Origin of the sequence: Kocuria sp. CPCC 205235, from assembly GCF_040980905.1 — a bacterium.
Classification (GTDB): domain Bacteria; phylum Actinomycetota; class Actinomycetes; order Actinomycetales; family Micrococcaceae; genus Kocuria; species Kocuria carniphila.
In genome coordinates this window covers 1-40,649 of the sequence record NZ_JAVKPR010000022.1, presented here as the reverse complement: position 1 = coordinate 40,649, position 40,649 = coordinate 1, and the positions used below count along the sequence as shown (strand labels likewise).

Below are 40,649 nucleotides of genomic sequence, written 5' to 3'. Positions count from 1 at the left end.
ACCACCGGTAGCGAGGCCGGCCACCACGTCACGCCAAAAAACGGCTCAGTGCCGATCCGGGATATCGGCCGCCGGCCCTAACCTGAGTCGGTGGATCGAGGCTAAACAACCCCTGGTTGATACGTTGTCGCAGCTGCAAACCCAGCTCGATGAGTTCGAGATCATCTATAACACCCAACGCCCTCATCAGGGCCTCCCAGAGCGGGTGACCCCGTTCCAGGCCTGGAGTGCCCAGCCCAAAGCACCGCCACCGCAGTTACCGGCCGAGAACACCGTGAGCATCGATCCCAGCCCACGGCCAGCCCAGTGGCAGCACCGCACCTGGACCCCGGGCGTAGACGATCACGGGCTACGACTGGTGTCCTCGATAGGGGTCATCCAAATCCACACGGTGAATTTTCATCTGGGCCTGGGACTTGCCGGAGTCACGGTCGCAGCAGTCTGGGACAACAACACGGTCATGATCGCTACCACCGACGGGGAACTACTGATCACCTACCCCGCCCCAGGAAGCGACCACGCGCCCAAGGACACGAGGTACTTCAGCAAGAAACATGCCCTGGAAATCACCCCAGCACTACAGAAACTGTTACGGAAGTCCTGACACACCAAACGTCACCGATGTCCTGACACAAAACTGTCACCAAAGACCTGAGACATCACACCCGTAAAACGTCCCGAAAAACGTAATAGGGAACCTTAAACCTCACGGTGGCCCCGAGCAGACCCCCGCGCCCACCCCGGCGCCCGCTCCGGCCGCGGCCCCACACCCACTGCGAGCGCCGGGAACACACTGAGCACGGGCACCCGTCGGACGAGCTTCACGAGCCACATCGGCGGCCGCAGTTCCCGACCGTTGATTGCGGGCATGATCAGCCGCGCGTGCAGGACACGCTGCAGACCCTGCACAAAGACAGTGGGCATCATGCGCCGCCGTTGGATTCGGGCCAGCACTCTCTGCTCAGACCGCCCGGACAACGTGCCAGCCAGCAAGATCGGCGCCAGTACACGCGCCGCCGCCACCGCATCCTGCACCGCCAAGTTGATGCCCACGCCACCCACCGGTGACATTGCGTACGCCGCATCGCCAATGCACAGCACACCCGGGGCGTACCAGCGTCGCAGTCGGTCCACGCGCACGTCCAGGTGCTTCACGTCGGCCATGGACTCGATCCCGGACACCCCGTCCGCCGCCTCGGGGAATAACGCCGCGGCGTCGGCCCGGAAGGCGTCGAGACCGCGGGCGCGCACGGCGTCGTCGGCGCCCTTGGGCCCGAGCTGCGCGACCTGGATGTAGCCGGCGCGGGGGATGCCAATGGCCACGCGCCCGCGGTCGGTGCGCGGCAGCAGCGACTCGCCCGCGTGGCGGACGGCGGGGAGGCGGTACCACCAGACGTCGAACTTCACGGGGATCTCGCGCGCGGGCAGGCCCACGTCCTGGCGGATCACGGACCAGCGACCGTCGCACGCGATCGTGAGGTCGGCCAGCACGCGGCCGGGGCCGTGCGGGGATTCCACGACGACGCCGCTCACCCGCCCGTTCTCGCGCACCACCCCGGTGACCTCGTGCTCGGTGAGCAGGGTGAAGGTGGGTTCGGCGGCGGCCGCCTCGGCCAGCAGACTGAGCAGATCCCACTGCGGGACCATCGCAATGTAGGGGTGGCGCACGGGCAGGCGCGAGAAGTCGACCATGCGCACGGAAGACCCGTAGGGAAGGGGCAGGTCAACGTGGGTGACCTTGGAGTGCGAGATGGCGTTGAAAGTCTCGAACAGCCCGAGGTCCTCCAGCAGGGCCAGGGTGGTGGGGTGCACGGTGTCACCGCGGAAGTCCCGGAGGAAGTCCTTGTGTTTTTCCAGCACCGTGACCGCCACGCCTGCCCGGGCAAGGAGCAGGCCGAGCACCAGGCCCGCCGGGCCACCGCCGACGATGGCGCAGGTGGTGCGTCGTGTAGTACCGGGCGACGGCTTCGGATCCTGAGACATGTCAGCCTCCGTCGCGCGGCTCATCCCGTTCGCCACGCCGTCTGCGGCGTCGCGTCTCCCCGTGGCCCTCGTGGGTCGAGTAGATGGGCTGCCCAGCGGCCGTGGCGTCGATTGCCTGGATCTGCCCCGTATCCGGTTCGGTGTTCTCCCGTGTGACCAGCGTGAACTTTTGGTGACCGTAGTCATCCACGGCGGAGCGGATCGTGCGTCGCATGACCGAATCGGACAGTCGCTGGCGCAACCACATGGGATCGGCCTGCAGGTCGCGGGTCAGGGCGATACAGAGCACGAACATCACCAGCACGAACGGCAGCGCCGCCACAATGGTCATCCGCTGCAACCCGCCCAGCGCCTCGTCCGGGGTGTCGCCACCGGCCAGGAGCATCACGGCCGCAACACCACCCATGAGTACGCCCCAGAAGACCACCACGGGTCGGGACGGCTCCAGGGTGCCCCGGGAGCTCAGCGACCCCATGACGATTGACGCGGAATCCGCACCGGTGACAAAGAAGATACCCGTCAGGATCATGGCCAACACGGCCAGGCCCGCGGTGAGCAACTGCGGTGCGTCGAGCCCGTTGAACATGTCGTAGAGGGCGCCGTCGAACGAAATGGTGGGAACGCCGTCGACCATCGTGGCAATGCCGTCGTTGGGATCGGGGGTGCCGTCCGCGGTGTGCTGGATGTTGATGGCGGTGCCGCCGTAGACCGCGAACCACAACAGGGACACCAGCGACGGAACTACCAGCACGCCGGTGACGAACTGGCGGATGGTGCGCCCGCGGGAGATGCGGGCAATGAACATGCCCACAAAGGGCGTCCACGAGATCCACCACGCCCAGTAGAAAATGGTCCACCCGGACAGCCACTCGCGCATGGCCTCGTCACCGACCGCCTCCGTGCGCGCGGCCATGTCCGGAAGCTGCTGGACGTACGAGCCGATCGCGGAGGGAATCAGGTTGAGGATGAACAGGGTGGGCCCCACCACGAAAATCACCACGGCCATGAGTACCGCGAGCACCATGTTGGTGTTGGCCAGGAACTGAATGCCGCGCTCAATCCCGGACACCGCAGACGCCACAAAGCAGAACGTCAACACCGCAATGATCGCCACGAGCATGGGCGTGGCGACCTCACCGATCAGCCCGTTGAACTGCAGGCCGCTGCCGATCTGCAACGCGCCCAGGCCCAGCGAGGCCGCCGAGCCGAACAGCGTGGAGAAAATCGCCAGAATATTGATGATCTTCCCGCCCACACCGTCCACGGCTCGTCGGCCGAAAAGCGAGACGAACGCCTCCGAGAGCAGATTCTTGCGACCCATCCGGAACGTGCCGTACGCGACGGCGATACCGAGCACCGCGTACATCGCCCACGGGTGCAGCGTCCAGTGGAACAGCGAGGTGGCCATGGCCGTCTCGATCGCCTCACTGGTCTGCCCGTCCACCGTGGCCGGGGGTGGCGAGATGTAGTGGAACAGCGGTTCGGCCACGCCGTAGAACATCAGGCCGATGCCCATGCCGCACGCGAACATCATGGAAATCCAGGACGTGGTGCGGAACTCGGGCTGCTCGCCGTCCTTACCGAGCGGGATCGCGCCGTACCGGCCCAGTGCCAACCACAGCACGTAAATCACGAAGAAGGACGAGCACAGCACGAAGATCCAGCCGGTGTTCTCCATGACCCAGTTCAGGGCCGTGGTCGAGGTGGTCGACAGGCTCTCGGTGCCCACGAACCCCCACACCACGAACGCCACGACGATCGCGCCGGTCACGCCCAGGATCACCTTGTCGAGGCCCTCGAACCGGTCTCGGATCGGCCGACGACGCCGCTCCACCCCCTCTTTGAGGGCCGCCAGGATATCCGCTTCGTTCTTTTCCGCGTGATGCAACTCGGTGAGGTCATCCACGGGACTGGCCGCTGTCGGCTCCGTGCCCGGGTCTAGGCTGCCCGCTTCATCCGGGGTGCCTGCATTCGAATGCTCACTGCTCATCATGGTCCCTTCGCATCGCCAGCGCTTCCGACTGTAGCCATGACCCAGTCGTGGAAGACTCCAATGTGGTGCTCGCTGGGCACGAGAACCCCGCCCTTGGCGTAGATCCTAGACCCCATGGCGGGCTGACAACGTTCGCATGCATCGAAATCCTGCTGGTTGACCCGGTGGAACAATTCCACGGAGGCAGAGACGTCCTTACCGGATTCCACGACCGAGGGCAGGTACAACCAGTCGCACTCCACGATCGTGTGGTCCACGGCCACGGGGAACATCCGGTGGATGATCACGTGGTCCGGCACCAGATTCACGAACACCGTGGGTTTAATGGTGATCGCGTAATAGCGGCGGTCGTGGTCCTCGTCGACCCCTGGAATCCGGTCCAGGCCTTCGGAGCCGTCCACCGTGAAGCCCTTGACGTCCTCCCCGAACTCCGCGCCGTGACCCACGAAGTACTGGGCCGCCAGCCCGTCCGCGAACTCGGGTAGCACCTCGGTGAGCTCCGGGTGGATGGTGGCGCAGTGATAGCACTCCATGAAGTTCTCAATGATGAGCTTCCAGTTGGCCTTCACGTCGTAGGTGATCCGCCGCCCCAGGGAGAGATGGGCGATGTCGTAGGCCTGGATGGATTCGGAATCACCCAGCCGCTCCTCGATGGCACCCATGACGTCTTCTTCGAACGATGGCGGCTCGTCCGCCAGGCACACCCACACGTATCCCAGGTACTCGCGCACGGGGATGGTCACCAGGCCGTACTCCTCGCGGCCGATGTCCGGCATTTTGGTGAGGTTGGGCGCGGCAATCAGCTTGCCGTCAAAGTCGTAGGTCCACGCGTGGTACGGGCACTGGAAGGACCGCTTGGCCTCGCCGCTGTCCTCCGTGCACAGCTTGGCTCCGCGGTGGCGGCATACGTTGTAGAACGCGCGAATGCCGTGCTTGCGGTTGCGAGTGATGATGATGCTTTCCCGCCCCACCTGCACGGTCCGGTAGGCGCCGGGCTTGTCCAGGTCCGCGGAGCGCACGGCGCAGAACCACATCCGTTCGAAAATCTGCTCCTGTTCCGCCCGGAAGAAGTTCTGGTCGGTGTAGGTGCGGCCCGGCAACGTGGCAATGAGGCTTTCGGAAACAATGTTGGTGGACACGGGGCCCTCCTTGCAGAACTACTTCACACGAGGGAAGTGGGGATCGGGTGTCGGTTGCTGTGGTTCAGGCGATCAAGCGTTGTTCGGCGGAGGAAACCGCCAGTTTGGCCAAGAACTTGCGCCAGCGCGTGAACTGTTTCGGCTGGTTCCGGCCCAGAACGGCCACGGGATCATCGCCGGCGTAGTAGACGGCCAGGAAACTCTCCTCGCCGGGCCCGCCGTGCTCGTAGATCACCCGATCCGAGCCGGTCACGTCCCCCACGAACTGCAGGCGCGCGCCGTACTGGCAGGACCAGAAGTAGGGCTGCTCCACGGGCAAGTGCGCGTCGTCGTGGTCGAGCAACGCGCCCACCGCGATGGCCGGACGGCCCAGCGCACCGGCCCAGTGCTCGACGCGCCGGTGCTGCCCGGTGCGGGTGTCCAGCCACGCCGCGCAATCGCCCACGGCCACGACCCCGGGCACGGTGGTGCGCCCGGCGGCGTCGCAGACCACGCCATTGCCGACGTCGATCCCCGAGCCTTCCAGCCAGGCCACGTTGGGCTGGGCTCCGATGCCGACCACCACGAGGTCTGCCGGAAGCACGCGGCCGTCGGCCAGGCGCACGTGAGTGACGGAGTTGTCCTCCGTGCTGAAGCCGTCGATGTCGACCCCGCACAGCAGTTCCACGCCGGCCTGCTCGTGCAGCCGTGCCACCACGGAACCCATTTCGGCACCAAGCGGTCCGCACAGCGGAGTGGTCGACTTCTCCAGCACGGTGACCTGCAGGCCCAGCGAGTGCGCCGTGGACGCGACCTCCGCGCCAATGAATCCGGCACCCAGAACCACCAGCTGACCACCGCGTTCCACCAGGGCTCGCAGTTTACGTGCGTCCTCGAGGGTGCGCAGGGTCAGCACGTTGTCGAGGCCCGTGAGCTCCGGCAGCTGCCGTGCGGAGGCGCCGGTGGCGATGACCAAGAGATCGGCGTGGACCGTGCGCCCGTCCTCGAGCGCGATCTCACGAGCGACGGGGTCGAACGAGACGGCGCGCACGCCGAGCAGCCATTCGGCGTCGAGCTGTTCTCCCTCGATTTCCAGGGTCAGGTCCTCCGCCTGGAACTGGCCACTGAGGAATTCTTTGGAGAGCGGAGGGCGGTCGTAGGGGCGTTCCGGATCATCACCAATGATGACCAGGCGGCCCGTGAATCCTTGGCGGCGGGCGGCTCGGGCGGCGGACAGGCCGGCGAGCGAAGCGCCGACGATGACGAGGGATTCCATGATGGACCCCTTTCGACTAGCTGGTCGGGACCTCGGAACTGCACCAGCGGGACGCCCGAGACCCAGGTTCCTCACGACGCGCATTACGCAACACACTTCGTAATGCGCTTAAGTGTGAAGCGGGTCACGGAGGGGTGTCAAGGGGTGTGGAGGATCGGTTACACGCTGTTCACAACACGGCTGTTCCCTAACGCCCAGGCCGAATTTCCGATGGCTCAACCCCTTGACACTGCCTGAAACCGGCTCGGAGAATGTTGCGTATTACGACATGAGTTGCGCCACTCGCGATTTTGCTCACCGCTTTTTCGAGGCCCCTCATCCAGGACCCAGTGAAAGAACCGCGCCCATGCACAAGGTCTGCCCCCTCTCCGAACTCGAACCCGGTGACGCCATCCGAGTCGAGACGTCCCCGCCCATCGCCGTGTTCCACACCGAAGAGGGCGAGTTGTACGCCCTCGACGACACCTGCACCCACCAGGACGCCTCCCTGGCCGACGGCTGGGTCGAAGGGTGCGAAGTGGAATGCCCCCTGCACGCGTCCAAGTTCGACCTACGCACGGGACAGGTCGATGCACCCCCGGCCAAGTTGCCCGTGCGGGCACACCGCGTGGAGGTCGTCGACGGCGTCATCATGGTCGAGGAGTCCAACGAACGCCCCAACCTGCCGCCCGGTCTCACCGTGAGCGGCCACGAAACTCAGGACGCGTAGGCCGGGTGGTCCCCCGGCCGGGCTTCGCTCGGCACTCGTCCATCGCTCGCAGCCGGTCGGCGTGGCCCGCTACCTCTCACGGCACGCAAAGGCGCGCTGACTAAGATGGCAGGCATGGCCTCCCCCGAAAAATCGTCGTCTCAGCCGTCCTCCACACCGGGGGATGCGGCAGCCAGCGACGGCGTGACTCCGGGCGGCGTCCAATCCGTGGACCGGGCCATTACCGTCCTGGAACTCCTGGGGCGGTTGGGCAACGCGAGTGTCGGCCAGGTGGCCGAGGAGCTCGGGGTCCATAAATCCACCGCGTCCCGGCTGATCAGCGCGCTGGAATCGCGCGACCTGGTGATGGCCAATCACGAGTGGGGCAAGTACGAACTCGGTTTCGGAATCCTGCGTCTGGCCCACGCCATCCCCGCTCGGTTGAGCCTGGTTGCCGAGGCCCAGAACGAGGTCCGGCGGCTCGCCGACGAATACCGCGAGACCGTCAATCTCGCCGTCCTGCGGGAGGGCGTAGCGGTCAATGTCGCCCAGGAAATTGGGCCGACGTCGCTCGGCACCCACGACTGGATCGGTAGCCTCACGCCCCTGCACGCCACCTCGAGCGGCAAGGTGCTGCTCGCGGCGCTGACGTCCGCAGAGCGCGCGGAGCTGATCAAGAAGGCCCGCCTCAAGTCCTACACGGCGCGCACCATCACCTCTCGCCGTCAGCTCGAACAGCAACTGATCGACGTCGCCGCGCAGGATTACGCCACTGTCCTGGAGGAACTCGAGATCGGCATCAACGCCATTGCCGTTCCCGTGCGGGACCACCTGGGCTCCGTAGTGGCCGCGGTCAGCATCTCCGGACCGGCCTTCCGCTTCACCGAAGACACCATGCTGGCCATGAGTGAGGACCTGAAAGCCGCCGGGCTGACCATCAGCCAACGCCTGGGCTACGACCCGCAGGGCTGATCCGGCTCGCTGGTCTCCGGAGCTTATCCCGTCTCACGCTCGTCCCGGCTCCCACTCACGCCGGCCGATTCTTCTTCCACTCCGCTCAGCGCAGCACCACGGTACTGAGGCCCTGCAGAATCACCCGACCTTCGCAGTGCCATTTCACGGCATCGGACAGCGCCTTGCATTCGGTATCCCGGCCGGCCGCCACCAGGTCCTCCGGTCCGAACGTGTGGTCCACCTGCACGGTTTGTTGGGCAATGATCGGGCCCTCGTCGAGTTCGGCATTGACGTAGTGCGCGGTGGCCCCCACGGTTTTGACCCCGCGTTCGTACGCCTGGTGATAGGGCTTCGCGCCCTTGAAGCTGGGCAGGAACGAGTGGTGAATATTGATCACCCGCCCGGACATCCGCGTGGCCAGTGAATCGCTGAGCACCTGCATGTAACGGGCCAGGACCACCAGATCCACCTCACAACGATCGACCAGTTCCAGCAGGTGAGCCTCGGCCTCTGGCTTCGTATCCGGGGTGACGGGCACGTGGTAGAACGGGATGCCGTGCCACTCGACCAGTCGCTGATGGTCCAGGTGGTTGGACACCACGGCCACGATGTCCACGGGCAACTCCCCGGTGCGGCTGCGATAGAGCAGGTCATTGAGGCAGTGGCCGAACTTGGAGACCATCACCAGCACCCGCCGCTTGGCCCCGTGCACATTGAGTTGCCAGTTCATCTCGAAGCGTTCCGCCACCGGTTCCAGGTCTTTATACAGCGCGTCGCGATCCAGGGTGCCCCCGGCCATCGGCGCCACGTGGACGCGCATGAAGAAATGTCCCCGCCGCCGGTCATCGAACTGCGTGAGCTCCACAATGTTGCACCCGTGATCCAGGAGTACCCCGCTCACCGCGTGCACGATTCCCAGGGTTTCGGGGCAGTCCAGCGTGAGCACCAATTCCGACGACGCCGCTCCGGGCACGTTGGTTTCTACGATTTCTGTTGGCGCGGTCATCACGCCACCTCCTGGGATGCGAATTCGGTCATGGCGTCCATCAGCCATTGGGCGATGTACACGGCGAAGGACGAGCGGGGCATGATCCGCCAGGTCTGTTCGTCGGTCTGCCACAGCAAGACCTGCACGAGTCCCAGCGTGGTGGAGACCGCGGTGCCCGGCCCGAAGACCCGCGGGTGCAGATCCAACGGGCACCCCTTTTCGAGCACGGCACGGGCTGAGGGGCCGGACAGTTCCAGGGTGGTCCGGTTGGCCGAAAGGTCCACCACGTGCGACCGCTGCTTGTGGCCGGCCATGGCCCGACTCAGCTCTTGCGTCAGTGGATGCGTCGACAAGGTCGGGGCCGCCCCGAGATTTTCTTGATCGGCACCCCCGGCCGGCCCCGCGGCGCTGTCGGTCGCGGGACGGGAGGCGACCCCGCCTGCCAAGGCGACCCGAGCGGCGTCGGCGGGAGCGGCGGCGTCGTCGGGAAGTCCGCGACGTGCCCCGGGAGGGTCGATCTCAGCGGCCAGTGCATCGGGGCTGACCAGCAGAAACTCGTCGGGTCCCTGCCACAGGATCGCGGCGGTGTCGGTATCGCCGGTGACCTGTCCGTGGCCGGAGGGCAGTGGCAGGCCGACCACGGAGGTGACGTTTTGAGCGGCGTCGGAGCCGGGTTGGACCCTGATGCCCACCATGTTCAGGAACGGGATCTCGCGGAGGCGCACACCGCGTTCGCCGGTCACGCTTGCCTGGGCCATGAGATCGGTCAGGTCAGCCAGTGGACTGCGGCGCAGTGGGCGGATATCGGTCAGGATTTGCTCAGCCATCTCGATGCATCCCTTCGGGGTCGTAGAGCACGGGTTCGGCAATCACGACGTCCACCAGTGCACCGTCCAACGGCGCCTGAAGCTTTTCGCCGATCCGGTTGCGGCCGTTTTTCACCAGCGCGAGTCCAAAGGTTCGGTCGAGGGCGGCGCTGCGGTAGCTGGAGGTCACGTGACCCACCATGGGAACGGGCGCGTCCTGCGGAGTAATGGGCGTCCCCTGGTTCACCAATTGGGTGCCCTCCGGCAATCGGTAGGTGGTGTCCACGGGCAAAACCGCCACCAATTGCTTGCGGTTGGGGCTGGTCGCACTGGGCCGGTCGTAGGAGCGTTTGCCGATGAAGTCCTTGGTTTTGGACACCACCCAGTCCATGCCCAGGTCCTGGGGTGTGACGGTGCCGTCGGTGTCCTGACCCACGATCGGGAACGCCTTCTCCGCGCGCAGCACGTGCATGGTTTCGGTGCCGTAGGGGGTGATCCCCAACTCAGCCCCGGCTTCAGCCACCGATTCCCACACGGACATCCCGTACCAAGAGGCCACGTTGATCTCGAAGGCCAGCTCGCCCGAGAAGGAGATCCGGCAGATCCTCGCCGGAATCCCTGAAGCCAGGATCGTTTCGCGGAAGGCCATGAACGGGAACGCCTCGGCGGAGACATCCAGCTCAGGGGCCAGCTTGGCGATCACCGCCCGGGACTTCGGCCCGACCACGGCCACGGTCGTGTACTGCTCGGTGACCGATGTGAACATGACGTCCAGCTCCGGCCATTCGGTTTGGGACCATTCCTCGAGCCATTCCAGCACCTTGGCCGCCCCGCCGGTGGTCGTGGTCATCAGGTAGCGATCATCGTCCAGGCGCAGGGTCACGCCGTCGTCGAAGACCATGCCGTCCGGGGTGCACATCACCCCGTACCGACCCATCCCGGGCTTCAGCTTCTTGAACGCGTTGGTATAGACGCGGTTGAGGAACTCGCCCGCATCCGTCCCGCGGATCTCGATCTTGCCCAGCGTGGTCGCATCCATGAACGCGACCCCCGTGCGCGCCGCGATGCACTCGCGCAGCACGGCCGAGTCCATGTCCTCGCCGGGTTGCGGGTAGTACCGGGGCCGTTTCCACTGCCCGACGTCCTCGAACACGGCTCCGTGGGCGACATGCCAGGGGTGGATCGAGGTCCTTCGGGCGGGGTCGTAGAGGTCGCCGCGGCGTCGGCCCGCGAGCGCGGTGAAGGCCACCGGCGTGTAGGGCGCGCGATACGTGGTGGTGCCGATCCCGCCCACGTCCGGGTCCTGCAGCGCCGCCGCAATCACCCCGATCGCGTTGACCCCGCTGGTCTTGCCCTGGTCGTTGGCGGTGCTGATGGAGGTGTAGCGCTTCACGTGTTCCACCGACCGCATGCCAGCGCCCGTGGAGCGCAGCACGTCGGCCACGGTCTGATCGCGTTGGAAATCCACGACGTGCCGCGTCCAGTCGGTGTCCTGCCCCGCGGGCGCGGGGACCAACCACAGCGGGCGGGCGGCGGCAGACGTTTCCGCAGCGGCGGTCGGTTCCTGTGCCGTGGTCTCGAATCCGGCCCGGGCCGCGGCCTCCGCACCCGCACGGGCGCCCTCGGCGAGGCACCCGGCCAGATCCAGGGTGCCGTTGAGCGCCCCGGCCGTCTGCTGGTCACGCACCGGCGCGGCGGGCACGAAACCCGCCAGGTCATCGTCCCAGCGCAGCGCCCCCTGCCGTTGACTGTGCAGATGCACCACGGGACTCCACCCGCCGGACACGGCCAACAGGTCCGCGTCGAGTTCGATGGGTGCCTCGTCGGTCGGCAGGCCCGCCTCGTCGATCGCGCTGACGGACACACCGCTCAGGCGACCGCCCTCCCCGTCGCCACGGGTGGTGACGACGGCGCTCCCGGCCATGATCGGTACGCCCGCCGAGGCAGCGAGGCCGCGAGCGGCGTCGTCGATCTTGCCGACGTCGCCGCGAGAGTCGACCACCGCGCTCACCTCGATGCCCGCGGAGACCAAGTCGGCCACGAGTGGGTAGGCAGAATCGTTGGTCGTGGCGACCACCGCGCGGGTGCCTGCGGCGACGACCCAGCGGTTGAGGTAACTGCGCACCGCGGAGGCCAGCATGATGCCAGGGCGGTCATTGTTGTCGAAGTCGATGGGCCGTTCGTGAGCTCCGGTGGCCAGCACGACCTGCCCCGCGCGGACGTGCCAGATCCGCTCCCGCGAGACCCCCGGAGGCGGCGTGATGCCCAGGTGGTCGGTGCGACGTTGAACGGCCACAACGTAGTTGCTGTCGTAGCTGCCGAAGGCAGTGGTGCGCTGCAGGGCGGTGACCTCAGGCTCCCCCGCCAATTCCGCAACGGTGGCCTCGACCCAGGAACGGGCGGGAACGCCGTCGACCTTCTCATCGCGAGCCGAGAGCAACGCACCGCCGGGGGCGGGTTGCTCGTCCATCAGGATTACCCGGGCGCCGGAGCGGCCAGCCTCTCGGGCGGCGGACAGACCGGCGGGGCCGGCCCCGATCACGACCACGTCGGTGTGCGCGTACTTGTGGTCGTAGTAGGCGTGATCGGTGGCCGGATCCAGCTGGCCCATCCCCCGCAGGTAGCTGGCGGACAGACCGTCGGTGAGCTCGACCGTGGTGGCCGGAAGCATCGACTCGGCCACGTCCACCGGAGTGCGCGCGGCGATCTTGACCAGCGCGTTGGGCTCCTCGACCCCGGAGGCCATGATGCCCCGCGGCCGACCCAGGTACATCGAGTCGCCACAGCTGATGCGGCCTGCAGCCAGCAGCGCGGAGGCAATGGTGTCCCCCGCGTATCCGGTGAACTCTTGACCGTCCACGGTGAAGTGAACGGGCCGGGTGCGGTCGATACCGGAGGCGGCCACGCGATCGTCGGGCAGGCGGAACGGTTGGGCGTTCATGAGGTGCCCCCTATCGGGGTGGTGCTTGAAGTCGTGCTTGTGGTGGAGGCGCCAGTGGTGGTGCCTGAGGAGATCTGGGACGAATCCTCCGTGAGGGATGGCCGGGGCTCGCCCACCCGGTAGACGGTCTTGATCTCGTACGTCACGGTGTCGCGGACGGCGTTGAACCAGCGGCGACAACCGGCGGAATGGACCCAGCGTTCGGCGATCAGGCCCTTGGGGTTGCTGCGGTAGAACAGGTACTCCGCCCACTGCTGGTCGGTCAGCTGGAAAGGATCCTGCGGGTAGGGCACGTGGGCCTCCCCACCGTAGTGGTACTCGGTTTCGTTGCGGGGCCCGCAGTACGGGCATTCGATCAACAACATTTGGCGGCCATCCTTACTAGTGCGCCACGGCGGCGGCGCCGTGCTCGTCGATCAGGACCCCGGTCTCGAACCGCTCCAACGAGAAGGGTTCGTTGAGGGGGTGGGGTTGGTCCGTGGCGATGGTGTGAGCGAAGGCGAAACCGGCACCCGGAGTGCCCTTGAAACCGCCAGTGCCCCACCCGCAATTGACGTAGAGCTGGCCCACGGGGGTTTTGGAGACGATCGGTGAGGCATCCAGGGTGACGTCCACGATCCCGCCCCACGTGCGCAACACATGGGCGCGAGCGAAGATCGGGAACAGCTCCACGGCCGCGGCCATCTGCTGCTTGATCACGTGGAATGCACCGCGCTGACCGTAGCCGTTGTAGGCATCCACACCGGCACCCATCACCAGTTCGCCCTTGTGCGCCTGGGAGACATAGACGTGCACGTGGTTGGACATCACCACGGTGGGGTGCACCGGTTCGTGCAGCTCCGAGACCAACGCCTGGAGCGGATGCGACTGGATGGGCAGCCTGAACCCGGCCATTTCGGCCAACACCGACGAGTGCCCGGCACCGCACAGCCCCACCTTGCCCGCGTTGATTCGACCGCGGCTGGTCTCCACGGCCACGACCCGGCCACCCTCTTGAACGAAACCGGTGACGGCGCAGTTCTGGATGATGTCCACACCCAACTCGTCGCACTTGCGGGCGAAGGCCCAGGCCACATGGTCATGCTTGGCGATGCCGGCCCGGGGTTGGTAGGTCGCGCCCATGATCGGATACCGGATGTCGTCGCCGATGTTGATGATGGGGCACAGTTCCTTGACCTGCTCCGGTTCGATCCACTCCGCATCGATGCCGTTGAGCTTGTTCGCGTTGACCCGCCGCACGCTTTCGCGCACATCCTGCAGCGTGTGGGCCAGATTCATGACCCCGCGCTGGGAGAACAGGAAGTCGTAGTCGAGCTCCTCCGGTAGGCCCTCCCACAGCTTGAGCGAATGCTCGTAAATGGCCGCGGACTCATCCCACAGGTAGTTGGACCGGATGATCGTGGTGTTGCGGGCCATGTTCCCGCCCGCCAACCAGCCCCGCTCCAGCACGGCCACGTTGGTGATGCCGTGCCGCGAGGCTAGGTAGTACGCGGTGGCCAGGCCGTGGCCTCCACCGCCCACGATCACCACGTCATAGGAGGACTTCGGCTCCGGGTTGTGCCAGAGGAAGTCGGGGTGTTCGGGAAGAAGATCGGCCATGTCAGCCCCTTCGGTTTTCTGATGTCTCAGACGCGGTGCGTGTGGTGAGGTGCTCAGCCGCGCAGTCGGGTCATTTCCGGGTCGAAGAGCGGGTCTGCCGTGACGGTGGCGGGAATGCGGGTGCCGAAGAAGTCGATCTCCACTTCATCCCCGAGCTGCACCGAGGAGGGCAGGTAGGAATAGGCGATCGGCTTGCCGAGCGTAAAACCGTAGGCGGCGCTGGTGACGTAACCGACCGGCTTGCCGTCGTGGAAGACCGGCTCCTTGCCCAGCACGATGGACTGTGTCCGGTTGATGACCAGGCACCGCAGCCGCCGGTCCACGGTCTCCTCGGTGAGTCCCTCCAGGGCATCCTTGCCGACGAAGAATTCCTTGTCGGGCCGCACGGCGAAGGCCAGGCCGGCCTCGTACGGGTTGTGCTCGGTGGTCATGTCCGTACCCCAGGAGCGGTAGCCCTTTTCCAAGCGGAGGGAGGAGAACGCTGCCCGTCCCGCCGGGATGATTCCGTGAGCCTGACCGGCCTCCCACAGCACGTCCCACAGCCGCTGCCCGTTGTCCGCGCTGGTGTAGATTTCCCAGCCGAGTTCTCCCACGTAGGACAGCCGCATGGCGGTGACCGGCACTCCGCCGATGCGTGCTTTTTTGGCGCGGAAGTAACGCAGGGCGTCGTTGGAGAAGTCGTCGTCGCTGGCGGCCGTGACCACCTCGCGAGCAAGCGGTCCCCACAGGCCGATGCAGCAGGTGCCGCCGGTGGTATCCCGGACCTGTACCCACCCACCGGGCGCAGCGCCGTCGGTCTGGGCCTTGGCTTCCCGCATGAGGTAGGCGAGGTCGATATTGCCGTTTGCCCCGACTTGAAACAGGTGCTCCCCCAACCGGGCGACCGTGATGTCGCTGCGGATCCCGCCCTGGCCGTCCAGGAGCAACGTGTAGGTGACGGCGCCGGGTTTCTTGTCCAGGTTGTTGGTGCTCAACCGCTGCAGGAGAGTCAGGGCGCCGGGGCCGGAAACTTCCAGTCGCTTGAGCGGTGTCATGTCGTACATGGCCACGGCGGTGCGGGTCTTCCAGGCCTCGACCGCGGCAATCGGCGAGTGGAACATTTGCGACCAGGCGTCGCGAGCCGGTGGGCGCCAGTCGGTGGGAAGATCCTTGAGCAAGCGGGCGTTGGACTCGAACCAGTAGGGACGTTCCCAGCCGCCGGACTCCAGGAAGTACGCCCCGAGAGCCTTCTGGCGTGCGTGGAAGGGGGTGACCCGCAGATCCCTGGGTGACAGACGCGGCTGCAGCGGGTGGAGCACGTCGTAGATCTCCACGAAGTTCTGCTGCGAGGTTTCGCTGACGTAGGAGGGGCTGAGTTGGATCTCCTCGAAGCGGTTCACATCGCATTCGCCCAGGTCCGTTTCCGAACGACCGGTGGTGATCAACTCCGCCATGGCCTTGGCGACTCCGGCCGAGTGCGTGACCCACACGGCCTCTGCAATGTAGAAACCATCCACCTCCGAGGACTCCCCCATGAGAGGGCCGCCGTCCGGGGTGAAAGAGAAAATGCCGTTGAAGCCATCCTCGATCTCGGTGTCGCGCAACCCGGGCAGCAGTTGTTGCGAGGCTTCCCATGACGGCGCGAAGTCTTCGGGGGTGAACTCCAGGCGGGAGGGCATGTGGCGCTCGCTGATCTCATCCGCGGCGTACTCGCCCAGGTCATTGGGGTCCACGGGCATGGGTCGGTGGGCGTAGGAGCCGATGCCGTAGCGGTCGCCGTGTTCGCGGTAGTAGAGGTCCTGGTCCTGGAAGCGGAGGATCGGCAGGCCGGCACCGTTGGGCTGTTCATTGCGGCCCTCGAGATCTGGGACCGGAGTGGTCTTCACGTACTGGTGGGCCAGGGGCAGCAGGGGCACATCCATGCCCACCATCCGGCCGATTTTTGGGCCCCAGAACCCGGCGCAAGAGACGACGATGTCTGCCGGAACGACGTCGTCCGTGGTGCGCACGCCGGTGACCCGACCGCCGGACTGTTCGATGTCCACGACCTCGGTGGAGCCGCGGTAGGTGACCCCGGCCTCGGTGGTGCGTTGGATCAGAAGTTGGACGGCGCGGGCCGCGAGCGCCAGGCCGTCGGTCGGGACGTGCAGGCCGCCCAGCACGAGCTCCTCGTTGAGCAGGGGGTAGAGCGCCTTGCATTCGGCGGAGTCCAGCAGCCGGCCTTCGAGTCCCCAGGAGGTCGCGTAGCCAAGCCGGCGATGCAGGTCGGCCCAGCGGGTTTCGGTGGTGGCCACTTCCAGCCCGCCCACCTGGTTGAAGCAGGAGGTGCCGTCCTTCTGAAGGTCCTTGAGCTTGCTCACCGTGTAATCGGCGAACCGGGTCATGGTCTTGGAAGGGTTCGTCTGGAACACCAACCCGGGCGCGTGCGACGTGGATCCGCCAGGCATGTTCAGGGGGCCTTGGTCGAGAACCGTGATGTTGTCCCAGCCTCGGGCAACGAGTTCGTCCGCCAGGTTCGTGCCGACAATGCCTGCTCCGATAATGACGATGCGCGGTGTGGACATGTGGCACTCCTGACCTGAACAACTTATATATTAGAGTTTCATGTAGCGTAGATAACACTTGTTCACCGGTCAAGGGTGCACTGAAAATCACTGTGGGAGGTCCGGCGGACGTGAGCATTACGGGTACGGAGCAATCGGCATCCAAGCGATCTTCGCTGGCCGACACGGCCTACGAGGCCCTGCGCCAGCAGCTACTCACGCTGGAGATCCGCCCCGGCGACCCGTTGAACGACGCCGCCCTGGCCGAGGGCTTGGGCATGGGCCGAACACCGGTGCGCGAGGCTCTGAAAAGGCTCGAAGCCGACAAGCTGGTGGTGAGTTACCCCAAGCGAGGGACTTTTGCCACGCGAGTGGAAATCACCGATCTGGTCTATGTCTCGGAAATCAGGATGCAGCTGGAGCCGATGGCCGCCTCCCGGGCTGCGCGCGTGGCAACCGCGGCTACGCGGTCGGAGCTTGTGGACATTCAGGAGCAGCTTCGCGGTTTCGATATCGAGCACGCCAGCGTCACGGAAATCCTGACCTGCGACTCCATGGTGCACCGGGCCGTCTACCGGGCCGCGGGTAATCCTTATCTTGAGGACACTCTGATCCGCTACAACAATCTGGCCACCCGCATCTGGTGCATGGTGATCGATCGATTGCCCCGATTGACGGAGCATGTTCAGGAGCACGTGCAACTGCTGCAAGAGATCATCGACGGCAACGAAGAACAGGCCTCTGCTCTGGCTCGCCGGCACGTCGAAGGATTCGAAGCGGCCGTGCGTTCAGCGTTGTTCGCTGCCTGACCTAAGTCTCGCTGGCGCCCGACGGAATAGCTGGGATCACCCGCGCCGGTAGGTCACCAACAGCACCCCGGCGGGCAACGTGGCGCTATCGACGAGGTGGCGCATGCAGAGTTCCAACCACTACAGGTGGCCTGGTGCACCCAATGTACGCCTAGCACGTGACACCGACTACTGGTACAGTCTCGGCCCGTGGGAACGATATGCACTGCGCCCGTGATGTGGCGCTTCTTCACGCACCGCGACCGCCGTTACTGACGACGCGATCGCCCTTTTGCGCTAGAGCGCGCCGTCACCACCGAGATGCCCTGCACCTCGGTGGGGCCACTTCGGTCACTCCGTTTCGTGATCCCACACCCACCGAGGTTTTCCACACTCTTTTCGATGGAGCGCACTCATGTCTCGTTCTCAATTCGGCGGCCGTCACGAACTCGGCCAGAATTTTCTCACCCATAAACCGACCATCAGCCACATCATTGGCCTGGTTGCCCAAACGCAGGGGCCCATCCTGGAAATCGGTGCCGGCGACGGCGCGCTGACCCGCCGTTTGGCCACACTGGACCGGCCTCTCACCGCGATCGACATTGATGAGCACCGCGTCCGGACATTACGCAACAGACTGCCGGGCGTTCAGGTTGAACACGCTGACGCCATGATCTACCCCCTGACTACATCCGTTGTGGTCGGCAACATCCCCTTCCACCTGACTACGCCATTGCTTCGTCGCGTGCTCAGCAGCCATGAATGGCACCGGACCATTCTTCTGACCCAGTGGGAAGTGGCCCGTAAACGCGCCGGCGTGGGTGGGGGCACCATGATGACGGCGCAGTCCTCACCGTGGTACGAGTTCTCTTTGCGAGGGCGTGTTCCTGCGTGGGGATTCTCGCCCCAGCCCACTGTGGACGGAGGGATCCTGGAGATCATTCGCCGTGGACCGCCGCTAATCCCAGCCACTCAGAAGGAGGCCTACGAGCGTTTTGTGAAGGCGGTCTTTACGGGTCGTGGAAGAACCCTGACACAAATCATCCAGAATGCGTGGCGGAATGACCGCGGTCGGGTGAAGTCGGCGCTCGTAACAGCGCGCGTGCCACAGGGGGCGTTGCCCCGGGATCTCACGGCGGAACAATGGGCTGCACTGTGGAAGCAACTCAACGCCTAGGTAAGTTCAGCTCGCCACAGCGCCCGGTCACCCGCTGTAACGGGGTCTCGTTCCACATCATCCAGGTACGAGACCCCAGCAGCGGATTACCGCGCCTCGTACGCCGCATCCAAGAACTCCTTGGCCAGCGGTGCACCGGTGACGGAACCGTAGTCCCCATCCTCGACAAACACGGAGAACGCGAGGTCGCCCTGCGCCACGATCACCCATGAATGAGTCCGAGGAAAACCACCCCGAGCCGGGTCCGGTTGACCGAACTCCGCGGTGCCGGTCTTGCCCAGGACCTCTCCGCCCGGATGATTGTTCAGTCGGTCAAGGTGTCCTTCTATGACCACCGCGCGCATGAGTTCACGCAATTGCGCCGCTTCCTGCTCGGTCAGATCCGATGGCAGCTCTCGGGCGGGCTTCTCTTCAGGCACGAGCTGCGGACACACCGCACGCCCCCGAACCACGCTCGCGGCAAAAACCGCCATGCCCAGCGGAGAGGTCTGAATCCTGCCCTGGCCAATCATCGACGCCGCATGCTCGGTGCCTGCATCGTCACGCGGGATGTTGCCCGAGTACGCGGGAATGCCAATATCCCATTCCGCCCCAATGCCCAGTGCTTCGCCGGCGGTGGCGAGATCCCCCTGACTCACGGAATCGTGTTTGTCGATCAACGCGGTATTGCAACTCTGCGCGATCGCCTCCCGGAGAGAAATGTCGCCCAGATGATCCGGCAGGTAGGTTCCTGCGTTCTTGAAAGTCTGGCCATCCACGGTGATGGACTCCGAGCACTGCACAGTGGATTGAGGCGAGTCACCGTGACGAAGCATCGCGAGCGCCGTCGCAATCTTGAAAGTGGACCCCGGCGCGTACTGGCCGATCGTGGCGGTCGGGTACGCGTTGTCCTCCGGACCGGAGGCCGCCGCGAGAATGTCGCCGGTAGAGGGTTGCACCGCCACGATTGCGCTGGGGCTGTCGGTGTTCTTGATGATGCGTTCGGCCGCCTTTTGCAGATCCGCATCGATAGTCGTTCTGAGGGGTGTCTCCTCGGGCATCTTTTGTTCCCATAACGGCCCCTGGGACATCGGCGGTGCGGAGCCGTCCAGCTCCCGGATCGTCACCCGGAACGACGGCGCCGCGCGAAGTTTTTCGTCGAAGGCCTCTTGGAGCCCTCCCGCACCGATCCATTCGGCATCTTTCACCGCGTCACCCCGCGTCTCAATGTCCTCCGCGGACGGCTGGTGCACCGTTCCCAACACTGCGGTGGCGAAACCGCGGTCGAGCGAAAGCGGCATGGTGGTGGTCATTGCCTCATAGCCGGTAATGGTCTTCAGCGCGGCAGAGTCCAGCTCGAGGAAATCTGACCGTCGCAACGTCAAGGCATCGACGAACGCTTCTGGGCCGTAGGCGGCGACCTTCTCCTGATAACCCTTGGGGTCGATATCGAGTACAGCGGCGAGCTTCTTGGCGGACGCCGCGGCCTGCTCGTCCGTCAAGCCCTCCTTGTTGATCCCGGGGAGGTGAACGTGCTGGTTGGACACCAGAGCGACGTCGTTCTGGCCAAGTATTCGCGCGCGCTCACCAGGAATGGTGGCCAAGGCCAAGCCCTGCCCCTCCTCAAGTTCGGGGTGCAGGATCGAATCCTCCCACCGAACCCGCCAATCACCCTCGACCTTCACGAGCTGCGCTTGCGACTCATAACTCCATGACTGCTCCGGGTCGAACGACGGCCAGGTGAAACCGAGCCGCGCGCTCGCCCCTTCATCGCTTTCATCCACCCCAAGAATTTCAACGTTCGGGCGCTGTGAGCCCTGCATCCGCTCAGCCAGGAACGCTCGAGTGTCCGGAGGAGTCGACACCATGGGCACCCCCGCGATATCGCCCTCGTGCAGCGCCGTGGCCAACTGATCCGCAACCGTGGTGGGGCTAGCTGATCGCGCTGCGGAACAAGAACTGAGCATCGCGGCGGAAACGGTTGCAAGCCCCAGCCCGGACCATGTGAGGAAGGTTCGTCGGTTGGTGGATTCCATGCTTCTGAACCTAGGATCCATCGCCTCCATAGGTCCAATATGATGAGAGGCCAATATCCATAAGTAGGGAGTTATCGTGGCGGTCAATATGACTCGGCTCGCTTCGTGTTTCGTGGCCGTGAGTGAGCACCTGCATTTCGGCCGCGCAGCGGAGCAACTCGGAATGAGTCAACCAGCGTTGTCGCAGGCCATTCGACAGCTTGAAACCGTGCTGAGATGCCAACTGTTCATTCGATCTGGCTCCGGCGTGACTCTCACCCGAGATGGCGAGACGACTCTGATGCGAGCTCGCACTCTGATCAGGGCCGAGCAGGACTTCGTGGCCACCCGCGATCGAGCGGTTCCGTTGCTCGGGATCGCCCACGAGGTTCCCCAAGAGTTTGCTCTTGCACTCATTCAACGTCTGCAACCAGTGACCGCCGTGCGCGGCTCGAGCGCCCAGTGCCTAGCGGACGTGCGTTCGGGAGCGTTGGCCGCCGGCGTCGTCGTCACCCCAGCCCTGTTCACCGGTGTGAAGCCGCTGGTTGGCGCAGCAGCGCAGGTGACGCTCTGGACTACCCGGCGCGGGGGCGCCATCACCACGGCCGCACAGTTGCGCACGGCGGCGGGGGCCGAACTTGGCGTTTCACCGCGTCGCTGGAACACAGCCGCGGCGCAAGAAGTCCAGGACGGTGTGCATCGTGCCGGGGCCGCGGCAGCCCTCACCGAAGTCGAGGACGATGTGGCCGCGTTCAATGTCATCGCCCGAGGCGGGTGCGTGCTCAACCTGGGCCGCGAGGTTCCCGGGTGCACAGGTCGGCGCGTTGATTCCGCCCTGCTACGGGCTGGATTTCAGCTCGTTGTTCAGCCCACCATTCGGGACGACGCTGGATGGGCGGAAGCCTTCACCGCGGTATTCGACCACCAGGATCACTCATGACGTGGCTCGAGGACTCACTGGAACAGATCGCCGACGACGCCGTTGTCGAGTTCACCGTCAGCGCCCGTCACCTTGGCACCGGAACACGGTTCGACGTGCGCGCCGATGTTCCCTGGACTGCGGGTTCCACGTACAAGCTCATCGTGGCGGCGGCCTGGCTGGAGGCGACCGCGGAGGGGATCGTGGATCCGCGCCGCCGAATACTGGTCGACGAACACGTCCGTCGGGACGGGCCGACGGGACTCTCGCTCAGCGATGATCCTGTGGAACTCAGCTACCGGGATCTGGTGCGGTCCATGCTGATCGTCTCGGACAACACGGCAGCCCACTGGATCTGGTCCGATCTAGGGGCCGAGTACATCCAGGAGAAACTGAACACCTGGGGCGCCGATGCCACAAGCATCGTCGACACCGGGCGGCAGGACTTCTCCCGCAGGGAACTGACGACAGGCGACGATCTCTGGCCCAATGAATTGGAAATGTTCACGTCAGAGAAGACCGACCTGCAGCTCTTCAGCGTCACCTCCGCCTCTGATCTGCGCGCAATTCTGGAGCGGCTGTGGACCAATCAGCTTGCGACTCCGGAGCTCTGCTCCTGGATGCGGGCCGTCCTGGGGCAGCAGCTCTTTCGACATCGGTTGGCGAGCGGGTTCGATTACGACGGCGTGGAGGTTGCCGGCAAGACCGGCACTTGGGGGCCGTACCGCCATGAAGCGGGCGCGGTCACCCATCCCGGTGAGCCTCCGGTGATCATCAGTGTGATGACCCGCTCCGCACGCGCTGCCCAGCAGCAGCCCCTCGCTCATGCTGCCGTGGGCCACATCGCGGCCGTGATCGTTCAGGCGATGAGGCAGGGGTGGACAGGGGAGTAATCGCGGGCCCTGGGGCGGCCCTTGATCCCGCCCCGCGCTCGTTCGGTGAGGCCCGCGAGGACAGGGATTCAAGAAGGCAGAGATTCGTAGGACTTTTTCAAGACAGCCGCCGCTGTATCGTTCGCCCGGCACGTCGACATGGGCACCTGCCCGAACTCCGCCCGTGGGATCGGCTCGCGGCACAGCTGAGCCGTCCGTTTCGTATCCCAATTGACGTATACATACCAGCCATCAGCCTCCTCGGATACCGACCGCACCACGCCGACGGCGCACACCTCCTGCCGCTTGGACAGGTACGCCCAGATCACATCACCGGCCCGCATGCTCCGATAACCGCTCCGCAGACACCACCGATCGATCTGCTGCGAGCACCCGATGGCCTCCCACGCGGCGGTGGCATCGGAACGGGTCAGCCAATCCGTCGGCTGGAACTCCAGGTGCGCGGCCGGATTAATCGGCAGCAGCCAGTGCACCGTCACGCAGACTCTCCGGAGGACAGCAGCGCGTCATACCCTTCGCGGTAGGTGGGGTACCGGAGTTCCCCCACAAATCGGTGCATCAGAGATGCGTCCAGCACTTTGCCCCGAGGCGCGCCGCCAGAAGTTGTGGAGCTGTCCGGAGACACGGGGACACCCAGCAACCCGGCAATGTGCGCGGCCACATCCCCCAACAGCGCGGGTTCGGTGTCCACGGCATGCAACAACGGGGGTGGCCCGGGAGACTCCAGCACCGCCTGCAGCACAGTGACCAGATCGTCCCGATGGATCCGATTAGTCATGCGGTTATGAGCCAGAGCATCGCCCCGGCGCACTCGGTCGATCAACGACGTCCGTCCCGGCCCATAAATCCCCGCCGGTCGAACGATCACCAGACCGGGGAACAGTTCCGCCGCCAGCTCTTCTGCCGCCAGCAGCACACGGGCAGTGTCCCGCTCAGGAGAAGGTGCGGTTTCTTCCGTAACGACCTCTCCGTCACCGCCACCCAGCACCCCGGTTGAGGACACCAGCACTACGCGCTTGGGCGCACTTTCACCCGAGAGCAGTGCGCGATGCAAGCCTCGCAAGGCGCCCAAATATGTACGTTCATAGGCATCTACGTCGCGACCGTCGGCGGTCAGAGTGATGACCACGGCATCAGCCGACGGCAACGCAACTGTTCCCGGATCCATCAGATCCAGAGCGAAAGGTGAGATCTCCGCCGGAAGGTGATCGGGGCGGCGTCGTACCCCCGTGGCGCGCCAACCGCGCTGCACAAGTCGCTGCCCCAGGGCAGTGCCGAGATCACCGCAACCGGCCAGAAGTACGTGGTGAGTCATGACTCAAGCCTTTCATTCGCGACCGAGAAGCAGCTGCCCGCGATCACATTCACCGGACGTCAGAAGTTCAGCGGTCACTGTCGAACGCCTGAGCAATGTCCCCGAGCTGCGCCATCAGCTGGTGATAGTCCTTCCCCTGCATGGGGAACCGCGCCGCAATCTTCTCGGGAACCTTCTCGGCGAGCGCGCGGAGATCGCGACCGGCATCAGTGAGGCCGATCAAGCGGCGTCGTTCGTCGTGCTCGTCGCGGCGCCGAACCACGAGCCCGCGCTGCTCGAGTCGGCGCAGCACCGGGGTGAGGGTGCCACTGTCCAGGCCGAGGAGGTCTCCGAGCTGGCCCACGCCCTGCGGCTTGCTTTCCTGCCAGAGCGCGAGCATGACCAGGTACTGCGGGTACGTCAGACCCAGTTGGTCGAGCTCAGATTTGTAGGCGCGCACCACGGCATGGCTGGCGCGGTAGAGGGCGAAACACAGCTGGTTGTCGAGATCCAGCGGAGAGGTCGAGGCGGTCACAGGGGAATTTTAGCAAGAACCCTGGACACATTTAGATTGTGCGCAATATAGTTGTGTCATCTCAACAACAGAAGGAGACATCATGGAACCGATGTACACCGCAGAAGCCCTGAGCACCGGCGACGGCCGCTCCGGCCACGTCAGCACCAGCGACGACCGCGTCTCCATCGACCTGGCCCCGCCCAAGGAAATGGGTGGCAGCGGCAACGGCAGCAACCCCGAGCAGCTGTTCGCCGCCGGGTACGCCGCGTGCTTCCACTCGGCCTTACAGATGGTGGCCAAGTCCGCGAAGAAGGACCTGGGCGATTCCGCCGTGGGCGCCCAGGTAAGCATCGGCAAGGAAGGCGAGGGCTTTGGCCTGTCCGTGGTCCTCGAGGCCGTCATCCCCAACCTGCCCGAAGACGAAGCTCGGGAACTGGTCGAACAGGCGCACCAGGTCTGCCCGTACTCCAATGCGACTCGCGGCAACATCGAGGTCGAGCTGCGCGTCACTGACGAGTAAATCTCTCAATGGAGTTGGGCGGCGCGGTCTCGCTCTGAGCGGGCACGCGCCGCCCGCCGCCGCTCCGGCCTGCCTTCCGACCCACGTCACCTTGCATCCGCTCCCCCACCACTCGAAGTAGGTTCGCTGTATGTCTTCTCTCCGCCGCCGCTCCGCCCGCGAGCGCTCCCAGACGATCACCCGCGTTGTCCTCGGCTCCTTCATGACGTTCGCCGGGATCTCCCACATGACGTTCGCGCGCGATGAGTTTCAGGCGCAGGTTCCGGACTGGATGCCTGTGGATCACGACCTGGTGGTGCTGGGTTCCGGAGTGGTGGAGATTTCGCTCGGTGCGGCCATGTTGGCCCTACCCAAGCATCGTCGAGTGGTGGGTATCGCGCTGGCCACGTTCTATGTGCTGATCTTCCCGGGCAATATCGCGCAGTACGTGGAGGGCACGGATGCCTTCGGGCTGGACACGGACGGCAAGCGACTGGCGCGACTTTTCGGGCAACCCCTGTTGATTGCCGGCGCATTGTGGGCCGGGGGCATCCCCGGTCGCCGTCGGCGAGTCGCATCGCGAGACGACATCTGAGGCTTCGGTTCGCGAGATCTGGGCCTCCTGAGAAGCGATCCCCTGCCATAAATGTCACCGAGGCTCCTCACTGACATCTACGCATTTTCGAGTGCCATGGACGAAGACAGCTCCCGGTGCGCCGCCACCTGGTCCAGTAGCGTCTGCGCCTTCTCCTCGACGCCGGCCACGACGTCCTCACCCGCAACGAATCGCAGCGGAGGGGTCTCCAGGTTCGCCAGCGTGACGAGCGCGGCGCCGAGCTTGGCGGGATCGCCGGGCTGCTGGCCGTTCATGCCCTTCCAGTTCTCAATGGTTTGGGCCGTGCGCTCCTTGTAATCGTCGATGGACAGCGCCGGCCAGTTCGTGGAGGCCTCCTCGACCAGGAGCTCGGTTCGGAAGAAACCGGGTTCCACGATGGTCGTGTGGATGCCGAACGGCTCCAAGTCGAAGCGCAGCGATTCCATCCAGCCCTCCAGCGCGAACTTCGACGATGCGTAGGCCGCGCAGAATTCCTGGCCGATGATGCCCGCGGCAGAGGTAATGGTGAAGACGTGCCCACCACGCTGCTTGCGCATTACCGGAAGAATCGCGCGGGTCACGTTCAGCGGGCCGAAGAAGTTGGTCTCCATCTGACGGCGCATCTGCTCATCGCTGATCTCCTCGAAGAACCCCGCGTAGAAATTGCCCGCGTTGTTGACCAGCACGTCGATACTCCCGAAGCGTTCCACCGCGGCCTGCACGGCAGTCTCGGAGTCGGACGATTGGGTGACATCCAAGGACAGGGCCAGCAGATTCTCGTGCTCACCGATCGCCTGGGTGACCCGGGCGGCGTCGCGAGCCGTCCCGACAACGTTGTGACCGGCGTCGAGCGCGGCCTTGGCCAGGTCGATGCCCATGCCGCGGGCGGCTCCGGTGATGAACCAAACGTTGCTCATGGTGATGCCTTTCGGTCGGAGAAGTCGCCTGGTGAGCGACCGGGTATCCCAGTCAACCGGTGCGCGCCCGAACTAACCAGACCCCTATAAGAGGTGCCCCGCCAGGACCCCTCTGGTTCGGCAAGCATGGGGTACGTTCAATCTCGTGGACCAGCAGGATGACCTTACCCAGTTCCTCGTCTCGCGGCGGGCCAAGCTCAATCTCCAGCGGGCGGGCCTCCCGGACTTCGGGGGACGACGCCGCGTGCCTGGGTTGCGACGCGAAGAGGTCGCCTTACTCGCAGGCATCAGTTCCGAGTACTACAAGCGCTTGGAACGGGGCAACGTCAAGGGCGTCTCGGGGCCCGTGATCAATGGGATCAGCCGCGCACTCCAGCTGGATGATGCGGAGCACTCTCATCTTGAGGCGCTCATCCGGTCGGCAACCATCCGGGCTCGCCCGCCCCGCAGACGCCCGGAACGGACCGTTCCTTCAGATCCTGTCCTGCAGCAGACCATAGACGCAATGTCGACCGTTCCCGTGTTCGTGCAGAACGGGCGGCTGGATGCGGTGGCCACCAACCGCTTGGGTAGGGCTCTGTTCTCGGAGATGTTCATGGACGACCAAATCCCGGTGAATGCCGCGCGCTTCCTATTTCTCGAGCCCAAGGCTCGGACGTTCTATCGAGATTGGGACGCCAACACCCACCAGATCGTTGCGCTGCTTCGTGCCGAAGCCGGGCGGTCCCCCTATGACCAACAGCTACGCGAGCTTGTGGACGAACTGTCATTCCGCAGCGATTTGTTCCACGAACTGTGGGGGTCCCACGACGTGCGCGAACATCGCACTGGCCTCAAGAGCGTGCATCACCCGAGCGTGGGGGATCTCGATCTTTCCTACCTCGCGATGGATCTCACTTCTGAGCCGGGTCTGCAAATGCTGGTGTTCTCCGCAGAGCCGGACTCGAACACTTACCTCCGGTTGCAACAGCTGTAGGAGCTGAAAGCCCCCTCATTACGAGGTCAGGTGTACACCACTAACCCAGACACCCGTTAGGCCACCCCTAAAAACCTTGGCAGTCGGACTCGACAGTTGTAGAGTGATCGTCATCACTCGCAACCTCTCCAGGGTGCCCTCTAGGGCTTCTCATCTTTGGGACCGAGAGCGTGGAGTGCACCCTGGAGGATCCAACCATGCACCCGATTCAGGGTCCGGGGTCCATGAAGGCAGAATTCACCAAATCAACGGCGATCCGTCCACACCTCTTTGTGGGAAATGTCAGACGTCCGCTCTCAGGGTTGGGTTCAGGGCCACGTTGCACTCGTCGGCGACGCCGTCGTCCTCGAGCAGAGGCTGCCCAGGCGCAGTCGTGCCACTTCGCGCGACTCATGTTCGTGGGTAACTCAAACCCCGCGGCTCCTCGCGGCCGTGGGGACACCCACTAGGAGCAACACATGATCGATGAGACACCGTCCGAGCAACGTCAATCCGTACGACCGAATAAACGGAGGAAAACGTGGCCGTTGTGGCTACGAATCACGGGAACTGTAGTCGGTACAGCGCTCACCTTGCTGGGTCTCCTGTGGGCACTGCAAGGTGCCGATCTAGTTCGGATCGAACCCATCGGGTGTGTGGCGAACTGCGAGCCGATCACCGAAGGATCGATCGGGTGGCTTGCTACCGGAGTTCTGGCCGCGCTGGTGGGTCTGTGGTTGGTATATGTCGCCATCCGTCGACGCCGCTGACTCACCTTCCCGGCCAACCTCTGCGCATGGAGCACTACGCCGAGGGGTGGCGAGTGCATCGGCCAGCCTCTGGGTGGAGTTACTTTGGGCCGCGGTCACCGGTCACGCAGTGAAGGCTATTCATGTGACGTTTCGACCCCGAGGTCGATGAATCTGGCCAGCCGACACTTCAGTTCCACCGCGGACTGTCGCTGCATCTGCGGGCTGGTGATGTTGGACAGGAACAACCCGTCCATATAGGCAATCACGTCTCCTGCCAGGAGCCGCGCCTCCTGTGGGTCAGCCAACGGGAACAGGGAGGTGAGTTTGTCCCTAAATCGGTTGGTTCCGGCCGTGAGAGCAGCATGGATCTCAGGGCGCCGAGCCGCCTCGAGCATCAGCTCGTAGCGGGCGAGAGTGCGGATCCGACCGACCCCGGACAGAGACTCGTCCAGAATATGCCCCATGAAGGAGGCAGGGTCATTGCCGCCCTGATCCACCAATGCGATATCGAGTTCCGCGAGTCTGGGTGCCGCGGCACCAAGCAACTCGGCACGGGAGCGGAAGTAATAAGACGTGGAGCCTTTAGGTAAACCGGCCTGCGCATCCACGGCTCTATGCGTGAGGCCACGACTGCCCTGCTCTGCCAGCAAGGTGATCACGGCATCCGCAATCCGGGTTCGACGATCCGACACCGGGGGCATCCATACATCCTCTCGACCCGAAAACTCAACAGGCGTAGAGTATCAGGCGGACGCCGAACCCTCCCTCTCGAGACGGAGATGACCATGGCGGACCTGGTAACCATCACCATCTGGGCACTGTTCGTGGCCAACTCACTGTGGCTGCCGCGCCTATCCGGTCACGCGGGTTTCATCAGGTTTGTCCTCGCCATGGCGGTCAATGAAATCCCACTGGTCTTCATAGTGGTGATCGCGGTGAGTCTCGCCATCAGCCGGCGAGGCGATCTACCCACCGGATGGCTAGGCAGAGCCTGGTGGCTGTCTTGGGTGTTAATCGGTGCGGCCCTGGTATGGATACAAATTCGGGCCCGCACAGCTCGCCCCGCTTTAGAATCCGCGTTGTCTAAATCCCTCGGACAGAATTGGCGTGCTGAGATCCGGCCAGAGCTGGCAGGGCAACTGAACACACGCGCGCGTTGGTGGCCCGGCATTCTTCTCCCCTTCCAGCGTCACCGCCGTGATGTGGAGCGGATCCGGAACCTTAGCTACGGGCCCGATCCTCGATTTCACCGGCTCGATATATACCGATCCCGACATATAAAAAGGCCAAACCCTGTTCTCATTCATCTTCACGAGGGCGGATTCGTACAGGGCGGCAAAAGCCGCGAAGCCGTCACACTACTGAATCTGCTGGCCGCCCACGGGTGGCTGTGCATCAGCGCCAACTATCGACTCCGCAGAGCCGCCGAATTCCCGAACCCCCTGGTGGACACTAAGCGAGCCATCGCCTGGGCGCGAGAGCACGCGGATGACTTTGATGCTGATGCCTCGCAGGTCTACCTGGTCGGCTGCTCCGCAGGAGGACACCTGGCCGCTTCCGCCGCGCTCACGCCCAACCAACCGCGGTTCCAGCCGGGTTTCGAGGACGCCAAGACCGATATCGCCGGTGTCATTTCCATCTACGGATACCTGGGTGCGCGTACGGATGATCCCGCAAGTTCACCCGTTGCCCTGGCCCATCACGAGGCTCCGCCCATGCTGCTCATTCAAGGCGCCAACGACTCCATGCTTCCTCCTGGGGCGCGTGGAGGGTGGGCCGACAGCCTGCGCTCGGCCTCACGGTCGCCGGTGGTCTACGCCGAACTTCCCAACACACAGCACGCCTTCGACTACCTGGCCTCGGTCCGCGCACGGGCCACCGCCGACGCCGCCGAGGCATTCCTCGCGTGGGTGCGTTCAAGGGAGCAGCCAGCCAAAACGATGGAGCACCGCATCGACCCGCGCCTCCCCTGAAACGCTAGAGCTATGCTTCCGCGCGAGGACCGCGCACGGAGTATCTGGCGCACAAGAACGCTCGGTTGCGATCAAACTCTTGGAGTTCCAGGTTGAACGCGTCGGTGAACAACGGGCGACCGGAACCGAGGAAGACCGGAGCGATCGAGACCATGACCTCGCCCAACATCCCTGCTCGGGCGAATTGAGTAGCCAGGCCGCCGCCGCCCACAATCCACACATCCTTATCCCCGGCTGCAGACACCAGCTCTGCACGGTGCTCCCCCGGTGTGCCGGAGACCGTTTGGATGGTGTCAGCCACGGGCGTCAGGTCCCGGTGCGTGAAGACGTAGGTGGGCACCTCGTACGGCCACGGCTCACCACTGGTCATGTTGTGGTCCACGATCCATTGGTAGGTGGTGTGCCCCATTGCCAGGACTCCGATATCGGCCATGAAGCGGTTGTAGTTCATGAAACCGTGCGCATCGATTGGCTGAGTGACCAGCCAGTCGAGACTGTCGTGGTCGTCGGCGATGAAACCGTCCAGGGAGGACGCAACGTAGAAGCGGTAATTGGTCATGATTCTCCAATCCTCCTGCGATGCCACAGGATGGGGTCCGGGTCGAGCTGGCCCGCGCCGGCGTCAATACCGGCGCCGGCGAGCATCCACCGAACTAGTTGTCGGCGGTGCGTGGAATAGGTGAGTTCGTGCGCCACGATCTGTGAGAGCAAGAACGACTCAGGTGGATCGCAGAGTGCATCGAGCACCCTGTCTTGCCACGCACCGCGACGGTCGATGTCACGAATCAGAGCGATCCATCGAGGGCCGGTGACTGCGTGCCGCTCGGCAAGTTCGGCGACGCCGTCGGGGCCAGTGAGGTCCGGCTCGGTCTCTCCAGCAATGGAAGCCAGCCATGGTTCTTTGCTCACCACCAAGTGACGAAGAACCTGAGCAATCGATTCATCCGGCCCGTCCCAACTTCGCGGGTGGCTACCGGGCAAGCGAGTACGTCGATACTCCAGATCGCTCAGGCCGCGCGCGGCTACCAGGAGTGCATTGATGTCGTCCAGATCGTGCCGAACGAGTAATCCGACCACATCACCGGCGGGCTGCTCATGCGCCTCACCTGCGTCGACATACAACGCCGTGGGTGAGTGGAAGTGAATTCCGTTGGGCGCCGGCAGCCAATGCCCCCGCTGAGATTCCGGTGGCATCCCCGTGGGTGGATGTCCGAAGGCACGATGAAAAGCCCTCGAGAACCCTTCGACCGAGTCGTAACCGGCACCGAACGCGGCGTCCGTGACAGTTTTCCCGCGCTGCAATTGCCACGCGGCTTGTTCCAGCACGACCCGGCGGCGCAATGCCACCGGCGACTCGCCACTTCCGTTCGCACCTGGCGTGCGAAGTGGAACGGGGAGGTGTAGGCGCCCGCAGCCATGTCTTCAAGGCTCCGATGCTCATCATCGAGCAGCGCATTAAGAAGTCGATGTAGCGGATCGGGTGTGGAAGTGGACATGGTTCAAGTATTCGCCGCCCGGCCGCCACGTGCATGACCGTTCTTGCGCGATCTGCGGGACGGGCGCAGAGCAGGCGACCAGAGCGGCGTCGTCCCCCGCGCAGTCCGTTAAACAGAACCGGCCCCGAGCGAACGAATCGCTCGGGGCCAGAACTCAAGAGGAGGAACTATGCGCGTTCCGTCAGCTCGATCGAAGTCACGTTGAACTTGGAGTTCGCCGTTCCCTCCACGGTGTAGTCGCAGGAACCGAAGTTGCCCGAGACCGTCACGGGGTAGGAAATGGACGTCACGTGATCGCGGTTGGTCGCGCCGTTGGCGGAGTCGCGGTTCGAGTCGTCCAGGCGGAAGCTCGGCGCGAAGGCTGCGCCGCCACCCGGGAAGACACCCGAGTTGGTACCGCCGGCGACCACCGGTGCGTTGTAGGTCTCACCGTTGAGCAGGGTGACCTCTGCCGGGCCGGATGCTGTCAAGGTGGCCTGGGTGCCGGACTGCACGTTACCGCCGGTCCAGTACGAGCCGAAGGTGATCTGCTTGTCCAGCAGGTTGCCGGCCGCCTCGGTGTGGGACGGCGCGGTCAACGAAAAGTCGCTGGCCGAGGGGCAGGACTCCGCTGCGGTTGCTGCGGGGGCCTGGGGTGCCTCCGGAGTGGGCGCTGCAGAAGCGGCCGGTGCCACAGTGAACGAGAGGGCTGCCACGGTTGCGGCGGTCGTCAAAATGCGGTTGGTCTTCTTCATCATGCTGATTCCTCCTTTGGATCAGCAAGCCAACTTACTAGCACGTAACCCCGGCTCGTCAAGGCCGACGACGCCGCTCGCCTCCTTACATTCCTCTCTCACCTGGGGTTTCAGGCGATTTTCAGATGCCTTGCGCCTGCAGGATCGCGATCTTCTGCCAGACCTTGCGGGCCATGTCTGAGGTGAGGGTTTCGATGCCTTCAACGGCATCCAGTACATCCCCGTCGGTGGTGTCCTCGGCGAAAAGGGCCGCTGTCTTGCCGACGAGCGAGAGCATTTCCGTACAGTAATCGAAGTAGTGGGTGAGCTGTTCACGAGTGAGGTCCAGCCCTCCGTCCTCCCGCGATCCTCGCTGGAGCCTCTCGGGCACCTTGGTGAGCTGGTGCATGTCGATCACGTGCGCGAGTGATCGCAGCCGGTGGACGAGTCGCAGCACACGAGCGCGTTCCAACCGTTGCGGCACGGCTACCAGGAAGAAGATGGCGATGCCCGCGAAGACCAGGTTGTTGACCACGGTTTCGAGTAGCGGGAGCCAGTCGATGGGTCCCAGGGCATCCGGACTCGACCAGATACTCGCTGCGGCGAGAACAATGGCACCGCCAAAGATCGCGAGGACCGCAATGATCCCCAGGCGAGAGAGTAGCCGGGCCAGCCTGATGCGGCGCCGGCTGATGCCGCCACCACTGGTGACCTCATCCACGAGTCCCACCAATTCACCGCAAACCTCCCACAGTCCGCGATCCGGGAAGCGTGAGTAGATGCGCTTCTGCAGAGCAGCTGTGGATTCACGGACGGCGGTGCTGTCCAGGTGTTGGTAGCGAGAACCGGCCGGAGGAGCGTCGTCGTGATCGTCGGGCCGGGCGGGGAGTTCTGCGGGATAAGGCACCCATTGAGGGTACGGGACGAGCAGTTCAATCCCGTAGGGCTACCCGGCGGTGAAACTTGGCGATCGACTGAAATTTATCCGCGGGAACTGAGTAGATCGACACCAGATCCCGCAAGATCGGCGCGAGCAGCCTTTCGACCCGTGATGGCCATGGCGAGCGCCTCCGGGGTCCCCGTCACTTCCAGACCTGCTCCAAAGCTCGTCTCCCAACCCCGAGGACGGAACGATAGGCCTCTGATACGCGCTGGCGTGGTGAGGCTGGCCGCCGCTTTGCCAGACGTCAGGTAGGGCAGGAGATCCAGCCAGTCCTCACTTCGGACATCAGCGGCAAGCCCGAGAGGGCGCGCGATATCGCGCAGGTGGATGCAGGTCTCCGCGAACGGGCCCATAGGGCCCACCCTCGGCGGGCTGACTTCATCGCTGGCGTGCTGGCGCAAAAGGGCCACGAGACGCGCCGGCTCAATAACTGCGTTACGGCGCATGATGTGGTCGATGGTGGCGGCCGTATTCCCCCGGTAGCGCAGCGACGTCACAAAGAATTGCCCGAATCCTACGAGCATGGGCTGAAGGAAATGAGCCGCCATATGTCGCACGGTCCAGCCCTCACAAAGTGTCTCTGCACCCCATTGGACTGGGTCGAGGGACTCGAGGACGTCGGCGATCTCACGTCTGTTGCGGGTGGTCCGCGCGAAGATTCCGTTGGTATTCATGACTCATGTCCTGGTTCCTGCCGCCGAGGCTGCGGCTCGTGCCTTGATGTCGTGGTTGAGATCCCCGAGCACCCTGATGGTTGTTCTCAGATCCTGCTCGCTGCACTGCGGAGCAAGAAGGGCGAGTTGGGCGCGTTCACGATCGTGCAGCCCCGTGAAGGCTCGAGAGCCTTTTTCAGTGGGTTGGATGAGCACAGATCTACGGTGTGCCGGGTTGGGCTTGGACTCCACATGACCCAACTTGATCAGCTCATCTACATGGCGTTGAACATTCTGACGAGCCAAGGACAGTCGAGACGCAGCCTGAGGCACCGTCATGGGCGCCCCGTCCAGCAGCACTTCCATGACCGCCCGAGACCCTACGGTCCAGCCCAAGTCACGCACCTCCGCCTCAACGACCCGTGCAGAATTGAGCACCATTGGGCGAACAGCTCTGAGAATCTCATACACGGTGTCTCCACGCTTCATCATGACATCAATGATGTCATGATGAAGCGTGGACGGCAAGAGATGCTCTGGCCACATCCGCGATAGCACATGAAAAGGGCCGCCAATCCTTTCGGATCGACGGCCCTCCCCAGCTAGAACATCAACTCACCGGTCGAACCGCGCTCCCGCAGGGTTCGGCGGCAGCAGGTAGAAAACCAACAGAATGAGCGGCCCAAGGAACGGAATAAGACTCAGTAAGTACAGGAATCCGGACATGTTCACGTCGTGCAGTCGCCGCACGGCGAGCGCGATGCTCGGAATGATGTGGGCCAACAGGAACACGAGGAACAGCAGCGACAAGAAGATCCCCAACCCGTTGGGCTCACTCCTCACCGAGTATGAGTAGGACGTCGCGGATGTGACCGTATTACTGTTCACTACCTCGCTGCCAACCGTGCCGATGAGCACCATGAACAGGCCGTATACCAGGAACATGAAGAGTGCGACCCACCAGTACTCGGATCGGCTGGCGCGCCCGGAGAACTGTGCGTATTTCTTGTAGAACCGCTTGATGGCTTGGCCGGGACCCACGGGAACGCCCGGCTGGGAACCTCGTTGCTGGTACCCGCCCTGGTCGTAACCGGGTGCGTCACCGGGCCGATACTGGTCGATGGCCGGAGCGGCGTCGTAATGGGTGGAATCGCTGGTCTGCTGGTCTCCTGGCTGGGAGCCATAAGAATGGGGGGTGCTCATGTCATGCCCTTCACAATTGCGAACGTTGTGATTAGAGACACTATCTCCTGAGGAACAGCTGTAGCACTACCTCGCGCCAGAACGTTATGAATTCGATGTCCGGCGCCGCCATTACCCGACGACCGCCACCAGCAACAGCGGACCCCACAGGAACATGTGCGCGCCATTGCCGATCATCAACCCCAGCGGCGCCCTGGAAGGTCCAAATGTCACAGGCTGCCACAGGGGGATGTGGCCGAATCTCGTTTTCGTTGAGCGGAGCGACCCACGCGCGACGTTTGCAGATCAACCCGTCCCGCATTGGGGATTTCTCACATATCCGGGCCCCTCAATAGCGGCGTCGAAGGCGGTTTTATCTTCAAGATGGCAGGCACCGAAGCCGGTCCAGGTGCGCCCTCAGGTCACCACTGGCGACCCCTCATACACTGCAAACTCGGGACGGCCCTGGTTCTTGTAGGTCTGAATGGTCAGCCCGCCCGGGGTGACTCGACTACTGACAAGGCGGAACCCAATCGGATCCATGCCATCGGGGAAAAGGCGGCGCCCCTGGCCCACTACCACCGGCGCTATAACCAGGCGCAGCTCGTCGACCAGGTCCGCAGCAAACAGACCTTGGGCAAGCACCGAGCTGCCATGGACCTGCAAGTCCCGGCCCAGCCGTGATTTGAGTTCGGCTACCTGCGCCGCGAGATCTCCCGAGAGGATGGTGGTGGGGTTCCATTCGGCACTGGTTAAGGTCTTAGATGCCACGTATTTCGGCAACCCGTTCATGAGCTCGGTGAACGGGTCGTCCGGGTCGGTGATCTGCGGCCAATCCCGGGCGAATGCCTCGTAAGTACGCCTCCCGAACATGAGGGCATCGGCTTGTTGGAGCCATTCGGTGCATTGCTGGATGAATTCCTTGTCCAGGTAAGGAACGAACCAGCCACCCCGTTCAAAATTCCCGCTGCGGTCCTCGTCCGGAGATCCCGGTCCTTGCGAGACACCATCGAGACTGACGAATTGCATGACAGTTAGTTTCATCGGTCAGGGTCCTTCCAAGTCCTACATTCTGTGAATTCACGAGCCGACCCGCGCTTGCGCAGGATCTGTACAACGCCGCCGCAGCCAGTAGCCAACCACTGCTACCAGGAGCAGTGGACCCCACAAGAAGATGGGCGCGTAGCAAACAATCATCAATACCCGCCAGAGCGCGGAGGGTACGGTCACCAGAAAAGCGGCCCAGGCCGCGAATTTGGCCCACGTCTGCGGAGAAACCGCGGGGCCGGGTTGCGCATTGATCAGATTGGATGCCTGGGTGGGCATGTTCTCAATCTAGTCCTGAACCGCGCCATTAATAAGGCCTCATGCCGCCCTCGAGACCAACCAGCTGTTGGGGGGAGGTCCCCGGCTCATTACGCGGGTTCGTAGACGACTCCAAGCAAGGAACCCTCACCTTAACTCCAGGGAACGGGTAGGTTAACGGTATTCGTTTTCTGTGAGCCCGGGTCGAGTACGGGCAGATCCCACAGGTGTTCGGCGACCGCACGGACATCGCACGCGAGGAGTTGTCATGGCCAGCCGGGTTCATCCTGCAATCCGACAGGTTGGCGTGGTCCTGGGGTACCTCTTGGTCTACGTCATGATCTGGGCGGGCCTTGCCATGCTCATTGCGGCCATCGGCATTCGCTACTACTTCGGCAAGATCTCATTCGGTCAGATGCGCCTCAACATCGTCACCGTGGAGACGGACGGCGGAGGTGGCCCACTGGTCTGGATGGGGATCCTGGGTATCGGCGTGCTTCCCCTGGTTGTCACCATCGGCATTGCCGTGTGGCAGTATTTCCGGCGCCGCAAGCGCCGTCGGCTGGGCTGTGACACCCGGCCCCAGGCCAAGAAATGGGCCATGCGCGGCCTCTCGACCGCCTTGGTTGCCGCGGTCGCGGCCGGCGGGACCACGGCGTTCGCCTCCACCGTGGGCATCGGCGACTACATCCGCTCGGCCAGTTCGCCGTACAACATGGGCGACTACTACGCGGAACCCACTGTCACCGGCACCGAAGCCAAGCGCAATCTGGTGACCATCTACTTGGAGTCCGGCGAGCAGACGCTGGCGAACGACGAGCACTTCGAGAAGGACGCCTTCGCTCCCCTGAAGGACGTCACCCGCCCCGAAGACGGCTGGCAGAGCATCGAGAACTTCGACCAGTACGAGGGCGGCGGCTGGACCATGTCCGGGTTGGTGTCCACGCAGTGTGGCGTGCCGCTCAAGGGCGTGGGGGCGTCCGTGGACAGCGGCTCCCCCGACCAGCTCGTGGGCAGCATGAACAGCTACCTGGGCGGTCTCACCTGCCTGGGTGACATCCTGGCGGAACAGGGTTACACCAACGTGTTCCTGGGCGGCGCCAACCCGTCCTTTGCCGCGAAGGGCACGTTCCTGGCAAACCACGGGTACACCAAGGACGTGGGTCTCGACGACTGGCGGGCCGCCGGGGAGCCCGAAGAGAGCTTTCGCAGCGACTGGGGCCTGAGCGACGAACGCCTGATGGCCAACGCCAAGAACGAGATCGACCAGCTCCACGCCACCGCGCAGCAGACCGGTCAGCCGTTCAACCTGTCCATGCTCACGCTGGACACCCACGAGCCGGTCCACATCTACGACTACTGCACCGTGGACACCGAGAGCGAAGTGACCTCCGCGTTCTTCTGCTCCATGACCCAGGTTGCGGACTTCGTGGAATATATGAACCAAATGGGATATCTCGAGGACACCTCCGTGGTCATCATGGGTGACCACCTCAAGCACATGAGTGCCGGCGACGCGTTCCACGAGCAGCTGGGCGGACACACCAACCGCACGATCTTCAACCGGATCTGGGTTCCGGGCGAGACCGGCACTCCCGAGACCCGCTCCGACGCCGATCAGCTCAACATGTTCCCCACCCTGATCGAGGCCGCCGGGCTGACGCTAGAGAATCGCGAGGCCGGCCTGGGCGTCTCCGCTTTCTCCCCGGACATCCCCGGGGATTCCGCGCAGAGTTTCGAACCTGATCCGTACAAGGACCTCTTGGAGTCCCGCTCGGAGCAGTTCTACTCCGAGGCCTGGGCGGCCCGCACCGCGCCGTAACGCGGTCCGTTCGGGATCCGCCGACGACGCCGCTCGCGTCCGACGGCGTTAAGGCGCCGTTGACGCCGGGCACAGTCCCACCCGGTGGCAATGCCGCTCGCGCCCTTGGTCAGGCGTCCGCGCCGAGCGCCTCCAGCACAGCGTCCCCGTACTCCACGAGTTTCTTCGCGCCGACGCCGCTCACGGCACCCAACGCACGCACAGTCTCCGGCTTCGCTTCCACGATGCCCACCAGGGTGGCATCCGAGAACACCATGTAGGGCGGGATCTGCTTCTCCTTGGCGACTGAGGTGCGCCATGTCCGCAATGACTCGAACGCTTCGCGATCCGCGGTCTCCAGACCCTCGGCGGCCGATGCGCGAGCGCCCCCGGCGGAACGAGCGCGACCGCGAGCGGGCGACGTCGGCGCCCTGTCCACCGCCAAGTCCAGGGTGACCTCGCCGCGCAGAACGGGACCGGCGTTCGGGCCGGGCACCAGCACGCCGTAGTCGCCCACGGCCTCCACGATCCCGCGCGCGAGGAGTTGCCGCAGCACCGAACGCCACTCCCGCTCGGTGAGCTCCGTGCCGATCCCCCACACGCTGAGCTCGTGGTGGCGCGATTCGACGGAGCGTTCGTTCTCGCGACCGAGCAGAATGTCGAAGACCTTGCCCGAACCGAACTGCTGGCTGCGCTCGCGCTGCAGCCGGATGAGCGTGGACAGCAGCTTCTGCGCGGGCACCGTGGCGTCCCACATCTTGGGTGGTTTGAGGCATGTATCGCAGTTGCCGCACGGCTCCGACTCCTGCCCGAAATACCGCAGCAGCTGCACGCGGCGGCACGAAACGGTCTCGCACAGGGCGAGCATCGCGTCCAGGTGCGAGCGGGCGTTGCGCATGTGCAGTTCGCTGCCCTCGCCGCGGTCGATGAGGCGGCGCTGGTTGACGACGTCGCCCAGGCCGTACGCCATCCACGCGGTCGACGGAAGTCCGTCGCGTCCCGCGCGGCCCGTCTCCTGGTAGTAGCCCTCGATGCTCTTGGGGAGGTCCAGGTGGGCGACGAAGCGCACGTCCGGTTTGTCGATGCCCATGCCGAATGCGATGGTCGCGACGATGACGATGCCCTCTTCACGCAGGAACCGTTCTTGGTGGTCGTGCCGGACGGACGCGTCGAGCCCCGCGTGGTACGGCAGGGCCGCGATCCCGTGCTTCTCCAACCACTCCGCGGTGGTCTCAACGCTTTTGCGGGAGAGGCAGTAGACGATGCCGGCGTCGCCGTCGTGCTCGGTGCTGATGAATTTCAGCAGCTGGTCGCGGCCGCGGTCCTTGGGTTCGATCCGGTACTGGATGTTGGGGCGATCGAAGTTGGAGACGAAGTGCTCGGCGTTCTCCATGCGCAGGCGCTCGGTGATCTCACGGTGCGTGCTGCGGGTGGCCGTGGCCGTCAATGCAATCCGAGGGACGTTCGGGAACGCGTCCGCCAGCACAGACAGACCCAGATAATCGGGGCGGAAATCGTGGCCCCACTGGGCGACGCAGTGTGCCTCATCGATTGCGAAAAGGGCGATCTGAGCCCGGCGCAGCAAGTCGAGGGTGCGCGGCAGGATCAAACGCTCGGGCGCCATGTAGAGCAGGCCGATCTCACCGGCGAGCAGTTGCTGTTCGACCGCCTGCGCTTCCTGGAAATCCAGGGATGAGTTGAGGAACGCCGCGCGGATGCCGACCGCTTCAAGCGCTGCCACCTGGTCGGACATCAGTGCGATCAGAGGCGAAACCACGATCCCGGTGCCCTCTCTGAGGATCGACGGGATCTGATAACACAGCGACTTTCCGCCACCGGTGGGCATGAGAACCACCGCTTCTCCCCCGTTCATCACCTGGTCGATGATGGCGGCCTGCTCACCGCGGAACTCGTCGTAGCCAAAAACATCGGAGAGGACGCTCAGGGGTGTGGGGGCGGCGTCGACGGTCTGCATAGCGGTGTGGTGGTCCTGCATGGTCTCCACACTATGTCCGGCGGGGAGGTCCTCGTTACGGTGCGCCGATATGCTCTTGGATCAGCGCAGCAAAGCGCACGCGACTGACGTTGTTGGGCAGCTCGATGGGGCTGCGCCGCCGTGTGATCTGCTTCCCCAGCGGTCGAAGAATTCTTGCTGTGTCCAAGCGGCGTCCAATGAGCGGTCGGGAGTCAAGTCGCCAAGAGAGCTCCGGATGCTCTTCTCGGATTTCCAGCAGTGTGTTGAGGTCCGCAAGATCCTTTGTCGAATGCCTGCTACTCCAGCTGTGAGCCTTGAGAATCGCTGCCACCTCCACAGACGGCACACGTGTTTGATATTCAATAATCTGGCTCTTCACAATCGAGGGTGTAGTTGCGGTCTGAAGCCGCCGGCCTCGAGCAGGCTGCGGGCGATGTAGT

The 40,649-nt window shown here is 64.3% G+C and carries 39 protein-coding genes and 1 pseudogene; 13 read left to right on the top strand and 27 right to left on the bottom strand.

Annotated features, from left to right (window positions below):
* Window positions 1–124: 124 nt before the first annotated feature.
* Complete coding sequence (locus RF638_RS13155; RefSeq protein ID WP_368842201.1) at window positions 125–604, top strand: hypothetical protein; 480 nt, start codon at window positions 125–127, stop codon at window positions 602–604.
* 95 nt (window positions 605–699) lie between these two features.
* Here RF638_RS13155 and RF638_RS13150 read toward each other — a convergent pair whose 3' ends face one another.
* The 4 genes from RF638_RS13150 to RF638_RS13135 all read right to left on the bottom strand — a co-directional run bounded on the left by RF638_RS13150 (window position 700) and on the right by RF638_RS13135 (window position 6,370).
* Entirely contained in the window at window positions 700–1,983 is a 1,284-nt protein-coding gene (locus RF638_RS13150; RefSeq protein ID WP_368842199.1) for an FAD-dependent oxidoreductase, read from the bottom strand.
* A gap of 1 nt (window position 1,984) precedes the next feature.
* Window positions 1,985–3,976 carry a BCCT family transporter gene (locus RF638_RS13145; protein ID WP_368842198.1) on the bottom strand — a complete coding sequence of 664 codons (1,992 nt, stop codon included), beginning with the start codon at window positions 3,974–3,976 and terminating at the stop codon, window positions 1,985–1,987.
* Complete coding sequence (locus RF638_RS13140) at window positions 3,973–5,115, bottom strand: aromatic ring-hydroxylating dioxygenase subunit alpha (RefSeq protein ID WP_368842197.1); 1,143 nt, start codon at window positions 5,113–5,115, stop codon at window positions 3,973–3,975. Before RF638_RS13140 ends, RF638_RS13145 begins: the two co-directional genes overlap by 4 nt.
* A 64-nt stretch (window positions 5,116–5,179) precedes the next feature.
* Window positions 5,180–6,370, bottom strand: coding sequence for an NAD(P)/FAD-dependent oxidoreductase (locus RF638_RS13135; RefSeq protein WP_368842196.1), 1,191 nt, complete (start codon window positions 6,368–6,370; stop codon window positions 5,180–5,182).
* A gap of 346 nt (window positions 6,371–6,716) precedes the next feature.
* On the opposite strand from RF638_RS13135, the gene RF638_RS13130 reads away from it, so the two are divergent.
* Window positions 6,717–7,079 carry a bifunctional 3-phenylpropionate/cinnamic acid dioxygenase ferredoxin subunit gene (locus tag RF638_RS13130; protein WP_016998341.1) on the top strand — a complete coding sequence of 121 codons (363 nt, stop codon included), beginning with the start codon at window positions 6,717–6,719 and terminating at the stop codon, window positions 7,077–7,079.
* A 114-nt stretch (window positions 7,080–7,193) separates the two neighbouring features.
* The gene (locus RF638_RS13125; RefSeq protein WP_368842195.1) at window positions 7,194–8,030 is read left to right on the top strand and encodes an IclR family transcriptional regulator; all 837 of its coding nucleotides are present in this window, start codon (window positions 7,194–7,196) and stop codon (window positions 8,028–8,030) included.
* A gap of 85 nt (window positions 8,031–8,115) precedes the next feature.
* Here RF638_RS13125 and purU read toward each other — a convergent pair whose 3' ends face one another.
* The 6 genes from purU to RF638_RS13095 are packed head-to-tail and all read right to left on the bottom strand — an operon-like array spanning window position 8,116 to window position 16,889.
* The gene (gene purU, locus RF638_RS13120) at window positions 8,116–9,018 is read right to left on the bottom strand and encodes a formyltetrahydrofolate deformylase (RefSeq protein WP_368842194.1); all 903 of its coding nucleotides are present in this window, start codon (window positions 9,016–9,018) and stop codon (window positions 8,116–8,118) included.
* Window positions 9,018–9,827 carry a sarcosine oxidase subunit gamma gene (locus RF638_RS13115; RefSeq protein ID WP_095797141.1) on the bottom strand — a complete coding sequence of 270 codons (810 nt, stop codon included), beginning with the start codon at window positions 9,825–9,827 and terminating at the stop codon, window positions 9,018–9,020. Before RF638_RS13115 ends, purU begins: the two co-directional genes overlap by 1 nt.
* Window positions 9,820–12,747 (bottom strand): 2Fe-2S iron-sulfur cluster-binding protein, encoded by a 2,928-nt coding sequence (locus RF638_RS13110; protein WP_368842193.1) that lies wholly within the window; start codon window positions 12,745–12,747, stop codon window positions 9,820–9,822. Before RF638_RS13110 ends, RF638_RS13115 begins: the two co-directional genes overlap by 8 nt.
* Window positions 12,744–13,112, bottom strand: a complete 369-nt coding sequence (locus RF638_RS13105; RefSeq protein ID WP_368842192.1) for a sarcosine oxidase subunit delta — start codon at window positions 13,110–13,112, stop codon at window positions 12,744–12,746. The genes RF638_RS13110 and RF638_RS13105 overlap by 4 nt, the downstream gene beginning before the upstream one ends.
* A 16-nt stretch (window positions 13,113–13,128) precedes the next feature.
* Entirely contained in the window at window positions 13,129–14,346 is a 1,218-nt protein-coding gene (locus RF638_RS13100) for a sarcosine oxidase subunit beta family protein (protein WP_368842191.1), read from the bottom strand.
* Window positions 14,347–14,399: 53 nt separating this feature from the next.
* Window positions 14,400–16,889 (bottom strand): FAD-dependent oxidoreductase, encoded by a 2,490-nt coding sequence (locus tag RF638_RS13095; protein ID WP_368842190.1) that lies wholly within the window; start codon window positions 16,887–16,889, stop codon window positions 14,400–14,402.
* 110 nt (window positions 16,890–16,999) lie between these two features.
* Here RF638_RS13095 and RF638_RS13090 point away from each other — a divergent pair, with 110 nt between their 5' ends.
* Complete coding sequence (locus RF638_RS13090) at window positions 17,000–17,677, top strand: GntR family transcriptional regulator (RefSeq protein WP_223285933.1); 678 nt, start codon at window positions 17,000–17,002, stop codon at window positions 17,675–17,677.
* 394 nt (window positions 17,678–18,071) lie between these two features.
* Entirely contained in the window at window positions 18,072–18,833 is a 762-nt protein-coding gene (gene erm, locus RF638_RS13085) for a 23S ribosomal RNA methyltransferase Erm (protein WP_129700270.1), read from the top strand.
* Between the two features lie 86 nt (window positions 18,834–18,919).
* On the opposite strand, the gene RF638_RS13080 is transcribed toward erm, so the two are convergent.
* Window positions 18,920–20,848, bottom strand: a complete 1,929-nt coding sequence (locus RF638_RS13080; protein ID WP_368842189.1) for a penicillin-binding transpeptidase domain-containing protein — start codon at window positions 20,846–20,848, stop codon at window positions 18,920–18,922.
* An 88-nt stretch (window positions 20,849–20,936) separates the two neighbouring features.
* Here RF638_RS13080 and RF638_RS13075 point away from each other — a divergent pair.
* From RF638_RS13075 to RF638_RS13065, 3 genes and pseudogenes are all read left to right on the top strand, one after another.
* Window positions 20,937–21,107, top strand: a pseudogene (locus RF638_RS13075) (LysR family transcriptional regulator); the annotation flags it as partial.
* Window positions 21,108–21,128: 21 nt separating this feature from the next.
* Window positions 21,129–21,767 carry a hypothetical protein gene (locus RF638_RS13070; protein WP_368842202.1) on the top strand — a complete coding sequence of 213 codons (639 nt, stop codon included), beginning with the start codon at window positions 21,129–21,131 and terminating at the stop codon, window positions 21,765–21,767.
* Complete coding sequence (locus RF638_RS13065) at window positions 21,764–22,639, top strand: serine hydrolase (RefSeq protein ID WP_368842188.1); 876 nt, start codon at window positions 21,764–21,766, stop codon at window positions 22,637–22,639. The genes RF638_RS13070 and RF638_RS13065 overlap by 4 nt, the downstream gene beginning before the upstream one ends.
* A gap of 68 nt (window positions 22,640–22,707) precedes the next feature.
* Here RF638_RS13065 and RF638_RS13060 read toward each other — a convergent pair whose 3' ends face one another.
* The 3 genes from RF638_RS13060 to RF638_RS13050 all read right to left on the bottom strand — a co-directional run bounded on the left by RF638_RS13060 (window position 22,708) and on the right by RF638_RS13050 (window position 24,468).
* On the bottom strand, window positions 22,708–23,118 hold the full coding sequence (locus RF638_RS13060; RefSeq protein WP_368842187.1) for a hypothetical protein: 411 nt from the start codon (window positions 23,116–23,118) through the stop codon (window positions 22,708–22,710).
* Entirely contained in the window at window positions 23,115–23,954 is an 840-nt protein-coding gene (locus RF638_RS13055) for an NAD(P)H-binding protein (RefSeq protein ID WP_368842186.1), read from the bottom strand. The genes RF638_RS13060 and RF638_RS13055 overlap by 4 nt, the downstream gene beginning before the upstream one ends.
* Window positions 23,955–24,021: 67 nt before the next feature.
* Entirely contained in the window at window positions 24,022–24,468 is a 447-nt protein-coding gene (locus tag RF638_RS13050; protein WP_095797152.1) for a MarR family winged helix-turn-helix transcriptional regulator, read from the bottom strand.
* 82 nt (window positions 24,469–24,550) lie between these two features.
* Here RF638_RS13050 and RF638_RS13045 point away from each other — a divergent pair, with 82 nt between their 5' ends.
* The gene (locus RF638_RS13045) at window positions 24,551–24,970 is read left to right on the top strand and encodes an organic hydroperoxide resistance protein (protein WP_095797153.1); all 420 of its coding nucleotides are present in this window, start codon (window positions 24,551–24,553) and stop codon (window positions 24,968–24,970) included.
* Window positions 24,971–25,100: 130 nt separating this feature from the next.
* Window positions 25,101–25,544, top strand: coding sequence for a hypothetical protein (locus RF638_RS13040; protein ID WP_016995939.1), 444 nt, complete (start codon window positions 25,101–25,103; stop codon window positions 25,542–25,544).
* A gap of 77 nt (window positions 25,545–25,621) precedes the next feature.
* On the opposite strand, the gene RF638_RS13035 is transcribed toward RF638_RS13040, so the two are convergent.
* Window positions 25,622–26,461 carry an SDR family oxidoreductase gene (locus tag RF638_RS13035; RefSeq protein ID WP_368842185.1) on the bottom strand — a complete coding sequence of 280 codons (840 nt, stop codon included), beginning with the start codon at window positions 26,459–26,461 and terminating at the stop codon, window positions 25,622–25,624.
* 145 nt (window positions 26,462–26,606) lie between these two features.
* Between RF638_RS13035 and RF638_RS13030 the strand changes: the two genes are divergently transcribed.
* Window positions 26,607–27,437 carry a helix-turn-helix domain-containing protein gene (locus tag RF638_RS13030; protein ID WP_016995941.1) on the top strand — a complete coding sequence of 277 codons (831 nt, stop codon included), beginning with the start codon at window positions 26,607–26,609 and terminating at the stop codon, window positions 27,435–27,437.
* Between the two features lie 865 nt (window positions 27,438–28,302).
* On the opposite strand, the gene RF638_RS13025 is transcribed toward RF638_RS13030, so the two are convergent.
* Entirely contained in the window at window positions 28,303–28,869 is a 567-nt protein-coding gene (locus tag RF638_RS13025; RefSeq protein WP_095797155.1) for a TetR/AcrR family transcriptional regulator, read from the bottom strand.
* Here RF638_RS13025 and RF638_RS13020 point away from each other — a divergent pair.
* The gene (locus RF638_RS13020; RefSeq protein ID WP_368842184.1) at window positions 28,783–30,141 is read left to right on the top strand and encodes an alpha/beta hydrolase; all 1,359 of its coding nucleotides are present in this window, start codon (window positions 28,783–28,785) and stop codon (window positions 30,139–30,141) included. The two genes, RF638_RS13025 and RF638_RS13020, sit on opposite strands and share 87 nt — an antisense overlap.
* A gap of 10 nt (window positions 30,142–30,151) precedes the next feature.
* Here the strand turns inward: RF638_RS13020 and RF638_RS13015 are convergent, their stop codons facing one another.
* The 9 genes from RF638_RS13015 to RF638_RS12975 form a co-directional block, all read right to left on the bottom strand.
* On the bottom strand, window positions 30,152–30,700 hold the full coding sequence (locus RF638_RS13015; RefSeq protein ID WP_368842183.1) for a dihydrofolate reductase family protein: 549 nt from the start codon (window positions 30,698–30,700) through the stop codon (window positions 30,152–30,154).
* A complete protein-coding gene (locus tag RF638_RS13010) occupies window positions 30,697–31,488 on the bottom strand; it encodes a helix-turn-helix domain-containing protein (RefSeq protein ID WP_368629375.1) in 792 nt (263 codons plus the stop codon). Before RF638_RS13010 ends, RF638_RS13015 begins: the two co-directional genes overlap by 4 nt.
* Window positions 31,489–31,804: 316 nt before the next feature.
* Window positions 31,805–32,374, bottom strand: coding sequence for a hypothetical protein (locus RF638_RS13005; RefSeq protein WP_368842181.1), 570 nt, complete (start codon window positions 32,372–32,374; stop codon window positions 31,805–31,807).
* A 118-nt stretch (window positions 32,375–32,492) separates the two neighbouring features.
* Entirely contained in the window at window positions 32,493–33,257 is a 765-nt protein-coding gene (locus RF638_RS13000) for a hypothetical protein (protein WP_315278299.1), read from the bottom strand.
* A gap of 74 nt (window positions 33,258–33,331) precedes the next feature.
* Window positions 33,332–33,967 carry a maleylpyruvate isomerase family mycothiol-dependent enzyme gene (locus tag RF638_RS12995; protein WP_368842180.1) on the bottom strand — a complete coding sequence of 212 codons (636 nt, stop codon included), beginning with the start codon at window positions 33,965–33,967 and terminating at the stop codon, window positions 33,332–33,334.
* Between the two features lie 3 nt (window positions 33,968–33,970).
* The gene (locus RF638_RS12990) at window positions 33,971–34,438 is read right to left on the bottom strand and encodes a MarR family winged helix-turn-helix transcriptional regulator (RefSeq protein ID WP_165189259.1); all 468 of its coding nucleotides are present in this window, start codon (window positions 34,436–34,438) and stop codon (window positions 33,971–33,973) included.
* A gap of 123 nt (window positions 34,439–34,561) precedes the next feature.
* On the bottom strand, window positions 34,562–35,149 hold the full coding sequence (locus RF638_RS12985; RefSeq protein ID WP_129700245.1) for a DUF805 domain-containing protein: 588 nt from the start codon (window positions 35,147–35,149) through the stop codon (window positions 34,562–34,564).
* Between the two features lie 396 nt (window positions 35,150–35,545).
* Window positions 35,546–36,157, bottom strand: a complete 612-nt coding sequence (locus RF638_RS12980) for a dihydrofolate reductase family protein (protein ID WP_368842179.1) — start codon at window positions 36,155–36,157, stop codon at window positions 35,546–35,548.
* A gap of 51 nt (window positions 36,158–36,208) precedes the next feature.
* Window positions 36,209–36,454, bottom strand: coding sequence for a hypothetical protein (locus tag RF638_RS12975; protein WP_129700241.1), 246 nt, complete (start codon window positions 36,452–36,454; stop codon window positions 36,209–36,211).
* A gap of 247 nt (window positions 36,455–36,701) precedes the next feature.
* On the opposite strand from RF638_RS12975, the gene RF638_RS12970 reads away from it, so the two are divergent.
* Window positions 36,702–38,255, top strand: a complete 1,554-nt coding sequence (locus RF638_RS12970) for an LTA synthase family protein (RefSeq protein ID WP_238663073.1) — start codon at window positions 36,702–36,704, stop codon at window positions 38,253–38,255.
* A 109-nt stretch (window positions 38,256–38,364) separates the two neighbouring features.
* Here the strand turns inward: RF638_RS12970 and recQ are convergent, their stop codons facing one another.
* Window positions 38,365–40,230 (bottom strand): DNA helicase RecQ, encoded by a 1,866-nt coding sequence (recQ, locus tag RF638_RS12965; RefSeq protein ID WP_368842178.1) that lies wholly within the window; start codon window positions 40,228–40,230, stop codon window positions 38,365–38,367.
* Window positions 40,231–40,264: 34 nt separating this feature from the next.
* On the bottom strand, window positions 40,265–40,649 hold a 385-nt coding region (locus tag RF638_RS12960; protein ID WP_368842177.1), incomplete at its 5' end, for a hypothetical protein.

Coding starts and splice junctions, on each gene's coding strand:
- RF638_RS13150 (WP_368842199.1), bottom strand. CDS start 1,983: ATGTCTCAGGATCCGAAGCCGTCGCCCGGTACTACACGACGCACCACC.
- RF638_RS13145 (WP_368842198.1), bottom strand. CDS start 3,976: ATGATGAGCAGTGAGCATTCGAATGCAGGCACCCCGGATGAAGCGGGC.
- RF638_RS13135 (WP_368842196.1), bottom strand. CDS start 6,370: ATGGAATCCCTCGTCATCGTCGGCGCTTCGCTCGCCGGCCTGTCCGCC.
- RF638_RS13130 (WP_016998341.1), top strand. CDS start 6,717: ATGCACAAGGTCTGCCCCCTCTCCGAACTCGAACCCGGTGACGCCATC.
- RF638_RS13125 (WP_368842195.1), top strand. CDS start 7,194: ATGGCCTCCCCCGAAAAATCGTCGTCTCAGCCGTCCTCCACACCGGGG.
- purU (WP_368842194.1), bottom strand. CDS start 9,018: ATGACCGCGCCAACAGAAATCGTAGAAACCAACGTGCCCGGAGCGGCG.
- RF638_RS13115 (WP_095797141.1), bottom strand. CDS start 9,827: ATGGCTGAGCAAATCCTGACCGATATCCGCCCACTGCGCCGCAGTCCA.
- RF638_RS13110 (WP_368842193.1), bottom strand. CDS start 12,747: ATGAACGCCCAACCGTTCCGCCTGCCCGACGATCGCGTGGCCGCCTCC.
- RF638_RS13105 (WP_368842192.1), bottom strand. CDS start 13,112: ATGTTGTTGATCGAATGCCCGTACTGCGGGCCCCGCAACGAAACCGAG.
- RF638_RS13100 (WP_368842191.1), bottom strand. CDS start 14,346: ATGGCCGATCTTCTTCCCGAACACCCCGACTTCCTCTGGCACAACCCG.
- RF638_RS13095 (WP_368842190.1), bottom strand. CDS start 16,889: ATGTCCACACCGCGCATCGTCATTATCGGAGCAGGCATTGTCGGCACG.
- erm (WP_129700270.1), top strand. CDS start 18,072: ATGTCTCGTTCTCAATTCGGCGGCCGTCACGAACTCGGCCAGAATTTT.
- RF638_RS13080 (WP_368842189.1), bottom strand. CDS start 20,848: ATGGAATCCACCAACCGACGAACCTTCCTCACATGGTCCGGGCTGGGG.
- RF638_RS13070 (WP_368842202.1), top strand. CDS start 21,129: ATGCGAGCTCGCACTCTGATCAGGGCCGAGCAGGACTTCGTGGCCACC.
- RF638_RS13065 (WP_368842188.1), top strand. CDS start 21,764: ATGACGTGGCTCGAGGACTCACTGGAACAGATCGCCGACGACGCCGTT.
- RF638_RS13055 (WP_368842186.1), bottom strand. CDS start 23,954: ATGACTCACCACGTACTTCTGGCCGGTTGCGGTGATCTCGGCACTGCC.
- RF638_RS13045 (WP_095797153.1), top strand. CDS start 24,551: ATGGAACCGATGTACACCGCAGAAGCCCTGAGCACCGGCGACGGCCGC.
- RF638_RS13040 (WP_016995939.1), top strand. CDS start 25,101: ATGTCTTCTCTCCGCCGCCGCTCCGCCCGCGAGCGCTCCCAGACGATC.
- RF638_RS13035 (WP_368842185.1), bottom strand. CDS start 26,461: ATGAGCAACGTTTGGTTCATCACCGGAGCCGCCCGCGGCATGGGCATC.
- RF638_RS13020 (WP_368842184.1), top strand. CDS start 28,783: ATGCGTGAGGCCACGACTGCCCTGCTCTGCCAGCAAGGTGATCACGGC.
- RF638_RS13025 (WP_095797155.1), bottom strand. CDS start 28,869: ATGCCCCCGGTGTCGGATCGTCGAACCCGGATTGCGGATGCCGTGATC.
- RF638_RS13015 (WP_368842183.1), bottom strand. CDS start 30,700: ATGACCAATTACCGCTTCTACGTTGCGTCCTCCCTGGACGGTTTCATC.
- RF638_RS13005 (WP_368842181.1), bottom strand. CDS start 32,374: ATGATGAAGAAGACCAACCGCATTTTGACGACCGCCGCAACCGTGGCA.
- RF638_RS12995 (WP_368842180.1), bottom strand. CDS start 33,967: ATGAATACCAACGGAATCTTCGCGCGGACCACCCGCAACAGACGTGAG.
- RF638_RS12990 (WP_165189259.1), bottom strand. CDS start 34,438: ATGATGAAGCGTGGAGACACCGTGTATGAGATTCTCAGAGCTGTTCGC.
- RF638_RS12985 (WP_129700245.1), bottom strand. CDS start 35,149: ATGAGCACCCCCCATTCTTATGGCTCCCAGCCAGGAGACCAGCAGACC.
- RF638_RS12980 (WP_368842179.1), bottom strand. CDS start 36,157: ATGCAATTCGTCAGTCTCGATGGTGTCTCGCAAGGACCGGGATCTCCG.
- RF638_RS12975 (WP_129700241.1), bottom strand. CDS start 36,454: ATGCCCACCCAGGCATCCAATCTGATCAATGCGCAACCCGGCCCCGCG.
- RF638_RS12970 (WP_238663073.1), top strand. CDS start 36,702: ATGGCCAGCCGGGTTCATCCTGCAATCCGACAGGTTGGCGTGGTCCTG.
- recQ (WP_368842178.1), bottom strand. CDS start 40,230: ATGCAGGACCACCACACCGCTATGCAGACCGTCGACGCCGCCCCCACA.